Consider the following 56063-nt stretch of genomic DNA (forward strand, 5'->3'; position numbering starts at 1 on the left):
CCGATCTGCTCCCGCTCCAGCGGACTCAACCTCGACGCCATAACCACCCCAACGACGATCACGAAAGGGTGTTGCAACCATCGGTTGAGCCCGCCGACGTAACGGAAACTGTCCAAGATCTGCGGCTAGGGCTTCATCTCAGTCGTCCTCGACGCGCCCGGTCGTAGGATCGACCATGGCCAGGTAGTCACGGATGTTTTTCCGGTGCTCGTCGAGCGACAGGCCGCGAGTCGGACCGACACCGAATCCGTAGCCGGGCCTCGGCCCGCTGAGCCACGTGTAGTCGGTGCCGTCGCACTCGTTCGGGCGGAGAACGAACGTCTCCCCGTCGACGTCAACCGTGACCGACGTCGCGTCGTCCGTAGGTACCGGCCGCAGGCCGGGTACGGCGTTCCGATCGACATCGCCGTCATCGGGGTAGCTGGGCTTCACATGGCCATCATCGCGCGGCAAAGACCACCTGCCGGCGAAACGGCGAGGACCCCCTCCCGACGACGCTGTCGGAAGGGGGCCCTGCCTGCCTGCGAGATGCCTACGGCTTGACGTACGCGTTGACGAACGACGGGTAGCCGAAGACGCTGGAGATGAAGACCCCGCCGGTTTTGGACCCGTGCACGTTGTAGGCCACGTCGACGAAGAGCGGCACCACCGGCGCGTGCTCCTTCATGATCCGCTCGTCCAGCTTGGCCCACTCCGGGCCCTGCTCGGCGGCCGGCATGGCCGAGATGCGGTCCATCTCGGCGTTGACCGCCGGGTCGTTGAAGTAGGACTGGTTGCTGTTGCCCTCGGCCTTGATGGTGCGGCCGTCGTAGAGCACCGGCAGGATCGACGCCCCGCTGGGCCAGTCCGCCGCCCAGTTACCGATGTACAGGTCCCAGGGGTTGTCCTTCTTCTTGATCTCGTCGAGCTTGGCGTCGTCCGAGATGTTCCGCAGCGTGATCTTGAAGCCGGCGCGCTCCAGGTTGGCCTTGAGCTGCGCGCCCTGCTGCTGCTCGGTCGAGTTGTCGGCGACACCGAGGACCAGCTCGGGCGTCTTGCCGCCGAGCAGTTCCTTGGCCTTGTCGACGTTGCCGTTGGCGCCCGCCGGGTACGCGTCGTACGCCTTGTAGCCGATGGTGGCCGACGGCATCAGCGTGGTCATCGGCGCGGCGACGGTCTGCCCGCCCATGGCCTTGATGAGGCCCTCGCGGTCGATGGCGTAGTTGAGCGCCTGACGCACCGTCAGGTCGGTGACCCGCTGGTTGTTGATGACGAGCTGGTTGGCGCTCGGCGTCGGGGAGAGGATGGTGCGCGACTTGAGCGCGGCGTCCCCGGCCACCTTGGCGACCAGCGAGGCGGGCACGGTGTTGAAGGCGAGCGCGCTCTGGTCGGCGCCGTTGTCGGCGATCACCCGGTTGTTGGCGGCGTCCGCGGTCGGGCCGAAGGTCCACACGAACTGGTCCGGGTACTGGTGCCGGACCGGGTCGGTCTTCGGGTCCCAGTTGGGGTTGCGGTCGAGGGTGATCTGCACGCCGACCTGGTTCTTGGCGACCTTGTACGGGCCGGACGAGAACGGCTGCTTGTCCAGGTCGACGCCGGTGTCCTTGTCCGCCGGCAGCGGCGCGGTGGTCGGCAGCGAGACCGCGAACGGCAGGTCACAGCGGGGCTTGGAGAACTCGAAGCGCAGAGTCTTGGCGTCCGGCGTGCTCAGGCCCGGCGGCAGCGACGTCTTGTTCTTCTTGAAGTCCCACTTGGTGTCGAACTGCGGGGTGTCGGCCAGCCACTCCTGGATGTAGGTGGGGCCGCCGGACAGGTCCGGGTCGAAGGAGCGGGCGATGCCGTACGCGATCTCCTTGGCGGTGATCGGCCGGCCGTCCTCGAACTTCACCCCGTCCTTGACGGTGAATTCCCAGACCTTGCAGTCGTTGTTGACGTTCTTGCCCGGCGTCTCGGCCAGGTCACCGACGAGGACGAGGCCGCCCTTGCCGTCGTCCTTCCAGGTGGTCAGGTAGCGGGCGAAGAGCGGGTTGGTCATCAGACCGGCGAACGAGTACGTCCGCTGCGGGTCCAGGTGGGAGATCGGCGACTCCCGGATGATGGTGAAGGTGCCGCCCTTCGCGGCGCCGCTCACCTCCGCAGCCGGGCCCTGCGAGTCCTTCGGGTCGGTCGCGATGACCCCGGTCTGCTGCCGTTCGGTGTCCACGGTGGTGCCCTCGCCCGTGTTCTTCGAGCACGCACCCAATGCCACCACCAGAGCGATCGCGCCGCCTGCGGCAGCCACCACGCGTGGTCTCATGAAGTACCCCCTTCACCCATGTGCCGTGCGGTTTCGCCGGGGCGAGAACCGCCGACGTCCCGAGGATCGTAAGGAAGAAAACCTACGAGTTGTGTAACAGTTGTCGATAAATTTCGCCACCAGCCGTGCGGTGACCGTCCAACACGTCAGCGCAGCCGGACCCGGGGGTCGATGGCCGCGTAGAGCAGGTCCACCAGGACGTTCGCCAGCACCACGAAGACGGCCGCGATCAGCACGGTGGCCATGATGGTGGGCAGGTCGCCGGAGCGCACCGCGTCCACTGCCGTACGCCCCAGCCCCTGGATGCCGAACGTCGTCTCGGTGATCACCGTGCCGCCCAGCGCCCCGCCCACGTCCAGGCCGGCGATGGTCACCACCGGGGTGATCGCCGCGCGCAGCGCGTGCCGCCCGTACACGGTGGGTTTGGCCAGGCCCTTGGCCCGTGCGGTCCGGACGAAGTCCTCCGACAGCGTCTCCAGCATCTGCGCCCGCGACAACCGGGCGTAGATGGCCGAGAAGAGGAAGGCCAGCGCCACCCAGGCGAGCACCAGCCCACTGGCCCACTTCGCCGGATTGTCGAACAGGGAGGTGTAGCTGGGCACCGGCAGCAGCCGCAGGTTGTAGACGAACACCAGCAGCAGCACCGCGCCCACGAAGTAGAGCTGCAACGACGCGCCGGTCAGTGAGAAGCCGATGGCCAGGCGGTCCAGCCAGGTGCCCCGGCGCAGCGCCGAGATCATGCCCAGCCCCACCCCGAGCAGCAGCCAGAGGATCGCCGCGGGGATCACGATGCTCAGCGTCACCGGCAGCACCCGGGCGATGGTGTCCGAGACCGCCTCGTTGGAGACGTACGACCAGCCCAGGCAGGGGGCGTCGCACCGGCCGCCCTGGGCGCTGCCCAGGTCACGACCGGTGACGATGCCCTTCATGTAACCGGCGTACTGGCTGATCAGCGGGTCGTTGAGGCCCAGGTCGTCGCGGACGCGCTCGAGCCGCTCCGGGTTGCAGTTCTTCGGGCACATGCCGGTCACGGGGTCACGCGGCAGGGCGAAGAACATCAGGAAGGTCAGCACGCTCACCGCGAACAGAGTCAGCGTCGCGGAGAGCAGCCGCTTGATCAGAAACCGTGACATGAGTCCACCCCTACCGGGACGACTTCGGGTCGAGCGCGTCCCTCAACGCGTCGCCGAAGAGGTTGAAGGCGAACACCAGCGCGAAGATCGTGATGCCCGGGAAGAACACGTACGCCGGGTCGGTCTGGAGGAAGTCCAGACTGTCGTAGATCATCCGGCCGAAGCTCGGCGTCTCGTCGCTGAGCCCGACGCCGATGAACGACAGCGCGGCCTCACTGGTGATGAACTGCGGCACCGCGAGGGAGAACGAGACCAGGATCGGCGCCCAGATGTTCGGCAGGAGCTGCCGGAAGATGATGTGCCCCAACCCGGCGCCGCTGGCCTTGGCCGCCTCCACGAACTCCCGCTCGCGCAGCGCGATCACCTGCCCGCGTACCAGCCGGGCCGTGCTGGTCCAGCCGAAGATGGCGAACACGGCGATCAGCACACCCACCCCGAAGGCGGACGACACCTGCCCCCGCTCGCCGTAGAAGCGCAGCGTGATGGTGGGGGTGAGCGCCAGCGCGATGATCAGGAACGGCATGGCGAGGGTCAGGTCGGTGATCCAGTTGATCACCGCGTCGAGCCAGCCGCCCAGGTAACCCGCGAGCGCACCGAGCACGATGCCGATCGTGGCGGTGATCAGCGCCGCGGCGAACGCGATGAACAGCGACGTCCGCAGCCCGTAGATCAACCGGATGAAGATGTCCCGGCCCAACCCGGGCTCCAGCCCGAACCAGTGGTCCCCGGTGACACCGCCGACGTAACCCAGCGGCATGCCGAAGCCGTCCAGCAGGTTCTGGAACTGCTCGCGCGGCCCGATCCCGTACACCATCTCGACCAGCGGGGCAGCCAACCCCAACACCATGAAGAACACCAGGAGTACGCCGCTGACCACCGCCGTCCGGTCGCGGCGTAGCCGCAGCCAGGCGAGCTGACCGGGTGAACGCCCGACAACACCCTTGATCCCGGGCCCGCCCGCGTCCGCGCTGGACTCGATCTCGGCCAGCGCCACACCCTCCACCGGGGAAAGGCTCACGACGACACCTCCTCGATGATCGCGTCAGTCGCCCCTCCGGCCGCCGCACCCTCCGGGCTCGGGCTGGCCACGTCCCCTTCCGGGCTCGGGCTGGCCGCTTCCCCTTCGGGGCTCGGGCTGGCCACGTCCCCTTCGGGGAAGTGACACGCGGTGGCCTGCCGGCCGCCGTCGCGCGGCACCAGCGCCGGCGCCTCGGTGGCGCAGATGTCCTGCGCCTTCCAGCACCGGGTGCGGAACCGGCAGCCCGACGGCGGGTCCAGCGGGGTGGGCACGTCGCCGCTCAGCCGGATCCGGCCCGCCGGCCCGAGCTGCGTGACGTCCGGGATGGCCGAGAGCAGAGCCCGGGTGTACGGATGCTGCGGGCGCTCGTAGATGTCCGCCCGGTCGCCGAGCTCGACGATCCGCCCCAGGTACATGACCGCCACCCGCTGGCAGAAGTGCCGGACCACGGCGAGGTCGTGCGCGATGAACACGAACGCCAGGCCCAGCTCCCGTTGCAGGTCGCGCAGCAGGTTGACGACCTGCGCCTGGATCGAGACGTCCAGGGCGGACACCGGCTCGTCGGCGACGATCAGCTTGGGCCGCAGGGCCAGCGCGCGGGCGATGCCGATGCGCTGGCGCTGGCCGCCGGAGAACTCGTGCGGATACCTGTTGTAGTGCTCCGGGTTCAGCCCGACCAGATCCAGCAGCTCCTGCACCCGCGCCTTGATCCCGCCCGGCGGCTTGATCCCGTTGACCTGCAACGGCATCGCCACGATCCGGCCCACGGTGTGGCGGGGGTTCAGCGACGCGTACGGGTCCTGGAAGATGATCTGGAGTTCCTGGCGCAGCGGGCGCAGCTCCCGTCGCCCGGCGTGGGTGATGTCCCGCCCCTCGAACTCGATGCTGCCGGCGGTCGGCTCCAGCAGCCGCACCAGCATCCGGCCGGTGGTCGTCTTGCCGCAGCCGGACTCCCCCACCAGGCCGAGCGTCTCGCCGGGGCGCACGTCGAAGTCGAGACCGTCGACCGCACGCACCAGGCCGGTGCCGCGCAGCCCCTGACGGACCGGGAAGTGCTTGGTCAGCCCGCGCACGCGCAGCAGTGGTTCGTCGGTCATCGGGCCACCCCCACTGATGCCACGTTCTCGGCGTAGATCGCGGCCCGTTCCTCGGCGCTCAGGTGGCAGGCCACCAGGTGGCCGTCCGCCCCGGCCGCGCGCAGCTCGGGCACCTGGGTGCGGGACCGGTCGCCGGCGCGGTCGTCGTAGCGGCAGCGCGGGTGGAAGGCGCAGCCGGTCGGCAGGTTGATCAGGCTGGGCGGGTTGCCGGGAATGGGCACCAGGTCCGCGTCCGCGTCGCCGTGCAGCGACGGCACGCTGGAGAGCAACCCCCAGGTGTACGGATGCTGCGGCGAGCGGAGCACCTGCTCGACGCTGCCGTGCTCGACGGCGCGTCCGCCGTACATAACCAGCACCTCGTCGGCGACCTGGCCGACGACGCCGAGGTCGTGGGTGATCAGGATGATCGCGGAGTGGAACTCGGCCTGGAGGTCGGCGAGCAGGTCCAGGATCTGCGCCTGCACGGTGACGTCCAGCGCGGTGGTCGGCTCGTCGGCGATCAGCAGCGCGGGGTCGTTGACCAGGGACATCGCGATCATCGCCCGTTGGCGCATCCCGCCGGAGAACTCGTGCGGGTACGCCTCGAAGCGGCGGGCCGCCTGCGGGATGCCGACCCGGTCCAGCATGTCCACCGCGCGCTGGCGGGCCTCGCGGCGGTTGGCCTTCGGGTGGTGCACCCGGTACGCCTCGGCGATCTGCCGGCCGACGCTGTAGTACGGGTGCAGCGCGGACAGCGGATCCTGGAAGATCATCGCCATGTCCCGGCCGCGCAGCCGGCGTACCTCCTCGTCGGACAGGCCGACCAGCTGCCGGCCACCGACGGAGATCTCGCCGGTGATCGTGGCCCGCTTGGGGTCGTGCAGGCCGAGGATGGCCAGCGACGTGACGCTCTTGCCGGAGCCGGACTCGCCGACGATGCCGAGAGTGCGGCCCCGCTCGACGGCGAACGACACCCCGTCGACCGCGCGCACCACGCCGTCGGAGGTGTCGAACCGGACCCGCAGGTCACTCACCCGCAGGTAGGCGTCCTGGTCGGAGCGCTGCGCCGGCACGGCGGGACGGTCGTCCGGGTCCCCGGACGGCGACGGTTCCGAGCTGTCCACGGCCACCTCCCTCAGTGACGAAGAGAACTTACAACAAAGTCCCGAGGGTGAAAATAAGCTACAAAGTCGGCACGTGTCAGCGGGCCCGAGCGTAACGAGTCCGCATCGGCCCTGAACAGCCCTCACCTCGGGCATTCATGGTTTTCAGCGCACGTCAGGTGCGATCATTGGCCGAGCTTTCGGTAGAGGATGCCCGTGACACGAGGTGGAGGTGACGATGACCGCGGCGGTGTTCAACCACGAAGGCCCGTGGAGCGAAGAGGAATACCTCGCCCTCGGCGAGACGCAGCAACGCGTCGAACTCTTCGACGGGAGCCTCCACGTGACCCCAGCCCCCACCCCCCGACACCAGAACATCTCCGGCGAGCTACGCGCGGTGCTACGAGTCCCGGTTCGCGAAGCCGGCCTGCACGTCCTGGAAGCTGTGAACGTCCGCCTCCGGCCCGGCCGGATTCCGATCCCCGATCTTGTCATCACCGGCCCGATCGACTTCGACGAACTCAATGTCGAGGCGGGGGACGTGCGGCTGGTCTGCGAGATCATCTCGCCGAGCAACGCGTCGACTGACAAGGTGCTCAAGATGCACTACTACGCAGCCGCCGGCATCGAGTGGTATCTGCTGGTCGAGCAGGACAGCGGCACCATGCACCTGTACCGGCGGCGGGGCGGTCACTACACCGAGCAGTCCGTAACCCGACCGGGCGACCTGTTGATGCTCACCGAGCCGGTGAAGGCCACCATCCGGCCGGAGGATCTGCTCCCCTGACGGGTGTCGGTCGACTGGCCTAGGGTCGGTCCATGACCGAGTTCGACGCGGCCACCGCCGCCGTCCAGGCCGCCCTCGACGCGGGAGCGCGGTACGCCGACGCGCGGGTGATGCACCGCCGCTACGAGTCGATGACCGCGCGCAACGGCGACGTGGAGGAACTGACCCAGGACGAGAGCATCGGGCTGGGCGTCCGGGCGTTGGTCGGCGCGAGCTGGGGCTTTCACGCCGTACCCGATCTGTCGGACGCCGCCGCCCGCGACGCCGGCCGGCGCGCGGCCCGGACCGCGATGGCGAGCGCGCGGGTGCCGGGCCCGCCGGTCGACCTGGTCGCGGTCGAGGCGGTCGCGGCGAGCTGGGCCTCGGACTGCCGGATCGACCCGCTCGGGGTGCCCCTGTCGGACAAGGGCGACCTGCTGGTCGCCGCGACCCGCACGATGGCCGAGCACGGAGCCGACCTGGCCGAGGGGCTCTACCAGATCTGGGACACCGCGAAGTGGTTCGTCTCCAGCGAGGGCCACCGGATCGACCAACGGATCCGTGAGTGCGGCGGCGGCATCTCGGCCACCTCGATCGGTGACGGCGAGACGCAGCGGCGCTCCTGGCCCAGCTACCGGGGGCAGTACGGCACCACAGGCTGGGAGCTGGTCGAGTCGCTCGACCTGGCCGCGCACGCCGCGCAGATCGCCGAGGAGTCCCGGGCGCTGCTCACCGCGCCGCAGTGCCCGGCCGGCGAGACGGATCTGATCCTCGGCGGCGAGCAGTTGGCCCTGCAGATCCACGAGTCGGTCGGGCACGCCATCGAACTGGACCGGATCCTCGGCTGGGAGGCCGCGTTCGCCGGCACGTCCTGGCTGGACCTGGCCCAGCTCGGCTCGCTGCGCTACGGCTCCGAGCTGATGAACATCACCATCGACCCGACGATCCCCGGCGCGCTGGGCAGTTTCGGCTTCGACGACGAGGGTTCCCCCGCGGTCAAGCGGGACGCGGTGCGCGACGGTCGCTGGGTGGGAGTGCTCGCCGGCCGGGACTCGGCCGCAGTGGCCGGCCTCGACTACGGCGGCAGCGTCCGCGCCGACGGGTGGGCCCGACTGCCGATGGTGCGGATGACCAACGTCGGCCTGGAACCGGGCCCGCACACCCTGGAGGAGATCATCGCGGCGACCGACGACGGCGTGCTGATGGACCTCAACCGGTCCTGGTCGATCGACGACAAGCGACTCAACTTCCAGTTCGGCTGCGAGGTCGGCTGGGAGATCAAGAAGGGTCGCCGAGGGCGGATGCTGCGCAATCCCACGTACACCGGGATCGGCCCGCTGTTCTGGCGCTCGATGGACATGCTCTCCGGCGAGACGGTGCCGTGGGGGACGCCCAACTGCGGCAAGGGCCAACCGGGCCAGATCGGCCACACCGGCCATCCGGCCGCGCCGGCCCGCTTCCGCAACGTCCGCGTGGGGGTGTCAGCGTGAGCGCGAGGAGTGAGCCGGTTTTGCGAGCCCCGCAGTCGCGAACAGAAGGCGGTTCAGCGTGAGCGCGAGGAGTGAGCCGGTTTTGCGAGCCCCGCAGTCGCGAACAGAAGGCGGTTCAGCGTGAGCGCGAGGAGTGAGCTGGAGCTGGCCGGGCAGGTCATCGAGCTGGTTCGGCGCCTCGGCGGGCCGGCCGCACAGGCCGAGGCCGTGGTGACCCGGGCGGATCTGGCGCTGACCCGGTTCGCCAACTCGGCCATCCATCAGAACGTCGCCGAGTCCACCGTCGGGGTCCGGCTGCGGGTGCACGTCGACGGGCGCACCGCCGCCGGCAGCGGCAGCGTGGTCACCACCGACGGGTTGGGTGCGCTGGTGGAGCGCACCCTGGCGGCGGCGCGGCTCTGCCCGCCCGACCCGGGCTGGCCGGGGCTGACCCCGCCGACGCCCGCGCCGGACGCCCCGCCCGTCGACGAGGCCACCGCCCACGCCGAGCCGGACCAGCGGGCCGACCGGGTCGGCGCGTTCGTGGCCGCCGCCGGTGGCCTCACCACGGCGGGCTACTGCCGCACCGCGCACCGCTCGTCGGCGTACGCCAACTCGGAAGGGCACACCGCGTACGGTCGCTCGGCGGAGGCGGCGATGGACGGCATCGCCCGGCGCGACGGCGCGGACGGGGTGGCCCGACGCTGCGTCGACCGGCTGTCCGACCTCGACGGTGCGGAGCTGGGCGCGCACGCCGCCGCGAAGGCGCAGGCGGCGGCCGATCCGGTCGAGCTGCCGCCGGGGCGCTACGAGGTGGTGTTCGAGCCGGCCGCCGTGGCGGACCTGCTGCAGAACCTCTCCTGGTTCGGCTTCAATGGCAAGCGGTACGCGGAACGGCAGTCCTTCGCCGAGCCGGGCGCGGCCCAGTTCGACCGGCAGGTGACCCTGGTGGACGACCCGCTCGGCGCGTCGGGTCTGCCGTTCGACGCCGAGGGCACCGGCCGGCGGGCGGTGACCCTGGTCGAGGCGGGCACCACGCTGGCGGTCGCGCACGACCGCAGGACCGCCGCCGAGGCGGGCGCGCAGTCCACCGGGCACGCGATCGCGGGCGGCGCCACCTGGGGTCCGATGGCTCGCAACCTGCGGCTCTCTCCCGCGGCGGCGGGCCCGGCCAGCGCGGTGGGCCGGAGCACCACTGGCGCGGCCGCCGGCGCGGTGGTGGACACGGACACCGCGGCCCTGGTCGCCGGGGTGCGACGCGGGCTGCTGGTCACCGACCTGTGGTACACGCGGGTGCTCGACCCGAAGAGCCTCGTCGTCACCGGGTTGACCCGCAACGGGGTCTGGCTGATCGAGGACGGCACTGTCGTCCGGGCGGTCCGCGACCTGCGGTTCACCGAGTCGTACCCCCGGGCGCTGGGGCCGGGCGCGGTGCTCGGGCTGGGCTCGCGGGCGGTGCGTCAACCGGACCGGGTGGACGGCGCGTGGTGGGCGGCGCCGTCGGTGCGGCTCGCGTCCTGGCACTTTACCGGCGGCGCCTCCGGCTGACGTTCCCGACGACGCGCCGCACAGCCCGCGCGCTGGGGGCTTTTCCGCAGGCCAGACACACGGGACACTCCCTTGCGCGGACGGCCCGCAGAGATCGGCGTAACGTGTGTCACTTAGCTGCGTCGGTCGATCCGGCGTGGTCGTTGGTGTGCGCATGACGTGGCAGCGGGTGCGGGTTCGCCGGTCCGCGTGCCGACCGGAGAGAGACCAGCCCGCCCGTACGGGCCCGTCGAGGAGACGACTCGAATGACTTCAACGGCAACGAGGCCGCGGGGAGCGCGGGCGCGCGCCGCCATCGCGGCGAAGACGTTGCGTACCGACCGCTGGTGGTTCGCCCCGCTGATCACCGTGATCGGTCTCAGCGCCTGGGTGGCGTACGCGACGGTCCGGGTCTTCATGCACAAGTGGTACTGGGTGGACCAGTTCCACTACCTGACCCCGTTCTACTCCCCGTGCGTGACGGACCGGTGCGTCGAGCAAGCCTCGCACTTCGGCCGGTTCCTGCCCGGCTGGTGGATCATCCCGGACGCGGCGCTGACCCTGCCGTTCCTGCTGCTGTTCCGGCTCACCTGCTACTACTATCGCAAGGCGTACTACCGGTCGTTCTGGCTGTCGCCGCCGGCCTGCGCCGTCCCGGACGGGCACAAGGAGTACGGCGGTGAGACCCGCTTCCCGCTGCTCGGCCAGAACCTGCACCGCTACTTCTTCTACGCCGCCGCGATCATCTCGCTGATCAACACGTGGGACGCGATCCTGGCCTTCCATTCGCCGAAGGGTTTCGGCTTCGGCCTGGGCAACCTCGTCCTGCTGCTCAACGTGGTGATGCTCTGGGCGTACACCATCTCCTGCCACTCCTGCCGGCACATCATCGGCGGGCGGCTCAAGCACTTCTCCAAGCACCCGGTGCGCTACCGGGCCTGGACCTTCGTCTCGGCGTTGAACGTCCGGCACATGCAGCTCGCCTGGATCACCCTCGGCACCCTCGCGCTTACCGACTTCTACGTGATGGCGCTCGCGGCCGGCTGGTTCAACGACCTGCGGTTCATCAACTAAAGGGCCCCTGACATGACCACTACCACTCGCATCGAACGACACCACTACGACGTCGTCGTCATCGGGGCCGGCGGCGCCGGTCTGCGCGCGGCCATCGAGGCCCGGCTCGCCGGCAAGAAGACAGCGATCATCTCGAAGTCGCTGTTCGGCAAGGCGCACACGGTGATGGCCGAGGGCGGCGCCGCCGCCGCGATGGGCAACGTGAACAGCCGGGACAGCTGGCAGGTGCACTTCCGCGACACCATGCGCGGCGGCAAGTTCCTCAACAACTTCCGGATGGCCGAGCTGCACGCGAAGGAGTCGCCGCAGCGGATCTGGGAGCTGGAGACGTACGGCGCGCTCTTCGACCGCACCAAGGACGGCAAGATCTCCCAGCGCAACTTCGGCGGGCACGAGTACCCCCGACTGGCGCACGTGGGCGACCGGACCGGCCTGGAGCTGATCCGCACCCTCCAGCAGAAGATCGTCTCGCTCCAGCAGGAGGACAAGCGCGAGTTCGGCTCGTACGACGCCCGGATCCGGGTGTTCTCCGAGACGACAATCACCGAGCTGCTGCTCGACGGCGACCGGGTCGCGGGCGCCTTCGGCTACTACCGCGAGTCCGGCGAGTTCATCCTCTTCGAGGCGCCGGCCGTGGTGCTGGCCACCGGCGGCGTCGGACGCTCCTACAAGGTCACCTCGAACTCGTGGGAGTACACCGGGGACGGGCACGCGTTGGCGCTGCGCGCCGGGGCGACTCTGATCAACATGGAGTTCCTCCAGTTCCACCCGACCGGCATGGTCTGGCCGCCCTCGGTGAAGGGCATCCTGGTCACCGAGTCGGTGCGTGGTGACGGTGGCGTCCTGAAGAACTCCGAGGGCAAGCGGTTCATGTTCGACTACGTCCCCGACGTCTTCCGCAAGCAGTACGCGGAGACCGAGGAGGAGGCGGACCGCTGGTACACCGACCCGGACAACAACCGGCGTCCACCGGAGCTGCTGCCCCGCGACGAGGTGGCCCGCGCGATCAACAGCGAGGTCAAGGCCGGCCGGGGCTCCCCCGCGGGCGGTGTCTTCCTGGACATCGCGAGCCGGCGCTCGGCCGACGAGATCCGCCGCCGGCTGCCCTCGATGTACCACCAGTTCAAGGAGCTGGCCGACGTCGACATCACGGCCGAGCCGATGGAGGTCGGGCCGACCTGCCACTACGTGATGGGTGGCGTGGAGGTCGACCCGGACTCGGGTGCCGCCTTCGGCCACGTACGCGGTCTGTTCGCCGCCGGTGAGGTCTCCGGCGGCATGCACGGCTCCAACCGCCTCGGCGGCAACTCCCTGTCCGACCTGCTGGTGTTCGGCAAGCGGGCGGGCGGGCACGCGGCCAGCTACGCCGACGGGCTGTCCGCCCGGCCGAAGGTGGCCGTGGACGCGGTCGAGGCGGCCGTGGAGACCGCCCTGGCGCCGCTGCAACGGGACACCGGCGAGAGCCCGTACACCCTCCAGCAGGACCTCCAGGCGGTCATGGGAGATCTGGTCGGCATCATCCGGCGCGAGGGCGAGCTGGCCGACGCGCTGGTGCGACTGGCCGAGCTGCGCGAGCGGGTCGCCAAGGTGAGCGCCGCCGGCGGCCGGCGCTACAACCCGGGGTGGCACCTGGCCCTGGACCTGCGCAACATGCTGGTGGTCTCGGAGTGCACCGCGAAGGCGGCGCTGGAGCGGCAGGAGTCGCGCGGCGGGCATACCCGGGAGGACTATCCGGCGATGGAGCCGAAGTGGCGGCAGGTCAACCTGGTCTGCTCGCTGGACGGCGACAGCGTACGGCTGACCCGCAAGCCGCTGCCGAAGATGCGGGCGGAGCTGATCGGCCTCTTCGACCGGGCCGAGCTGGCCAAGTACCTCACCGACGAGGAGCTCGCCGACTTCGACGCTTCCGTCGCCGACGCTGGAGAGGCGGACAACCGATGAGCGCGAAGCGTCAGTTCCGGATCTGGCGGGGCGACGAGACCGGCGGCGACCTGCAGGATTACATGGTCGAGGTGAACGAGGGCGAGGTCGTCCTCGACGTCATCCACCGCCTGCAGGCCACCGACGCGCCCGATCTGGCCTGCCGGTGGAACTGCAAGGCCGGCAAGTGCGGCTCCTGCTCGATGGAGATCAACGGCAAGCCGCGACTGGGCTGCATGACCCGGATGTCGACCTTCGGCGACGACGAGACCGTCACGGTCACGCCGCTGCGGACCTTCCCCGTCATCCGGGACCTGGTCACCGACGTCTCGTTCAACTACGAGAAGGCGCGGGAGACCCCGGCGTTCGCCCCTCCGGCGGACGTCGCCCCGGGCGACTACCGGATGCAGCAGGTCGACGTCGAGCGCTCGCAGGAGTTCCGCAAGTGCATCGAGTGCTTCCTGTGCCAGAACGTCTGCCACGTGATCCGCGACCACGAGGAGAACAAGCAGGCGTTCTCCGGCCCGCGGTACTTCATCCGGGCGGCCGAGCTGGACATGCACCCGCTGGACGCCCGGACCGACCGCAAGGAGTACGCGCAGGCCGAACAGGGCCTCGGTTTCTGCAACATCACCAAGTGCTGCACCGAGGTCTGCCCCGAGCACATCAAGATCACCGACAACGGGATCATCCCCATGAAGGAACGCGTCGTCGACCGCAGGTACGATCCCCTTGTGTGGCTTGGTAGCAAGATCTTCCGTCGGGGCGAGACGCCCCAGACCAGCGTGACCACCGCCCGTCAGGGCTCGGCGACGTCGTCGGGTGCGACCCGGGGCGGGTTGCACTCGCACGCGGGTGGCTCGCACGACCAGCGGGCCGAGGCGCAGGCGCAGGCCGGCGTCAACTGGGACCGGGAGGTGCCCCACCCGACCGCGCCGGCGGTCGACGACCGGGGCCGGCTGCCGCTGACCGAGCTCACCTTCGACCGGGCCGCCGCGCCGTCGCCGTTCGGCGACGACGTGAGCTTCCCGCTGCCTCCGGAGCACCTCAACTTCGCGCACCCGGATCAGGACGACAAGCACTGAGCAAGACCACCCGAACGGGGGCCCCGGCAATAGCCGGGGCCCCCGTCCCATTCCCACCCCCACCCCGGCCGACCCCGTTGATCATGAAGTTATTGCCCTGGGCGACCGGCGTGTCGCCGCAATAACTTCATGATCAACGAGTGCGGAGGCGGGGGCGCAGGGCGGCGACTATCGGTGCGTCGGCGGGGAGCCAGGTGACCTCGTCCAGCTCGTCGGCCGCCAGCCAGCGCAGCGCCTGGTGCTCCAGCGCCTGCGGCTCGTCGTCGTGCAGGAGGCTGGCCGCGTACACCTTGAGCACCGAGCGGCCGTGCGCCATCCGGACGTCGCGGCCGACCCGGTCGCCGATCTCCACGCGTACGGCCAGCTCCTCGGCGCACTCCCGGATCAACGCGTCGGTCTCGGCCTCGCCCGGCTCGACCTTCCCGCCGGGGAACTCCCACATTCCGGCCACCTCTGGTGGGGCGGAACGCGCACAGGCGAGCACCCGTCCGTCCCGGATGATCGCCGCTCCCACGATCACCTTCGGGTCCCGTCGTTCGGCCTGCCCGCCGCCATTAGCCCGTTCGGTCTGCACGGGCGTCCAGGGTGCCAGATCAATCGGCGGTTTGGGTACCGACGCCGTCCGCTAGGCCAATAGAACACGGAAGTGTGGGCGTGGACACCTTTACCGAGCGACGACAGACTAGAAGGCACCGACAAGACACGGGATGGCGACGATTTGGCCACAAGCCGGCAACGGCGCTTGGGGGGTGCGGTGATGCGCGTGCTGTTCAACAGCCGAGCCAAGCACGACTACCTGTCCGACGCGTTGACCTTGCTAACCGGTTGGACGCGGGAGGGTGAACAGATCCGGCGGACGCTCGTGATCGACGATACCCAACACGCGGCGCTGACTGAACGGGTCAAGGTCGTCGCCGACGCTCTGCACCTGCGTCCCGAGATCAGCCGCCGGTCCGACAGCACCCAGATCCGGGTCGGGCACGGCAACGACGAGCCGCTGACCGAGGGCGAGGTCCTGCTCGCCGCCCGCATCGAGGACGCCTACCGGGCGGTCACCGAGTCCTGACGCCCGACTCGGCGGCCACCTCCACGTCCTGCGGATACCAGCGCAACTCCACCACGTTGCCGTCCGGGTCGCTGACGTAGATCGAGGTCGCCGAGCCGCGTGCACCGAACCGGTCGACCGGCCCGGTCAGCACCGTGAAGGCACCCGATTCGACCACCCGCGCCCAGTCCAGCGGTGCCACCACCAGGCAGAAGTGGTCGACGTTGGTGCCGTGCCGGCCGCCCTGGACGAGGTCGATGATGCTGTCGCGGCTGACCCGCACGGACGGGAACGGCGCGGTGGCCGCGCGCCACTCGTCGACCCGTACCGGCGCCAGGCCGAGTTGACCGCAGTAGAAGCCCAGTGCCCGTTCCACGTCGGCGACGGTCAGCACCAGGTGGTCGAAGCCGGTCACCCGCACCGCGCTCACCTCTTTTCCAGCTCGGCTGCCGCGCGCAGCCAGTCGGTGAACAGGGCCGGGTCGATGTCGGCCACAGTGCGCAGTTTCACCGCCGCCATCGTCCCCGCACCGGGAACCAGCCGCCCAGCCGGGTCGGCGATCTCCTGCCCGCGCCACAGCCCGAACGCGACGTACGACCCGTACGCCTTGAGCAGGCAGACCGGCCGCTGGCCGACCCGGGCGCCCAACCCCCAGACCGGGTGGCCGTGCCAGATCCCGCCTGTCGCACCGGGCAGGGCCGCCGTGATGATCGGCGTCAGTTTCTCCCCTGTCTCGCGCAGTGGGTCGGCCAGGCCGGCCAGGTAGTCCTCGATGCTCATGTCGCAGCCCTTCTGTCAGGTGTTCCCTGCCGCGTTCACGATCCCCGCACGGCGGACGCCGACCAAGACCCGATGCCGCTACGATCGTTGCCCACAGGTCAACGGTGGGAGCGACGTGCTGGAGCGGTACGAGGTCGAAACGTTCCTGACGCTCGCCGAGGAACTGCACTTCGGCCGGACCGCCGAGCGGCTGACGGTCAGCACCGGGCGGGTGAGCCACGTGATCAAGAAGCTGGAGCGTCGGATCGGTGCGCCGCTGTTCGCCCGCACCAGTCGGGTCGTCCGACTCACTCCGATCGGCCGGCAACTCGCCGACGAACTGGCCCCCCTGGTCGCCGGCATGGACGAGGCCGTCCGGCGGGCTGTCGACGCCGGCCGGGGCGTCACCGGGACACTCCGGGTGGCGTTCCTCGGCGAGTGGACCGCTCCCGTGCTGCTACGGGCCGTGGCCCTGTTCGGCGAACGGCATCCCGACTGCCGGGTGGAGATGCACGAGGCGCAGCTGTCCAACACCCGGTCCGGGCTGCTCGACGGCTCGACCGACGTGTTGATCGCCTCGTTCCCGTTCGACGGGATGGCCACCGGCCCGGCGCTGCTCTCCGAGGGCCGGGCGCTGGCGGTGGCGGCGGGTCACCCGCTCAGCCGGGAGGGCTCGGTGTCGCTGGAGGTGCTCGCCGATCACCCGGTGGTGCAGTACCCGGCGGTGACCTCGGCGGAGTTCAAGCGGGACCGCACCCCGGAGCGCACCCCGACCGGCCGCCCGGTTCCGAAGGGCCCGATCGGGAACACTTTCTCGGAGATGCTGTCGTTGGTAGCGCTGGGCCGGGGCGTACTGCCGGTGGGTGAGCACACGCTGCGCTACTACCCACGCCCCGACGTGGCGTACGTGCCCATCCACGACGCGCCACCGATCGAACGCGGGCCGGTCTGGCTGCCCAGCAACACCACCACCCGGGTACGCGAGTTCGTGCGCGCCGCTACCGACGCGAACGCGTCGTGAGGCACGGCGAGTTCCAACATCCCGCCTGGTCGCTGTCTACGAGCCCGTCGGCCACGGCGACGGTGAGTTCGTGGTCATCGCCCGGGCCGGCGGGTTGGCACCGGTTTTCTAGCCTGGAACGCATGGCGAACATCGCGTACGACCGCAAAGAGCAGGTCCAGCAGATCGAGAGCGGCCTCCTCGACGGCGAGCAGATCATCGCCGTCTACGACGCCGTCGGCACCGGCACCGGGTTCATCGGGCTGACCGACCGCCGGGTGATCATCCAGGACCGTTCCTTCGTCGGGAAGCGGTTCGCGATCACCAGCATCCCGTACTCGAAGATCACCAGCGTGAGTGTGGTCAGCAACAAGTCCTGGGGCGGCTCGTTCTTCTCCACCGGAGCGATCGCCATCCACGTCGGCACGCACACCTACGAGGTCGAGTTCCGTGGTGCGCAGAAGAGCCACCACGTACACAACGTGATCCTGCACCACATCTCCTGACCCGAAGTCCCGCCACGGGCCCGGCCGGCGTAATTGCCTTGCCGGGCCCGTGGCGTCTCTGGTGTCCTCGGTCCACCGCCGCGCGAAAGGAGCAGCCGACATGCCCCACTCGACGAAGTCCCTCCGACCCGACCTCATCCGATCCGAGGAATCGAGACTTCGTGAGCAGAACTGCTCCCCTGACCTCGGCGCCGTCGCGCGCCATTGACACCGACCCCGGAGGCCGCTGATGTCGGTCTTCGACGATCCCGGCCTCTTCGGCCGGCTGTGGGCCGCCGACTACGACGGCCCCGGTAACCCTGACCCGCTGCCGGCTGTGGACTTCCTGGCCGAGCTGGCCGATGGCGGACCGGTCCTCGAACTGGCGATCGGCACCGGCCGCGTCGCGCTGCCACTGGCCGAGCGTGGCCTCACCGTGCACGGCATCGAGGGGTCCGCGGAGATGCTGGCGCAGATGCGGGCCAAGCCCGGCGGCGACCAGATCCCCGCGGTCGTCGGCGACATGGCCGACGTGGCAGTGCAGGGCCCGTTCCGCTTGGCGTACCTGGTCTTCAACACCCTGTTCAACCTGGTGGACGCCGAGCGGCAGGCGGACTGTTTCCGCAACGTCGCCCGGGTGCTGTCGCCGGGCGGCGCGTTCGTCATCGAGACGTTCGTACCCGACCCGCGCAGCTTCGACGCCGACGAGCAGGTGCAGGTCCGCGAGGTGACCGAGGACTCCGCGACGATCCGACTGCACCGGTACGACCGGCCGGCGCAGCGGTTCATCCGGCAGACGATCACCTTCGACGGTGACGGTGTGCACCTGAAGCCGTTCGCCATGCGCTACGCCTGGCCGCACCAGATCGACGAGATGGCGCGGCAGGCCGGGCTCCGGCTCACCGAGCGGTACGCCGACTGGCACCGGCGGCCGTTCCAGGCCGACAGCCCGTCACACATCTCCGTCTACCGGACGGAGTAACGGCGGTTGGTCGACTCCGGTTCCGGGAATCCAGGGTATCGAGGCCCTTGATCCCCCGACGTCAAGGAGCCGGAGTCGATCTCCGCCCGCGGAAAGGGAGACGCCGCCATGAGCAGACGGGCCATCCAGGCAGTCCTGGCCCTGTCGGTCGTCCTGATGGCCACCGGCATCATCCTCAAGGTGGCCGGGGACGGCGGCGCCGACACCGCCGGCGCCTGGGCGGTGTCGCTCGCCTCGGTGGGTTCGATCGTGGCGGCCGTCGGCTCGTCCTTCCGGGCCTCCCGCGACGGCGACAGCCCAGACCGGAAGTCTGGCTGAGATCCGGCCACGTTCCGCTTCAAGCGGATTCTGCTGGCAGCAGTCCCCGCTGGTCTGCGCGGCCACCACAGGGTCAGCTGGCACCATGCCACTACAGCCCGCCCGCCTCCTGCGCGCCTCGCCCTACCGGCCGGTGGTGAGTCACCCACTGCTCAGACGGATCCTGCCCGGTCTGGCCGTGTCCGCTCTCGGCGACGGCATGGCGCTGGTCGCGGTGACCTGGCTTGCCATCCAGCTCGCGCCGCAGGGCCAGCACGGCCCGTGGATCGCGGTCGCGGTGGCCGCGTACACCCTGCCCAGCGCGGCCGGGACGGTCATCTTCGGTCGGTTGCTGCGCGGGCGCAGCGGCGCTCAGCTCGCCGGTTGGGACGCGATCCTGCGGGCCGCCGCGCTCGCGGCGATCCCGATCGCCCACCTCGCCGGCATGCTCACCATCGGGCTGTACGTCGTCCTGCTCGCCGCGTCCGCGCTACTGCACTCGTGGGGCTCCGCCGGACGGTTCACGCTGATCGCCGAGCTGCTGCCCCAGCGCCACCACCTGCCCGCCAACGCGGTGCTCACCACCATTTCCGGGTTCGCCACCATCGTCGGTCCTCCGCTGGCGGGCATCCTGATCGGCTGGGCGGGCCCGGTGTGGGTCATCGCCGTCGACGCCGCGACGTTCGCCGTGCTGGCGCTCACCTATCGCCTCGCCCTTCCCGCCACCGGGACGATCCATTCGTACGAGCGCGGCGCCTCACGTACCGCCGGCCTCGCGGTCATCCGCCGTCAGCCGGCGCTGCTGGGCCTGCTGGTGCTGAGCGTCGCGTTCTTCTTCCTCTTCGGCCCGGTGTACGTCGCCATGCCGCTGCACGTCACCGACGACCTGCACGCGTCCGCGACGCTGCTCGGTGCGTACTACACCGCCTTCGGCGCCGGTGGCCTCGTCGGCGGTGTGGTGGCCGGGCACCTTCGCCACTGGCCGCTACGGGCCACCACCATCGGCATCGTCATCGGGTTCGGCGTCGCCATGCTGCCCCTCGGCCTGGGCATGCCCATCGGCCTGTCCCTGCCGGCGTTCGCCCTGGCGGGCCTGATCTGGGCGCCGTACATGTCCACGTCGATGGCGTTGTTCCAGCGCAGCGCGTCCACCGAGCAGTTGCCCGCGGTGCTCGCCGCGAACGGCGCCGTCCTCGTGCTCGCGGTGCCGCTCGGCACGATGCTCGGCGGCCCGCTGGTCGGCGCCGTCGGCGCACGTCCGACGCTGCTGCTCTGCGCCGTGGCGATCGTCGTCCTCGGCCTGGTGGCCGCCGGGTTCAGCATGACGCGGCGGGACGGGGGCTGATCACCGGTCGTGCAACCTTTTGTTGCGCCTCACGATCCCGTCGTACCCGAGGCACACAATGCGGTGCATGTCTGAGTCAGCGCCGCAGCGGCACCACACCATCGACTACATCGAGTTCACCGTGACCGACCTCGCCGAGGCCAAGCGGTTCTACGCCGACGCGTTCGGCTGGCAGTTCACCGACTACGGGCCGGGGTACGCGGGCATCCGCAGCCCGCACGGTGACTCCGCACCGGAGGTAGGTGGCCTCCGCCTGGACGAGGAGGTGCGGGCGGGCGGCCCGCTGGTGCTGCTCTACTCAGGTGACCTGGACCGGTCCGTGCAGGCGGTGAAGGAGGCCGGGGGTCAGGTGGTCAACGGACCGTACGAATTCCCTGGAGGCCGCCGGTTCCACTTCACCGACCCCAGCGGCAACGAGTTGGGCGTCTGGGCCGAGCGGTAGCGCAACGGGCGGCTCGGGGCCGGCGACGGCGGAGTCTCGGTGGCCGACTGAGCCCGTCAGCGCCGGCGGGCGCGCAGCACGCCGGTCAGCATCGGCAGGTCGAACTCGCCCTCGGCGGTCTCCGGCCTGCTCCCGAGGAAGTCGCGGATCCGGCCGAGCGTGGCCTCCCGGTCCGGTTCCGGCATGACCAGCATTCCGGCCCGGGTCCCGAGTGTCGCGACGAGGGAATCGGCGGTACGGCGCTGCCCGTGCGGAAACTCGGCCTGCTCCGACGAATCGAACCGGGAGGCCAGGCCGGTGCTCGGAACGAGCATGGCAGCGGTCGCCGCGCGCCAACTGGTGAGCGTGTCGCGCGGGCCGATCGCCGCACTCCCGCTGACCCCTTCGAGCTCGGCGACCCAGTCGATCCGGTCGTCCATGATGTTCCACAGGCCCGCCAGCACGCCTCCGGGTGCGAGGACCCGGGCGATCTCCGGCCCCGCGACGGCCATGTCGAACCAGTGCAGGGCGTTGCCGGCCAGCACGGCGTCGACCGACGCGTCCGGCAACGGGATCGCCTCGGCGCTACCCGGCAGGGCACGAACGGCAGGCATCACACGGCGCAGCTCGGCGAGCATCGCCGGGTCGGGTTCGACAGCGACGACGTCCGCGCCAACGGCCACCAGCGTGTGGGCCAGCTTGCCGGTGCCGGCGCCGAGGTCGAGCACTCGCGGGCCGGGCGCGAACTCAAGCGCCCACCGCACCGCGGCCTGCGCGTAATCCGGGCGGTGCTCGGCGTACGCGGACGCCGCCGACCCGAACGACGAACTGAGCAACGTCCGTTCTCCCACCGGGCACCGTCCTTCTACCTGTCCACGCCGGACCCACATCCTCCCCCAACTTCTGGATGTCGGGGTGTCCGAGCCGTCCGGATACCCCGGCTTCCAGGAATCCGAGTCGATCAGGCCCGCTGTGGACAACGGCCGCGGAAGGGACGGCCGGGTTCAGACGTTGAAGCGGAACTCCACCACGTCGCCGTCCTGCATGACGTACTCCTTGCCCTCGATGCGGACCTTGCCCGCCGCCTTGGCCGCCGCCATCGATCCGTGCTCGACCAGGTCGTTGTAGGAGACCACCTCGGCCTTGATGAAGCCGCGCTGGAAGTCCGAGTGGATGACACCCGCGGCCTCCGGCGCGGTGGCGCCGACCGGGACGGTCCAGGCGCGCGCTTCCTTGGGGCCGGCCGTGAGGTACGTCTGGAGCCCGAGCGTGCGGAAGCCGACGCGGACGAGCTGGTTGAGGCCGGGCTCGTTCTGCCCGATCGACTCCAGCAGCTCGCGGGCCTCCTCCTCGGGCAGGTCCACCAGCTCAGATTCGATCTTGGCGTCCATGAAGACGGCCTCGGCGGGCGCGACCAGGGCGCGCAGTTCGTCGAGGAACGTCTCGTTGGCCAGCTCGGCCTCGTCGACGTTGAAGACGTACAGGAAGGGCTTGGTGGTGAGCAGGTGCAGCTCGCGCAGGTGCTCCAGCTCGATCTTGGCCGCGGCGGCCCCGGAGTAGAGCGTGGTGCCGCCGTCGAGCACCTCGATCGCGGCCTTCGCGGCGGCGACCGCGGCGAGGCGGTCCTTGCGGAGCTTGGCCTCCTTCTCCAACCGGGGCAGCGCCTTGTCCAGGGTCTGCAGGTCGGCGAGGATCAGCTCGGTGTTGATCGTCTCGATGTCGTCGGCCGGGGAGACCTTGCCGTCGACGTGCACCACGTTCGGGTCGGAGAAGGCCCGGACGACCTGGCAGATCGCCGAGGCGTCCCGGATGTTGGCCAGGAAGGCGTTGCCCCGGCCCTGCCCCTTCGACGCCCCACGGACCAGCCCGGCGATGTCGACGAACGACACCGGGGCGGGGAGCACCTTCTGCGAGGAGAAGATCTCGGCCAGCTTGCCCAGCCGCTCGTCGGGCAACCCGACCACGCCGACGTTGGGCTCGATGGTGGCGAACGGGTAGTTCGCCGCCAGCACGTCGTTCTTGGTCAACGCGTTGAAAAGCGTGCTCTTGCCGACGTTGGGCAGGCCGACGATGCCGATGGTGAGACTCACGACGGGCCAGCTTACGCCGGTGCCGGACGCGCCGGTCCAGGCGGCTCCGATTCCACCGGGTCGGACGCTGCGTCCCCTCGCGCATCGGCGGGTCCGGGCGCTGGTGTCCCGTTGCTACCCTCTCGATGTCGGGTGCGGCGTGAGGGGGCGTTGTGGACCAGGTGACCGAATTCGACAGGCTGTTCCAGCAGACCCGACAGGCGCTGGCGTCGATGCGTTCGACCGGGCAGGCGCCCGATGACCTGGAGGTCGAGCCGGCACGGGGCACCGGCTCCGCGGCGGGCGGTCAGGTCGAGGTGGTGGCGGTCGGCCAGCACGTCGAGTCGGTGACGGTGGACCCGCGCGCCCTTCGGATGGGCGCCGAGATGCTGGGCGAGCAGATCACCATGGCGGTCAACGCCGCGCTGGATGACCTGCGCCTCGCGGCCGGCGAGGCCGCGGACGCGCCAGCGGTCGACCCGGTGGCGCTGGGCCAGCAGCTCGACGAGTTGCAGAACGAATCGGTGCGCAGCATGGCGGCGATGACCAATGCGCTCACCGACGCGGTGCGGCGCATCCAGCAGGCAGCGAGGTGATGTCATGCGCGAGGACCTTCAGGTGCACCCGCCCGCGCTGCGACAGGGCGGCGGCCACCTGACGACTGTGGCCGAGCAACTGGCCGCGCAGTGGGAGGCGCTGCGCGCGCGGACGGCCTCGATGGGCGACATCTTCGGGGACGACGACGTGGGCGGCCTGATTGGCATGTCGTACCAGGTGGCCGAGGAGATCGCGGCGGAGTGCCTCGGGTCGGTCGTGGACGGGCTGCGCGGCTTCGGTGCCGGGTTGGGCCTGATGGCCGACCAGTACGACTCGGTCGAGCAGGACAACGACGCCCAGTTCACGACGATGAGCTGGTAGGCGGGTCGATGGGGATCATGCTGCCCGGTGAGCTCGCCGGCCTGTTGAACGAGCTGGGTTACACCTGGCCCAAGTCGGACGAGACAAAGATGTTCGAGCTGGGTCAGATGTGGATGGAGATGGCCGACTCGCTGCACAACGCGGCGGCGGAGGGTACGGCGGCCGCGCAGCGGGTGCTGACCGGCAACCAGGGCGATGCGTTGACCGCGTTCCAGGAGCGCTGGGAGTCCGACGGTTCGGCGATGTCGGTGCTGCGGGACGGCGGCACCGGCGCACAGATGGTGGCGGCGACGCTCTTCGTGTGCGCGCTGATCGTCCTCGCCCTGAAGATCAACGTGATCGTCCAGCTGGTCATCCTGCTGGTGCAGATCATCCAGGCGATCGCGACTGCCGCTCCGACGTTCGGGGCCTCGCTGCTGGAGATCCCCGTCTTCAAGAAGCTCACCGACATCGTCCTGAACATGCTGATCGACCAGGCCATCGGGGTGGTGCTCGGATGACCTCTCCCCTGCCCGAGCTGTATATCGGCGTCGACGTGGAGGCGGACGGCCCGATCCCCGGGCCGTACAGCATGATCTCGCTGGGCATGGCCGTGGCCGGTCGCCCGGATCTGACCTTCTACACCGAGCTGCGGCCCATCTCCGACGAGTTCGTGCCGGCCGCGCTGGCCGTGTCGGGTCTGGACCGGGACCGTCTGCTCCGCGAGGCGCCCACCGCGTCGGAGGCGATGGCAGCGGCGGCGGCATGGGTCAACGGGCTGCGCCGGATCGGCCGCCCGGTCTTCCTCGCCGCTCCCGCTGTCTGGGACGGCATGTTCGTGCACTGGTACTTCGTACGCTTCGTCGGTCACAGCCCGTTCGGCGCCACCGGTTCCGGCGTCGACCTCCGCAGCTACTGGATGGGGCTGACCGGCAGCGAGTGGGTCCAGACCCGCAAGGGCAAGATCAAGCACGAGCTGGGTCTGCACGACGTACCGCACACCCACCACGCCGGCGAGGACGCCGCCGAACTGGCGCAGGTCTTCGACGCCGTGCTGCGCCGCCGCCAGTCCGGCGGGCTGGAATGACCGGCCGTCGACGGGACCTGCCGGACGGCGCCACGACGGCCGCCCGGGGCATCGTGGCGCAGGCCGCCCGGAGCATGATGCGACGGGCCGACGACGTGGCGGGCGAGACGGCCCAGGCGGCGACCACCCGGGCCGCCCGCCAGATCCCGCAGGGCTTCAGCGAACGGCAGTGGACCCGGTTCGCCCGGGGCGCCCGGCAGACCCAACGGCAGGCCGGGCTGCCCGACGGGGACCTGGTGGCTCACGGCAGCCGGGTGAAGGGCACCGCCCGCCCGGACTCCGACATCGACGTGGCGCTCATCGTCGACGACAAGACCTTCTTCGACCTGGCCGAACGCTCCCTGTCCCGGGCGCCGGACGGCACCCGGCTGCGCAAGACGATGCTGCGCCGGATCAACGAGAACGGTCAGCTCGCCAGTTTCGACCTGGGCACCGATTTCACCCATTTGCGCCGTGAACTCATGGACACGCACGTGCCGCACAAGGTGCAGTTCTCCGTGCTACGCCGGGGCGGCAAGTTCGACAACGGCCCGTTCCTCCCGCTCGATTGAGCGGCTCCGCATCTGGCAAGGTGGCAGACGTGCAGACGACGTTGCAGTTCCTCATCATGGTCGACGGCCCGCTGACGGCGGCGGAGCTGCTCGACCTGATCCGCACCCGGCTGCCCGACGCGGTGCCCTACCGCCGGGACTCGGTGGACGTCCGGGGCAACCTGCTGGAGATCAACCCCAACGAGGACGCCGACCCGCGGCTCGCCGCCACCGACGAGGACGACTACCTCTACTTCCGGTGGCGGGTGGAGCTGACCCCGATGGACCGGTCAGTCGACGAGTCGCACCAGATCGCCCTCGCCCGGGAGCTGCTGCGATCGATCGAAGGGCCGCAGGTGCGGGCGACCGTGTGCGCCGCGTTCGAGGATCGGGTCTGACCGGCGCTCAACCGAGCAGGCGGGGCGCGATGACCGTCTCCCGCACAGTGCCGTCCGCGCCGCGGCTCACCTCGTACGCCGAGACGCCCTCGCGGTCGGCTACCGCCTCGACCAGCCGGGTCCCCCGGTAGACCAGGCCGACGCCGTCGTCGGTGCAGTGGCTGGTCGGCAACGTGCCGTCGCCGACCAGCTGGTGCATCAGCGGTCGACGCTGGCCCTCGCTGTCGTAGTGCACGCCGTTGCCGTACGGCAGCCAGCCCAACGCCTCGGTGAACCCGCGCAGGCGGGGTCCGAAGCTGTCGGTGGCGCCGCCCACGTGCCAGCAGATCGAGCCGGCCGAGACGCCGGCCAGCACCACGCCGGCCTGCCAGCACTCGTGCAGGATCTCGTCGAGCCCGTGCACCCGCCAGACCGCGACGAGGTTGGCCACGCTGCCGCCGTCGACCCAGATCACGTCCTGGGCGAGCAGGTGAGCGCGGACGTCGTCGACGTTGGGCATCGGAAAGAGGGCAAGGTGCGACAGTCGGAACCGGGTGGCTGCAAACGCGCCGTAGACGGCGGCCAGCGTGGTGGGCTGGTCGCCGACGGCCTGCCCGAGGTAGCAGATGCGCGGCTGCGGACCGGCCTCGGCCAGCTCCGCCGCCAGCTCGAAGACAGGGCTGGGACGCATGTCGTACGGCCCGCGGCCGCCCCGGAAGAAGCCCATGCTGGTGGCGATGATGGTCGGCTCGCTGGCGGGCATCGGACATCCTTCCGTCGGGGCGGTACCGCCTCATCCTGCCGCAGCCACGGGGCGGCCGGTCACGCCCCCAGGTGTCGGCCGCTGCGCTGGCGGGGCACCTCGACCTCGGGCCAGTCGTCCGCGGGCGGCCGGTCGGCCGGGGGCAGTTGCGCCGCGGCGGCCCGGGGCAGGGTGAACCGGTCGGCGGCGGCCGGGCCGGCCGAGAACGACTCGCGCAGCATCCAACGCACCTCGTCGGCAGTCCAGCCCAACCCGGCCCGCGCGGCGATCTCGCGCACCAACCGCCGACCGACGCGGGTGTCGTCGTCGTAGAAGCGCATGCACCAGTGGTGGGTCCACATCCCGAGTGCGCGCACGCCCGCGTCGTCGAGCGAGCCGACCAACCGGCCGCAGGCGGTGTCGGCGAAGGCCTGCTCGGGGTCGGCCGCCCGGTCCCGTTCGATGGCGCCGACGGCGGCCGGCGCGACGGCCCGCATCCGGCGGTAGAAGGACTGCGCCACCGCGCGGGGCAGCGGCGGGAACGCGCCCGGTGTCGACGCCGCCGCCCAACCCGCCACGCTCGTCATGTCCCCCATCCCCTTCTTCAGTTGGTGGCCGGACGGTACACGTCGCGACCGACACTTCCGGTCGGAAAACACCCAGGATCGTGGATAGCGACGATGGCCCGGGGCGTCTGTATCTGTGACAACGAAACGGGGGTGGTGGGTGGACGAGGACGAACGCGCTCGGCTGGCCGAGTTCGTCGGCAGCCGGACACCGGCGCTGATGCGGGTCGCATACCTGCTGACAGGGGACCGCAACGCCGCCGAGGACCTGTTCCAGTCGGCGTTGGCGCGAACCATCCCGAAGTGGGAAACCATCCGGCACGCCGATCCCGAGGGATATCTCCGCGTGGTGATGTACCGCGAGCAGATCAGCTGGTGGAGGCGACTCCGCCGACGGCGGGAGACACCGCTCCACCCGGCCGACGAGCCGGTCGGCGCCGATCCGAGCGGTGGCTCCGACGTACGGCTGGCGATGCGCGCCGCGCTGCGCCAGCTGCCACCGGCACAGCGGACGGTGGTGGTCCTGCGCTACTACGAGGACCTGCCCGAAGCCCGGGTCGCCGAGCTGCTCGGCTGTTCGGTGGGCACCGTCCGCAGTCGTACGCACCGGGCGGTCCAGCGGCTGCGCGAGCTGCTGCCGGAGGTCGAGTTGCTGGAGGTACGGCGATGACCGATCCCCTCGAGAGCCTCATCCGATCCACCCTCACCGACCTGGCCGAGGAGGCACCGATCGTGCATGACCAGTTGAACCGAGCGGAACGGCGGGTGCGCAACAGACGCCGCGCCACGGTGACGATGGGGGCGGTGGGCACGCTCGCGGCGATCCTGATCGCGGCTCCGATCGCCCTGGCGGCCAGCGGCTCGGACGGGCCTCCGCCGGCCGTGCCGAGCCCAGCGGGCCCGGCAGCCGTACCCGACCCGTCCGGGGCGCCACCCGGCGTGCCGAGCCGGCCCAACCCACCGGCTACGGGACCGTTGCCGGCGACCTCGAACGAGCCGGGACCACCCGGCGTGCCGGGCAGGCCGGACCAGCCCGCCCCACCGGGTGTCCCGGGCCAGCCGGGCCAGCCGGGCCAGCCGGGCCAGCCGGGCCAGCCGGGCCAGCCGGGCCAGCCGGGGCCGAACACGGGTGGCGCTCCGGGGGTTCCGGCTCCGCCGACCTCCCCGACGATCAAGCCGTCCCCGTCCGGGCCGATCGCGGTGCCCAGCCCCGCGAGGTGATCGGGTCCGGTCCGACCGAGCTGATCTCCACACCTCGGTCGGACCGGCCCGAACGCCCCCGCCGGCGGAGATTCCGGTCACTACGACCGGACACTTGTCACCGCCGGGCGCTGATTGCCCACTTACCAATGGTTGGTGGCCGACCCGAGGTTTGCCAACGCCGACGCCACCGCCCCACTCTTGGGCCATGACCGACCACGACTGCCGCGCGGTCCAGGGCCAGCGATGACCACCGCCATGGCTCGGGTGCCCGACTCCCTGCGGGGGCAGATCGTCACGCCGGGTGACCGCCGGTACGCGCAGCTGCGCTCGACGTACACGACGACAGCCTCGCCGGCCGCCGTCCTGCTGCCCAAGACCACCGCGCAGGTGATCGACGCGATCCGGTACGCGCGGGAGCAGCGACTGCCGATCGCGGTGCGCAGCGGCGGGCACGGCCTGTCCGGAGCCTCCTCCAACAGCGGCGGCGTGGTGATCGACCTGTCCATGCTCAACCGGGTGCGCGTGCTCGACGAACGGGCCGGGCTGGTCCGGGTGGAGGCCGGTGCCCCCTGGGCGAACGTCGCGAAGGCGCTCGCCCCGTACGGCCTGGTGGTCAGCTCGGGCGACTACGGCGGTGTCGGCGTCGGCGGGTTGGCCACCGGCGGCGGTGTCGGCTGGCTGGTACGCGCCCACGGCCTCACCATCGACCGCGTCCGCGCGGTGGAGGTCGTGCTCGCGGACGGAACGCTGGTACGCGCCGACGCCGAGCACGAACCGGAGCTGTTCTGGCTGGTCCGGGGTGCCGGCGCGGGGGCCGGTGTCGTGGTGGCGTTCGAGATCGAGGCCGCCGAGCAGCGCAACGTCGGCGTGGCGCAGCTGGTCGTCGAGGCGCACCCGGACGGCCGTACCGTGCGCGAGTGGGCGAGCTGTCTGGCGCAGGCCCCTCGGGAGTTGTCCGCCGCCGCCGTGCTGTTCGCCGACGGCCGCTCGACGCTCATGTCCGTCACCGCGGTGGTGGCCGCGGAGAGCCTGCGCCGGGTCCGGCCCGTCGTGGAGCCGCTGCTGGCCATCGGGAAGGTGCTCGAACACCGCAGCGACCTGCTGCCCTACCCGACGCTGGTGCCGACCGCGCACCTGCACCCGAACGTCGGGCAGCAACGGGGTACGACCACCAACGGCCTGTTCACCGAGCTGGACGCGGGCGTGGCGCGAGCGGTCACGCGGGCGACCACCGGTCCGGGCCGGGCGGTCATCCAGCTGCGCTCGGTCGGCGGGGCGGTCAACGACGTCGCCGCCGACGCGACGGCCTACCCGCACCGGCACCAGAACACCCTGGTCATCGCCTCGACGTTCCCACCGCAGGGCGGCGCGGCGTTGGACGCCGCCTGGCGGCCCGTCGGCGCGCGGGCCGACGGCGAGTACGTCAACTTCGAGAGCCGACCGAACCCGGCCGCGTTCGCCCGGACCTACCCGGGCGAGACCGGCGCCCGGGTGCGCCGGCTGTGGAAGCGGTACGACCCGGACGGCGTGTTCCGCTCACCCCTGCTCACCGGCCAGGCCACCCGGTCGGGGCAGTCGAACCGGTCCGGCCAACCCACCCGCTCCGGGCAGCGGTCCGGGCAGCCGCACCGCCGCCGCCGCTGAGGGTCCCCGGCCAGCCGCGCACACCCAGGTCCGATTCCCGCCAGCCGAGGGCCCGACCAGCGGGGCACCATGGGTGACGTGGAGATGGACTTCGAGCGGTGCTACCGGGCGGTGGACAGCCGTGACCAGCGATTCGACGGCTGGTTCTACACCGGCGTGACGTCGACCGGGATCTACTGCCGGCCGTCCTGCCCGGCGACCACCCCCAAGCGGCAGAACGTCCGGTTCTTTCCGTCGGCAGCCGCCGCGCAGGGCGCCGGGTTGCGCGCCTGCCGCCGCTGCCGGCCGGACGCCGCACCCGGCTCGCCCCAGTGGGACGTCCGCGCCGACGTGGTCGGTCGGGCGATGCGTCTGATCGCCGACGGGGTGGTCGACCGGGACGGTGTGCCGGGGCTGGCCGCCCGTCTGGGCTACACCGAACGGCACCTGCACCGGATGTTGCGCGCCGAGATGGGTGCCGGGCCGCTCGCGCTGGCCCGGGCCCAGCGGGCGCAGACCGCCCGGATCCTGATCGAGACGACCGGCCTCGGCATGGCCGAGATCGCGTTCGCCGCCGGGTTCGGCAGCGTGCGGCAGTTCAACGACACGGTCCGCGAGGTGTACGCGAGCGCGCCGTCCGAGCTGCGGACGGCCCGTGGTCGGCACCTGGCGGCGGTCGGGGCGGGAACCATCACGCTCCGGCTGGCGTACCGTCCGCCGCTGCACGCCCGGGCGCTGCTGGACTTCCTCGCGGTGCGCGCGCTGCCCGGGGTGGAGGAGGTTCGCGACGGGACGTACCACCGGGGGTTGCGGTTGCCGCACGGCCCCGGCCAGGTGGCGCTGACCCCGGCGGACGGGCACGTGGCGGCGACGCTGCGCCTGGCCGACCTGCGCGACCTCGCGCCGGCGGTGGCCCGCTGCCGACGCCTGCTCGATCTGGACGCGGACCCGGTCGCGGTCGACGCCACGCTCGCGGCGGACCCGGCGCTGGCCCCGGTGGTGGCCGCCGAGCCCGGCATCCGCGTCCCGCGCGCGGTCGACGGTTTCGAGATGGCCGTCCGCGCGATCATCGGCCAGCAGGTCTCGGTCACCTCGGCGAGAACGACCCTCACCCGCCTCCTGGCCGCCCGTGTTGATCATGAAGCTCCCGACGACGCCGTGTCGCGGCAACAACTTCATGATCAACGGACCGACCTGCGGGGTTTCCTCAGCCCTGAGGAGGTTCTGGCACTGCCGGACGGCGCGTTCGGGATGCCTCTTCGGCGGCGGGAGACCATTCGGGGGCTCGCCCTCGCCGTGGCGGACGGGACGGTGGACCTGGCGCCGGGTGGTGACCGGGAGGAGACCGTACGGCGGCTGCTCGCGCTGCCCGGCATCGGCCCGTGGACCGCCAGGTACCTCGCCATGCGCGCCCTCGGCGACCCGGACGTCCTCCTCGACACCGACCTCGCGATCCGCCGCGGCGCAGCAGCGCTCGGCCTGCCCGACACGACCCTCACGGCGCACGCCGAACGGTGGCGCCCCTGGCGTTCCTACGCCACGATCAGACTCTGGAGAGCGGCATGAGCATCGACAGCACCGTGCTGACCACCCCGACCGGCCCGCTGAGCATCCTCGCCGGCGCCGACGGCGAGGTCCTGGCGGCCGGTTTCACCCCGGACCCGGCGGCGCTGCTGCCCCTGATCCACCCGACCCTGCGGGCGCCGCTGCGGCAACGCGCCGACCTCGGGCCGGCGACCGTGGCCGTCCGGTCCTACCTGGACGGCGACCTCACCGCCATCGACTCGGTGCCGGTACGGCAGCACACCGGCGGCGAGTTCATGGCGCACGCCTGGCAGGTGCTGCGGGAGGTTCCGCCGGGGACCCCGGTGACCTACACCGGGTACGCGGCGCTGGCCGGCCGGCCACCGGCGGTGCGCGCCGCTGCGGCGGCCTGCGCCCGCAACGCGGCGGCGCTCTTCGTACCCTGCCACCGGGTGCTGCGCACCGACGGCACGCTCGGCGGCTACCGCTGGGGGCTCGACGTGAAGAAGTGGCTTCTCGGTCACGAGCGGCGGGTGACGGCAAGCTGACAGGAGCATCGACACCTATTGACGCTACCGTCGGGTAGTGCCTGTGGAGAGCGACGGCGACCGGGCCGCCCCGGTCGCCGCGGGCCGCCACCCCGTGCACAACCTCTGGCGGCTGCGCCGCTACCTGCGCCCGTACGCCGCCGAGTTCGCCTGGCTGCTGGTCGCGGGCCTCGCCGGCACGGCCGCCGGGATCGCCGTACCGCTCGTGGTGCAGCGGGTGGTGGACGGGCCGGTGGCCCGGCACGAGCCCGCCGGTCTGCTCCAGCTCGGTGGCCTGGCGTTGCTGCTCGGCGTGGTCGAGGCGGTGCTCATCTTCATCAGGCGGTGGGTGCAGTCCTCCTCGGCGGTGGGCATGGAGGCGGCGCTGCGCGCCGATGTCTACGCGCACCTGCAACGGCTCCCGGCCAGCTTCCACGACCGCTGGCAGTCCGGCCAACTGCTCTCCCGGATCACCAGCGACCTGTCGGTGATCCGCCGGTTCCTCTCGTTCGGTGTCTTCTTCCTGGTGCTCAACCTGACCACCTATGTGGTGGTGGTGCTGCTGCTGATCCACCTGCACGCGGCGCTCGGGCTGCTGGTCGCCGCCAGCGCGGTGCCACTGCTGCTGATCACCCGCCGCTTCGGCAGGCACTACCACACCGCGTCCCGCCGGATGCAGGACCAGCAGGGCGACGTGGCGACCCTGGTCGAGGAGACCGCGCAGGGTCTGCGCACCATGAAGGCGTACGGCCGGGGGCCCGAACTGGCGGCCCGCTTCGCCGCCGGGACCCGGACGCTGCACGACACCGGCGTGGGCAAGGGCCGGCTGCTGGCGAACACCGCGGCGCTGCTCGACCTGGTGCCCAACGTGACCCTGGGCGTGGTGCTGGTGGCCGGGGCCGCCGCCGCCGCGCGGGGCGTGCTCACCATCGGCGAACTGGTGGCGTTCGCCAGCCTCCAACTGATGCTCATCTGGCCGGTGCAGTCGCTGGGCTGGATCATCGCCAACGGTCAGGAGGCGGCGACCGCCGCGGACCGCATCCAGGAGGTGCTGGACACTCCGCCGCAGATCGTGGACGCTCCGGACGCGCGCACGCTGGCCCGCGACGCCGTCCACGGCCGACTCCGCTTCGAACGGGTCGACTTCCGCTACCCGGGCGCCACCACAGCCGTACTGCACGGGATCGACCTGACCATCGAGCCGGGCGAGACGGTGGCCCTGGTCGGGGCCACCGGTTGCGGCAAGAGCACGCTGCTGTCCCTGGTGCCCCGGCTGCACGAGGTGACCGGCGGCCGGATCACCCTGGACGGGCACGACCTGCGCGAGCTGCGGCTCGCCTCGCTGCGCCGACTGGTCGGGGTGGCGTTCGAGGAGCCCACGCTCTTTTCCATGTCGGTGTGGGAGAACCTCACCCTGGGTCGTCCGGACGCCGACGCCGACGAGGTCCGGGCGGCCCTCGCGCTGGCCCAGGCCGATTTCGCGTACGACCTGCCGTGGGGTCTGGCCACCCGGGTGGGTGAGCAGGGGCTGTCCCTCTCCGGCGGCCAGCGGCAGCGGTTGGCGTTGGCGCGGGCGGTCCTCGGCCGACCGGCGCTGCTGGTGCTCGACGACCCCCTGTCCGCCCTCGACGTGCACACCGAGGCGCTGGTGGAGGCGGCGCTACGGCAGGTCCTGCGGGCCAGCACCGCGCTCCTGGTGGTGCACCGGCCGTCGACCATCGCGCTGGCCGACCGCGTCGCCCTGCTCGACGGTGGACGGATAACCGCGATCGGTCGGCACTCGGAACTGCTGGCCGGCGTGCCCGCCTACCGGGCGTTGCTCGCCGCCGAGCCGCCGCCCACGCAGACGGCCACCGGCCCGGAACCGGGGCGTACCGGGCCGGGCGGGCCGGGCGCGTCCACCCCGGACGGTTGGGGGCTGGTGCGCTCGTGAACTCCCCCCAGCAGGTCGACCCGCCTCCCGCCGAGGAGCCGGAGCTGACCCGCTGGCGGGGAACGGCCACCGACCCGGAGGCCGACCGGAGCCGGGCCGAGGAGACCACACCGGAGGCGGTGGCCCGGCTGCGCCGGCACAGCCGGGCCCTGCTGGCCGACCTGCTCCGCCCGCACCGGGGGCGGCTCACCGCGGCGGTCGGCCTGCTGCTGGCGCAGAACGCGGCCGCGATGGCCGGTCCCTACCTGGTCATGGTCGGTATCGACCGGGCCATCGCGCCGCTGCGCGCCGGGAACGCGGCCCCGCTGGCCGCCGTCGCCGGCGCGTTCGCCGCCGCCGCCGTGACCGAGTACGCGGCCCGCCGCGGTTTCCTCACCCTCTCCGCCCGGATCGGCCAGGCGGTCCTTTTCGACCTGCGACAGCGGGTGTTCGGGCACTTCCTGCGACTGTCGGTGGGCTTTCACGAGCGGTACACGTCGGGCCGGATGGTGTCCCGACTCACCAGCGACCTGGACTCGATCGCCGAACTGGTCGACGGCGGGATCGACAGCCTGGTGCTGGCCGCGCTGTCGATCCTGTCGGTGGCCGCCATCCTGCTCTGGCTGGACCTGCCACTGGCGGCGGTGACGCTGTTCGCGTTCCCGTTCCTCTTCTACCTCTCCCGCTGGTTCGCGCGGGCCTCGGCCGGCGCGTACCGGCGGACCCGGGAGGCCGTGGCCCTGGTCATCGTGCACTTCGTCGAGTCGATGCGGGGCATCCGCGCGGTGCAGACGTTCCGCCGGGAGCCCCGCAACCAGCGGATCTTCGTGGCGCTCGGGGACGACTACCGGCGCACCAGCCTGCACGCGTTCCGGCTGATCGCCACGTACTCGCCGGCGATCAAGCTGATCGGCAACGTCACGGTCGCGGTCGTGCTCTGCTACGGCGGATGGCGGGTGCTCGGCGGTCGGACCGAGGTCGGAGTGCTCGCCGCGTTCCTGCTCTACCTGCGCCGCTTCTTCGAGCCGATGCAGGAGCTGAGCCAGTTCTACAACTCGTTGCAGTCGGCGACGGCGGCGCTGGAGAAGCTGGCCGGGGTGCTCGACGAGCGGCCGGCCGTGGCCGAACCCGCCCGGCCGGTGCCGCTGCCGACCGGCCCCGGTCACGGCGCGCTGACCTTCCGGGGCGTCTCCTTCGGCTACCGCGCCGGCACGCCCATCCTCGCCGGGCTGGACCTGACCGTGCCGGCCGGGCAGACGGTGGCGCTGATCGGGCCGACCGGCGCGGGCAAGTCGACGATCGCCAAGCTGGTCGCCCGGTTCCACGACCCGGACGCCGGCGCGGTACTGCTGGACGGGATCGACCTGCGCGACGCGGCCGACGCCGACCTGCGCCGCGCGGTCGTGCTGGTGACCCAGGAGAACCACCTCTTCAGCGGCACGGTGGCGGAGAACATCCGGTTCGGCCGGCCGGACGCCGACGACGCCGCCGTGCGGGCCGCCGCCGAGGCGATCGGCGCGCACGACTTCATCGCCGCGCTCCCCGACGGGTACGCCACGCAGGTGCACCGGCGCGGCGGCCGGCTCTCCGCCGGGCAGCGGCAACTTGTCGCGTTCGCCCGGGCGTTCCTGGCCGACCCGACAGTGCTGATCCTCGACGAGGCGACGTCGTCACTTGACGTGCCGACCGAACGGCTCGTGCAGCGGGCGCTCGGCACCATCCTGCGGGACCGGACCGCGCTGGTGATCGCACACCGACTCTCCACTGTGGAGACGGCCGATCGGGTGCTCGTCATCGACGGCGGGCAGGTCGTCGAGGACGGCCCACCCGCGGTGCTGGTCGCCACCGACGGCCGCTACGCGGCCCTGCACCGGCAGTGGCGCGACTCGCTCGTGTAGAACCGGCGATGCGCAAGTCCGTGGCTCGACACCCTGCTGATGCCTACGATCGGCAGATGACCGATACGGCGAGGACCGCCCGCGCCGGCGTCCCCGAGCGTCCGACCCTGGACGGGCTCGAGGAGAGCTGGGCGCGTCGCTGGCAGGAGGAGGGCACGTACGCGTTCGACAGCTCCCGGGAGCGGAAGGACGTGTACTCCATCGACACCCCGCCGCCGACCGTATCGGGCGAGCTGCACATGGGGCACGTCTTCTCGTACACGCACACCGACACCGTCGCCCGCTACCAGCGGATGCGCGGCAAGGCCGTGTTCTACCCGATGGGCTGGGACGACAACGGCCTGCCCACCGAGCGTCGGGTGCAGAACGTGTACGGGGTGCGCTGCGACCCGGCCCTGGCGTACGACCCGGTGTGGCGTCCCCCGGCCACCCCTGTCGACGAAGCCGCGCGCCGCAACCCCACCCCGATCTCGCGGCGCAACTTCATCGAGCTGTGCGAGCGGCTGACGGTCGCCGACGAGCAGGTCTTCGAGGCGCTCTGGCGGCGGCTCGGGCTCTCGGTGGACTGGTCCCTGACGTACACGACCATCGGTCGGGTGGCCCGCGCCACCAGCCAGCGGGCGTTCGTGCGCAACCTGCGCCGGGGTGAGGCGTACCAGGCGGAGGCGCCGACGCTGTGGGATGTCGGCTACGCCACAGCTGTCGCCCAGGCCGAGTTGGAGGACCGGGAGCGCCCCGGCGCCTACCACCGGCTGCGGTTCACCGGGCCGGGCGGACGCGAGGTGCTCATCGACACCACCCGGCCGGAGCTGTTGCCGGCCTGCGTCGCGCTGGTCTGCCACCCCGACGACGAGCGGTACGCCGACCTGGTGGACGCGACCGTGCGCAGCCCGCTGTTCGGCGTCGAGGTGCCGGTGCGCGCCCACCCGCTCGCCGACCCCGCGAAGGGCACCGGCATCGCCATGGTCTGCACGTTCGGCGACCTCGCCGACGTGACCTGGTGGCGGGATCTCGACCTCGACACGCGGGTGGTCATCGGCCGCGACGGCCGGCTGGTGCCGGAGCCGCCGACCGGGGTGCCCGCGGCGCCGTACGCGGCGCTGGCCGGGCAGAGCGTCAACGGCGCCCGCCGGGAGATCGTCGCGATGCTCGCCGACGCCGGTGACCTGATCGGCGAGCCGCGCCCGATCACCCACCCGGTGAAGTTCTACGAACGCGGCGACCGGCCACTGGAGATCGTCTCGACCCGCCAGTGGTATCTGCGCAACGGCGGGCGGGACGCCGACCTGCGGGCGACGCTGCTGGCCCGGGGCGCGGAGCTGCACTGGGTGCCGGCGCACATGAAGCACCGCTACGACAACTGGGTGGGCGGCCTGACCGGGGACTGGCTGGTCAGCCGGCAGCGCTTCTTCGGGGTGCCGGTGCCGGTGTGGTACCGGCTCGACGACGCTGGCGAGCCGGACTGGTCCCACCCTCTCACGCCCGACGAGTCCGCGCTGCCAGTCGACCCGTCCAGCGATCCGGCGCCCGGCTACGAGGAGTCGCAGCGCGGCCAGCCGGGCGGTTTCCTCGGTGACCCGGACGTGCTGGACACCTGGGCCACCTCGTCGCTGACCCCGCAGATCGTCGGTGGCTGGGAGACCGACCCGGCCCTGTTCGCGCAGGTCTTTCCGATGGACCTGCGCCCGCAGGGTCAGGAGATCATCCGGACCTGGCTGTTCGACAGCGTGGTCCGATCGCACTTCGAGCACGGGGTGCTGCCCTGGCGGGACACCGTGCTGTCGGGCTGGATCCTCGACCCGGACCACAAGAAGATGGCCAAGTCCAAGGGCAACGTGGTCACCCCGTTGGCGCTGCTGGAACAGCACGGCTCGGACGCGGTGCGCTACTGGGCGGCAAGCGGCAAGCCCGGCATGGACCTGGCCTTCGACCCGGCGCAGATCAAGGTCGGCCGGCGGCTGGCCACCAAGCTGCTCAACGCGTCGAAGTTCGCGCTCGGCCTGGGCGCGGGGGACGCGTTGCGGGCAGTGGCGACCGCCCCGCTGGACCGGGCCATGCTCGCCGAACTGGGCACCGTGGTCAGCGCCGCGAGCACCGCCTTCGACTCGTACGACCACACGGCCGCGTTGCAGGCCACCGAGGCGTTCTTCTGGCGCTTCTGCGACGACTACATCGAGTTGGTCAAGGAGCGGGCGTACGGCACGGGGGCGGCGGCCGACTCGGCGCGGGCCGCGCTGGCCTGCGCGCTCTCGGTGCAGCTCCGGCTGTTCGCGCCGGTGCTGCCGTACGTCACCGACGAGGTCTGGTCGTGGTGGCGGTACGGGTCGGTGCATCGGGCGCCCTGGCCCACCACTTACGAGGTGGCCCGGACGATCGAGGGGACGGGAGATCAGGCGCTGCTGCGGCTCGCCGGTGACGCGCTGGGCCAGGTGCGGCGGGCCAAGTCGGAGCGGAAGCTGTCCATGAAGGCGGAGGTGCCGCTGGCCGAGGCGCTGGGCCCGGCGGCGCTGCTGGAGCAGCTCACCCTGGTCGCCGACGACCTACGGGCGGCGGGCCGGATCGGCAAACTCGACCTGCTGCCCGACCGTACCCCGGAACTCGTCATCGCCTGCGCGTTCTGACCGGCGTCCGCCGCCGCCCGCACACACGGGCGGCGGCGGACTGTCGTTCACCAGCCGCGCAGGAAGCGCAGGCCGAGCAGGATGGCCGCCACGGCAGGGCCGACCAGCAGGGTGATCGCCTGGAGCCGGTACGGCATCCGATGCCGGGTCAGCTCGCCCGCGTTACCCAGCACGATCGCCCCGGCCAGCATCAGGAACACGCCCCACCAGCCCGTCTCCAGGTGGACGAGACGGATGTGGATCAGTTGCAGGGTCACACCGAGCAGCGCGCCGGTGAGCGCGAGCAGCCCCACCGCGCGGTGCAGGCCACGGGCCAGCGGGTGGGCGGCCCGCCAGCCGTACGTGCCGGCGACCGCCAGGCAGGGCAGCACCACCAGCAGCGGCCAGCCCTTCCCCATCGCCCCGAACATCAGCAACGCGCCCACCACGAACACCAGCGTGCCGACGCAGGCGATGACGTACCCGGCGAAGGCCCGGCCGCCACCCCGGGCCAGCAACGGCCCGCCGCTGGCCGCGATCAGCGCGGCCGGGATCAGGATGAAGACGGCCCACCAGTGGAACCGGCCGCTGCCCTGGGCGGCCGTCGCGACAGTCGCGCACGCCAGGCCGGCGACCGCCAGGCTGGTGAGCCACGGCCGGCTGCTCCGGGAGTACGGCTCAGCCAACGATGTCCACTCCGCTTCGACGCTCACACCAATTAGCCTGGGCTTCGGCACCCCGTCGGGTCCATCCGGCCAGCCCTACCCGTCGTGGGGGGCTGGCCGGAACCGTACCCCGCACCTACCTCAGCTCGTCTCGCCGGCCACGCTGAACGAGCGCAGGCGGTCGATCGCCAGCACGGTGAAGCCGACACTGACCAGAGCGGTCATCACGGAGGCGACCGGCACCGACACGCTGGTCTCCAGCAGCCCGCTGGGGGCGAGCCGGTCGGCGAGGGCGATCACGTACTGCTGGATGGAGAGCACCTTCGTGCCGCTGACGAAGTTGCCCAGCAGCCCCTCCCAGATGAGCACGTAGACGAGGCCGAGCAGCACCGGACGCCGGGTGACGAGGCTGAGCGCGAGGAACAGCGCCGAGTACGCCAGCGCCCCGAGCGCCGCCGCGAACGCCAGGGCCAGTCCGAGGCGTACCGAATCGGCGAGCACGCCCGCGACGTAGAGCGGCACCGCGACGGTGACCGCGGTGACCCCGGCGGCCACCGCGAGCTTCGGCAGCACGATCTGCCAGCGCGGCAGCGGCTTGGTCAGGATGTGCACGACGGTGCCGTCGTCGATCTCGGCGCCCAGCACGCCCGTGCCGATGATCAGCGCCACCACCGGCAGCACCACTGCCAGCCCGAGACCGACAAGCACCGGCGGCCCCCACTCGCCCGGGTCCACGCCCAGCGACCGGCAGAGGATGGCCAGCCCGAGCAGCACCAACGGCAGCGGGAGCAGCAGCAGGAACCGACGCCGGCCGAACAGCCCGCGCGCGGTGATCCAGGTAACTGTCGACATGTCAGGCCTCCACCAGGTAGGAGAAGACGCTCTCCAGGGACTCGTCGGACGGCACCAGCTGGCGCACCCGGATGCCTTGCTTGAGCGCGATCCGGGGCAGCGCCCGGGTGAAGGCGCCGTAGTCACCGGCCCGCACGGTCAGGCCGGTGGGGTCCAACTCGACCCCACTTACCGACGGCTCGGCGATCAGCGCGACGGCCAGCGCCCTGTCGTTGGTCGACCGCACCGCGAAGACGTGCGGGCGGTTGGTCATCAACCGACGGATGGTCCGGAAGTCGCCGGAGGCCGCCAACCGCCCGGCCACCATCACCTGCACCGTTCCGGAGACCTGCTCGACCTCCTCCAGGATGTGCGAGCTGAACAGGATCGTCCGGCCGGCGTCACCCAGGGTGTGCAGCAGCTGCATCATGTGCAGCCGCTGGCGCGGGTCCATGCCGTTGAACGGCTCGTCGAGCAGCAGCACCTGCGGGTCGTGCACCAGCGCCGCGGCCACCCGGGCCCGCTGGCGCATGCCCTTGGAGTACGTGCCGATCCGGCGGTCCTGCGCCGACTCCAGCTCCACCAGGTCGATCGCCCGTCGTGCCGCCGCCGCCGGATCGGGCAGCCGGTGCAGCTTCGCGCTGGCGAGCACGAACTCGTACGCGGTGAGGAAGCCCTGCACCGCCTCCCGCTCGCTGACCAGCCCCAGCCGCCGGTAGACGTCGGGGTTGCGCCACGTCGGCTCGTCGTCGAGGGTCACCGTGCCGCGCGACGGGGCGAGGAACCCGGCCATCATGTGCAGCAGCGTGGTCTTGCCGGCGCCGTTCGGGCCGAGCAGGCCGGTCACGCCCGGCCCCAGGGCCATGCTGATGTCGTTGACGGCCACCACGTTGCCGTACCACCGGGACACCCCGGTCAGGCTCAGCGTGCTCATCAGGAGGCGACCTTCCGGTAGCGGGCGAGCAGGAGGGCTGTCGCGCCGGCGACCAACAGCACCGCGGCCAGCGCGTAGACCGGGCCGAACCCGCCGATCATCATCTCGCCCGGATCGCCCTCGACCAGCAGGTCACCCAGCGACCAGATGCCCACCCCCTGCACCAGCGTGGAGGGCGAGGCGAGCCCGGCCAGCTCGTTGGCGGCGCGCGACGGCAGGATGCTCAGCACCCCGACGATCGGGGTGGTCATCAGGAAGACCGCCACCACCCCACCGGCGGCGAAGGCGCGCTTACCGGTCAGCGAGGCGACCAGCAGACCGACCGAGGCGAAGACCAGCGCCCACAGCCCGGCGTAGAGCAGCCCGGGCAGCAGGTCGAGCAGCTCGTTCCACACCCCGCGCATGCCCTGCTTGGTGGTGAACGCGGCACCCAGGAACATCAGCAGCTGCGGCCCGCCGAGCAGCAGCCAGAGGGCGGTGACCAGCGCCAGCAGCTTGGCCAGCGCGTAGTCGGAGCGCGGCAGCGGCCGGGAGAAGTACAGCGGCAGCACACCGCTGCGCAGGTCGCGGGAGACCAGCTCCGGAGCGACCACCGCGACGAAGAAGATGACCAGCCAGCTCATCGCGTCGGCGAACTGGGCGTACGTGGCGACCGGCTCGCCGATCTGGCTGCGTACCGCGGCCAGGGCCACCGCGACCAGGGAGACGATGCCGACCACCAGCCACGGGAAGATCTTGGCCTTGGCGCTGCGCCCGAACCCGAACGCGGTGCGCAGCCCGTGCAGGTAGAGGGCGCCGAAGACCTGGCGGCGGCCCAGCCTCGGGCCCTGGTAGCGCTGGTAGCCGATGTCGTGGATGACGCCTGTCGGCGCTTGGCGCACGGCGGCTGCGGTCGGCTCAGGCATGGGAGAGCTCCCTCGTCGCGAAGAGTTCGGCCACCCGGTGCCGGCGCTGGTCCAGTCGGTGCAGTGGCAGGTCCAGTTCGGCGACCGCGCCGAGGATCAGGTCGTAGGTGCCGTCGTCGGCGAGCGGCACGAGGAGCAGTCGCCCGTCCCGCGCGACAGGCAGTTTCAGCTCGGCGAGTCGGGCGGCGAGCTCCTCGGTGCCCTCGCTGACCTCGACGGCGAGCACGTCGGTGGCGGAGGTCATCGCGGAGATGTTGTCGGCGCGCAGCAGCCGGCCGCCGTCGATGGCGATCAGCGTGTCGCAGATCCGCTCCACCTCGCCGAGCAGGTGCGAACAGACCAGCACGGAGATGCCGAACTCGGTGCCGATCCGGTGCACCAGGGCCAGCATGGCGTCGCGGCCGGCCGGGTCCAGCCCGTTGGTCGGCTCGTCGAGCAGCAGCAGGTCCGGGTCGTGCACCAGCGCCTGGGCCAGCTTGACCCGCTGCTTCATGCCGGTGGAGTAGCCGCCGACCGGGCGGTAGCGCTCCTCGTAGAGCCCGACGTGGCGCAGCGCCTCCGAGGCGCGCTCGCGGGCCGCGGTACGCGGCAGGCCACTCATCCGGCCGAGGTGGGTCACCAGCTCGGCGGCGGACAGGTCCGGTGGGAGGCAGTCGTGCTCGGGCATGTAGCCGACGCGGGCACGGACCGCCGCCGGTTCGGTGGTCGGGTCGATGTCGAGCACCGAGACCTGACCGCTGGTCGGGGCGATCAGGCCGAGCAGAATCTTGATCAAGGTGGATTTGCCGGCGCCGTTCGCGCCCACCAGGCCGATGATCCCGGGCTCGACGGCGACGGTGAGGTCGGTGAGCGCGGTGACCCGACCTCCGTACGTCTTGGTGAGCGACTGGGTCGCGATCAGTGTCACGACGCCAGCGTAGGGAGTCGATGCCCCCCAACGACACCGGCACGCCCCCGGCCCTCCCCTGATCCTCGCGGCGGCCCACCCCTAAGGTCCGCCGACGGCAACGACGAACCTCCGCGGATCCGCGACGAGCGCAAACTCCGGAACTGGCTGCGGTCGGCGGTGGGTCGCCGGGGTCCGCCGCTGACCCGACCGTCCGGATCGTGGAGTGGCGGCCTCGACCGATCGGCGGTCGGCTGCGAAACTGTGTGCCGGTCAGCGAGTGGGGGGTGTGGATGAGCAACGGCTGGGTGCTGCCCGACGAGGTGCTCCGGGACGCGCCGGCGTACACGCCGCGTCCCGGTGAGCTCGCGGATCTGGAGCTGCTGCTGACCGGCGCGTACGCCCCCCTGACCGGCTTCATGACCCGTGCCGACCTGGTGTCGGTGAGCCGACGCGGCCGGCTGGCCGACGGCACGCCGTGGCAGGTTCCGGTGACCCTGCAGGTGCCGGCCGCGCTGGCGCAGGGCTTCGACCCGCGCGATCCGGCCCGCCGGGCCCTGGTCCTGACCGACGGCGAGGGGGCCCCGGTCGCCGCTCTGGACGTCGCGGACGTCTGGCCGGTACGCGAGGGCGTGGCGGGACTGGGTGGCCAGCTCCGCCGGCTCGGCGAGGCCGGTCACGGCCCGTTCCAGCGGTTGCGGCGCAGCCCCGAGGAGGTCCGCGCGCTGCTGCCCCCGGGCCGGGTGCTCGGGGTCATCGCCGACCGTCCGCTGCACCGACCGCAGCTCGCCCAGATCGCGCACGCCGCCCGCACCCTGGCCGCGCACCTGCTGGTGATGATCCCGGTCGGTGAGGGTGGTGTCGGCGGGCTCGCGCCGGAGGCGCTGGTGCGTACGATCTTCGCCGCCCGGGACCGGATGCCCCCGGCCACCCTGGTGGCCGTGCCGCTGTCGCACCGCCGGGAGGAGATCAGCGACGCTCTGCTGCGTGCGCGCGTCTCCGCCGCGTACGGGGTCACCCACCTGCTCTCGACCGGGGACATGCTCTCCGGCTCGGGGCTGCGGGTGCTGGTGCCGCGCGAGCTGGCGTACGACAACCGGGACGGGCAGTGGCGCTGGCGGGAGGACATCCCGCCGCGTAACCGGCGCCTCGCGCTCACCCAGGACGAGATCGACGACCTGCTCGACCGGGGTTTCCCGCTGCCCGAGTGGCACACGCCTCCGGCGGTGGCGAAGGAGTTGGCCCGCTCCCGGCCACCGCGCCGGCACCGAGGGCTGGTGGTCTTCCTGACCGGCCTCTCCGGCTCCGGCAAGTCCACAATCGCCCGAGGGCTGGCCGACGCGCTGCGCGAGAGCGGTGACCGGACGGTGACCCTGCTCGACGGTGACGTGGTACGCCGGGAGCTCTCCGCCGGGCTGGGCTTCAGCAAGGCCGACCGGGATCTCAACGTCCGCCGCATCGGCTGGGTGGCGGCCGAGATAGCCCGGCACCACGGTGTGGGCATCTGTTGCCCGATCGCCCCGTACGCGGCGGCCCGGGCGACGGCACGGGAGATGGCCCTGTCCGCCGGGGCGGGCTTCGTGCTGGTGCACGTGGCGACGCCGCTGGAGGTGTGCGAGCAGCGGGACCGCAAGGGCCTGTACGCCCGCGCCCGCGCCGGTCTGCTCACCGGCATGACAGGCATCGACGACCCGTACGAGGAGCCGACGGACGCGGACCTGGTGCTCGACACCACCCACCTGAGCGTCGCGGACGCGGTGCAGGCCGTGCTGCACCACCTGACCGAGAGCGGCTGGGTGGAGTTGAAGATCCAGTCGGCCTGACGCGTCGGTCCACCCCTTTCCTTCCGCCGGTTCCAGGCACGCGCTAGTGTTCATCTTTGTTGGAACACGTTCGACCGCGTGAGAGTACGTGGACCCCTGGGAGGCACGGCGGATGCTCGCTCAGCAGCGGCAGTCGGCGATCCTGGATCGGGTACGGTCCTCCGGTGGCGTCCGGGTGACCGACCTGGCTACCGAGTTCGGCGTCTCCGACATGACCATCCGCCGCGACCTGGAGGCCCTGCACGAGCGCGGCCTGCTGGCCAAGGTGCACGGCGGCGCCACCGCGGCCGGCCCCAGCTCGACCGACGAGCCGGGCTTCCACGCCAAGTCGGTTCGTCAACTGCCGGAGAAGGCCGCGATCGCGGACCGGGCGGCGCAACTCGTCCGGCCCGGCGCGGCGGTCGCCCTCTCCGCCGGCACCACCACCGCCGAACTGGCCCGCCGTCTGGTGGACGTTCCCGGCCTGACCGTGGTGACCAACTCGCTGCCGGTGGCCGAGATCCTGCACGGCGGAGGCCGGCCCGACCAGACGGTGGTGCTCACCGGCGGCGTACGGACACCGTCGGACGCGCTGGTCGGCCCGCTCGCGGTCGGCGCCGTCCGGCGGCTGCACCTGGACCTGCTCTTCCTCGGCGTCCACGGGATCACCGAGCGGGCCGGCTTCACCACCCCGAACCTCATGGAGGCGGAGATCGACCGGGCGCTGGTGGCCGCGGCGGACCGGCTGGTGGTGCTCGCCGACCACACGAAGTGGGGCACCGTGGGCATCTCCTCGATCGTCGAGCTGGCAGCAGCCCACGTGCTGGTCAGCGACGAGGCGTTGCCTCCGCCCGCACGACGGGTACTCGGCGAACAGGTGGGCGAACTGATCATGGTGAAGGCAACAAGGGCGGGCCGCGCGACGCGCACGCCGACGAGTGAGGAGACGGCGACGTGAAGCGCACCGCGATCGACCTGGCCGACGGCCGGGAGCTGATCTACTTCGACGAGAACGACGACGCCGTCCGCGACCAGCCGGACCGCCGGGACCTGCCGCCACCGCCACCCGCGTCGCAACTGCGCTACGACCCGCTGACCGACGAGTGGGTGGCCGTGGCCGTGCACCGGCAGACCCGCATCTTCCTCCCGCCGGCGAACGAGTGCCCCCTCGACCCGTCGGTGGGCGACCGGCTGACCGAGATCCCCGCGCCGGACTACGACGTGGTGGTCTTCGAGAACCGGTTCCCCTCGCTGAGCGGCCGGGTCGCCGACGAGCCCGGGGAGATCACCCCCTTCACGCCGGTCCGGCCGGGCTTGGGCCGGTGCGAGGTGGTCTGCTTCACCTCCGACCACAACGCCTCCTTCGCCAGCCTCCCGCCGCGTCGCGTCCGCACCGTTCTGGACGCGCTCGCCGACCGGACGGCGGTGCTCGGCGAGCTGCCCGGGGTGGAGCAGGTGTTCTGCTTCGAGAACCGGGGCGTCGAGATCGGCGTCACCCTGCACCACCCGCACGGGCAGATCTACGCGTACCCCTTCGTGACGCCGCGCACCCGGGCGCTGCTGGCCGCGGCCCGCCGGCACGCCGAGCGGACCGGCGGAGGCAACCTGTACGCGGACGTGCTGGCCGCCGAACGCAAGACCGGTGAGCGGGTGGTCACCGAGAACGACCACTGGACGGCGTTCGTTCCGGCGGCGGCCCGCTGGCCGTTCGAGGTGCATGTCGCGCCGCGGCGCGTGGTGCCGGACATCCCGGCGCTCGACGACAGCGAGCGGGACGCCTTCGGGCCGCTCTACCTGGATCTGCTGCGCCGCTTCGACGGCCTGTTCGACATGCCGATGCCCTACATCGCGGCGTGGCACCAGGCGCCGGTACGGATCGACCGCGAGCTGGGCCACCTGCACCTTCAGCTGTTCAGCATCCGGCGGGCGAAGGACAAGTTGAAGTACCTGGCCGGTTCCGAGTCGGGGATGGGCGTCTTCATCAACGACATCTCCCCCGAGCGCGCCGCCGAGCTGCTCCGCGCCGCCTGAGCCCGGCGGACGGGCAGGACCAGCGACGGGCCTGACGGGAAACAGGGCGCGGGGGGCCCGGGACAGGGCCCCCCGCAGGGAAGGGACGGCTGGCTGTGCACGTCACAGCCGGGAAGGCTGGCTGATCGGCACGCATCCGCGGTCGACCGCGGTCAACCTTCCTTGGACGCGACTGGCATCTCGTCCACCCTGGTCAACGAGGCGTGCCAGGCCGGGGTGACGCCGCGGGCGTGTCAGCCGGCAGACACGCCGGAGCCCGCCGGCGGGTGCCGACGGGCTCCGGTGCGGTGCGGTCGAATCAGGCGGCGAGCCTGCGGGCCAGGTTCTCGTCGAGCGCGTTCATGAACTCGTCGGTGGTCAGCCACGGGGCGTCGCGCGAGATGAGCAGCGCGAGGTCCTTGGTCATCTGGCCACCCTCGACGGTGTCGATGATGACCTGCTCCAGGGTGTTGGCGAACTCGGTCACCGCCGGCGTGCCGTCCAGCTTGCCCCGGTGGGCCAGGCCCCGGGTCCAGGCGTAGATCGACGCGATCGGGTTGGTCGAGGTCTTCTCGCCCTTCTGGTACTGCCGGTAGTGCCGGGTGACAGTGCCGTGCGCGGCCTCGGCCTCGACGGTACGGCCGTCCGGGGAGAGCAGGACCGAGGTCATCAGACCCAGCGAGCCGAAGCCCTGCGCCACGGTGTCGGACTGCACGTCACCGTCGTAGTTCTTGCAGGCCCAGACGTACCCGCCCTCCCACTTGAGCGCGGCGGCGACCATGTCGTCGATGAGCCGGTGCTCGTAGGTGAGGCCGGCGGCGTCGAACTCCGCCTTGAACTCGGTCTCGAACACCTCGGCGAAGATGTCCTTGAACCGGCCGTCGTACGCCTTGAGGATGGTGTTCTTGGTCGACATGTAGACCGGGTAGTTGCGGTCCAGGCCGTACCGGAACGAGGCCCGGGCGAAGTCCCGGATCGACTCGTCGTAGTTGTACATGCCCATGGCGATGCCGCCGCCGGTGAAGTTGGCGACCTCCATCTCCATCGGCGTGCCGCCGTCGGCCGGGGTGTAGGTGATGGTCACCGTGCCCGGGCCGGGGACGACGAAGTCGGTGGCCTTGTACTGGTCACCGTGGGCGTGCCGGCCGATGATGATCGGCTTGGTCCAGCCGGGGACCAGCCGCGGCACGTTGGACATGATGATCGGCTCGCGGAAGACGACGCCGCCGAGGATGTTGCGGATGGTGCCGTTGGGCGACCGCCACATCTTCTTCAGGCCGAACTCCTCGACCCGGGCCTCGTCCGGGGTGATGGTCGCGCACTTGACGCCGACGCCGTGCTCCTTGATGGCGTTGGCGGCGTCAATGGTGACCTGGTCGTCGGTCTCGTCGCGGTACTGGATCGACAGGTCGTAGTAGTGCAGGTCGACGTCGAGGTAGGGCAGGATCAGCTGCTCCCGGATCTGCTTCCAGATGATCCGGGTCATCTCGTCGCCGTCGAGCTCCACGACCGGGTTGTTTACCTTGATCTTCGCCATCGGCCGGCGCTCCTCTCGGGGGACACGTGCTCAAGCAGTACGAGCGTACTGCAATTGGGCCGGCAGCCCTCAGCCGGCCTCGCCGGCAGGTGAAAACCGGGCTGCATGGCACAGCAGTTCCCTGACACCATCGCTCGATGCCACTGAGCCGCACCCTCGGGTCTATCACGGTTACCGCGATCACCGACGGCGAGGGCGCCTTCTTCCAGCCCCGCGAAGAGGCGTTTCCGCACGCCACGGCGGCCCAGTGGGAGGAGGCCGACCGCCGCGACCCCGCCTCGGTCACCGCCGACGGGCGGTGGTGGCTACCGTTTCGCAGCTTCGCGATCCGCTCCGGCGACGGGCCGGTCACCCTCGTCGACGCCGGGATCGGCCCGACCGACGCGCCCGCCGCGAGCTGGGCGCCGGTGCCCGGCCGGCTGCCCGCCGAACTGGCCGCCGCCGGCATCGACCCGGCCGACGTCGACACGGTCGTCCTGACCCACCTGCACAGCGACCACATCGGCTGGGCGGTCACCGGCACACCTGGCCGCCCGTACTTCCCGAACGCCAGCTACCTGCTCCAGCGCACCGAACTGGAGGCGGCGGAGACGATCAACCCGGGGCTGCCGGCCGGGCTGCTCGCGCCGTTGCGCGCCGCCGGCCAGCTCCGGGTGGTCGACGGCGAGACAACCCTGACCCCTGCGGTACGACTGCTGCCCACTCCCGGGCACACCCCCGGCCACCAGTCGGTGCTCCTGACGGTCGCCGACGAACGGATGCTGCTCACCGGCGACCTCCTGGTGCACCTGGTGCAGCTGATCGACCCCACCCTGGCGTACGCCCACGAGGTGGACCCCGACGAGGCGCGCGCCTCCCGCCTGGCGGTCCTGCACACCCACTCCCCCACCGTCCTGGCCACCCCCCACCTCTCGACCCCGTTCACCCCCACCCCCACCCCGCCCTCGCCCCCGCCCCGCCGGGCCGGTGAGCCGTGTTGATCAAGAGGTTTGGGTCGGGGATCGCGGTCGTGGTGACGCAAAGCTCTTGATCACCGGGGATGGGGGGTGGGGATAGGCGAGGGGGCGCGTTGGCGAAGCCGACGCGCCCCCTCGGGTTGCTCTGGTGTTTCACATGCTGGAGATGTCGCCCTGCTTGGCGCGGACGGCCTCGGCGGCGGCCAGGAGGCTGGCCCGCTCGTCGGCGTCCAGGTCGGTCTCGACGACCCGACGGACACCCTCGGCCCCGATCTCGGCCTCGACACCCAGGTAGACGCCGGAGATGCCGTACTCGCCGTCGACCCAGGCGCAGACCGGCATGACGTCGCCGGAGTCCTCGGCCACGGCCTTCGCCATCCGAGCCGCCGCGGCGGACGGGGCGTAGTACGCCGAACCGGTCTTGAGCAGCGCGACCACCTCGGCGCCACCGTTGCGGGTCTTGACGACCAGCTCCTCGATCTGCTCGGCCGGCATCGCCTCACGCAGCGGCTTGCCGTTGACGGTGCTCTTGGACGGCACCGGGACCATGGTGTCGCCGTGCGAGCCCAGGGTCAGCGTCTTCACCGACGCCACCGGCACGTTGAGCGCCTCGGCGACGAAGTTGCTGAACCGGGCGGTGTCGAGCATGCCGGCCTGGCCGAGCACCCGGTTCTTGGGGAACTGGGTGGCGATCTGCGCCAGGGCGGTCATCTCGTCAAGCGGGTTGGAGACGACGATGACGACGGCGCTGGGGGCGTACTTGGCCACGTTCTCGGCGACCTGCCGCACGATCTTGGCGTTGGTCTCCAGCAGGTCCATCCGGCTCATGCCCGGCTTGCGGGGCAGGCCAGCGGTGATGACGACGACGTCGGAGCCCTCGATGGCCTCGTAGCCCTCGCCGTTCGGGCCGGTGGTCACGCCGACGACCTTGGTCTCGAAGCCCTCGATGGCCCGCGACTGGTTGAGGTCGAGCGCGAGGCCCGCGGGCTTGCCCTCCACGATGTCGGTGATCACAACGGTGTCGAAGACGTCGTACTCGGCCAGGCGCTGTGCGGTGGTGGAGCCGTAGAAGCCAGCCCCGACGACAGTGACCTTCTTACCCATGGTCGTCCCACTCCCTGATACCAGTCGGTTTTCCGGACCGTATCAGCCATCCTGGCACCGATCCGGCCAGGGGCGGACAGTTATGACCGGACAGACGCGAACGGCACTCGTGGGACACCGTCGACGCGTCAGCCGCGCTCGGCGCGCTCCACGACGTTGGTCAGCAGCATGGCGCGGGTCATCGGACCGACGCCGCCGGGCATCGGAACGAGCGCGCCGGCCGTCTCGGCCACCTCCGGGTCGACGTCGCCGGTGTAGCGGCCCTTGCCGTCCGGGCCGATCACCCGGGTGATGCCGACGTCCACGACCACCGCGCCCGGGTTGATCATGTCGGCGGTCAGCAGCCCCGGTACGCCGGCCGCGACGATGACGATGTCGGCGGCCCGGGTGTGCGAGGCGAGGTCGAGGGTGCCGGTGTGGCACAGGGTGACCGTGGCGTTCTCGCTGCGACGGGTGAGCAGCAGCCCGAGCGGACGGCCGACGGTGTTGCCCCGGCCGACGACCGCCACGGTGGCGCCGCGCAGCGCGACGTCGTGGCGGCGGAGCAGCTCGACGATGCCGCGCGGGGTGCAGGGCAGCGGGCCGTCGTAGCCGAGGACGAGACGACCCAGGTTGACCGGGTGCAGGCCGTCGGCGTCCTTGTCCGGGTCGATCAGCTCCAGCACGCGCTGGGTGTCCAGGTGGGCGGGCAGCGGCAGCTGGACGATGTAGCCGTGGCACGCCGGGTCGGCGTTCAGCTCGGCCAGGACGTCGTCGACCTGCTGCTGGGTGGCGTCGGCCGGCAGCTCCCGGCGGATCGAGGCGATACCCACCTCGGCGCAGTCACGGTGCTTGCCGTTGACGTACGCCTGGCTGCCCGGGTCGGCCCCGACCAGGACCGTGCCGAGCCCGGGGGTGATGCCGCGCTCCGCGAGAGCCTTCACCCGGATCCGCAGCTCGTCCTTGATCTCCGCTGCGGTCGCCTTGCCGTCCAGAAGCATCGCCGTCACCACCAGATCGTCTCATGTCCGGCACCTGCCGTTCCGGAGACCTCACCGTGGCCGGCCACCGAGGCCCCCGCCACTCCGCCAACGGTAACGATGAGTTACGTGTCGCTCATCACTGTGAGTGACGCTTTGTGCAACCCGTCACCGCGAAATGGCCGGAACCCGGGACGCGGGCCGGGACCGGACAAGCCGCCGAAGGCGGTCGAGTCCGTTGCAGGAGGCGACAGAACCCTCCGTCCTCATGGACGAATGCTCAGCTCAGCAACGTGCGTCCGGTTTGGGGTAGCACGCATGGCCGCACCCCGCAAGGAATGCGTCCTCGGACCGTTACGCGCCCGCAACCTTGCCGTTGTCGACGGCCGGTACGCGACCTACCGTTACCGCTTGTTGCGCAGCGTAAACCCAGCGTCGGGCCTGACTGCGCAGCGTGAGGAGATGAGGAGGCTCTATGCGAGTTCGTAGACTCGCCGCCTGGACCGCCCTCCCGCTCGCGGTGACGCTGGGCCTCGCGGCCTGCGGCAGCGGCGGAGACGGTGGATCCGGTGGCAGCAGCACCTCGGCCGTCAGCATCCAGATCGGCGAGCCGAAGCACCTGGTTCCCACCAACACCACCGAGACGTCCGGCGCGCAGGTCCTCACCGGCCTGTTCAGCCCGCTCGTCGACTACGACGCCCAGAACAAGCCGTACGAGGTCGCCGCGCAGTCGGTGACTTCGTCCGACAACAAGGTCTGGACGATCAAGCTCAAGGACGGCTACACCTTCCACAACGGTGAGAAGGTCACGTCCGAGGACTACATCAACGCGTGGAACTACGGCGCGTACGCCCCCAACGGTCAGGACAGCAACTTCTTCTTCGAGAAGATCGCTGGTTACGCGGACCTGCAGGGCAAGGAGCCGAAGGCCAAGGAGATGTCCGGGCTGAAGAAGGTCGACGACCTGACCTTCACCGTGACGCTCTCCGAGCCGTACATCGACTTCCGCACGATGCTCGGTTACACCGCGTTCTACCCGATGCCGGACGCCGCGTTCTCGGCGCCGGGCGTGGTCAAGGACTCCTACGAGCAGGCTCCGATCGGGCAGGGCCCCTTCAAGATGAAGGGCACCTGGCAGCACGACAGTAAGATCGACGTCGAGCGCTACGACGCGTACCCGGGCGAGAAGCCCAAGGTGCAGAACATCGAGTTCCGGATCTACCAGCAGCTCACCGCGGCCTACGCGGACGTCCAGGCGGACAACCTGGACGTGCTGCCGACGATCCCGACCGAGAGCCTGAGCACCGCGCCGTCCGACCTGGGCGACCGGTACCAGACCAGCCCGATGTCCTCGTTCCAGTTCCTGGCGTTCCCGACGTTCGACAAGGACTACAGCAAGCCGGACGTGCGTAAGGCCATCTCGATGGCGATCGACCGTGACGAGATCACCAAGTCGGTCTTCAAGGGCTCGCAGCAGTCGGCACGCTCCTTCGTCTCGCCGGTCCTGCCGGGCTACCGGGAGAACACCGCGGGCGCGGCGGGCGAGTTCAACCCGACCGAGGCCAAGAAGCTCTACCAGGCCGCCGGCGGCCCGTCGAAGATCGTCATCTCCTACAACGGCGACGGCGGTCACAAGGACTGGGTCGACGCCACGGTCAACCAGCTCAAGGCCAACCTGGGTGTCGACGCCGTCGGCGTGGCCGAGCCGAAGTTCGCCGACCTGCTGACCAAGGTCGAGAAGAAGGAGCCGGTGGGCGCCTTCCGGATGGGTTGGGTCATGGACTACCCGACCATGGAGGACTACCTCGGCCCGCTGTACAGCACGAACGGCTCGTCGAACTACTACGGCTACAGCAACCCGGAGTTCGACAAGCTCGTCAAGGAGGGCTCCGCCGCCAAGACGCAGGACGAGGCGATCGCCAAGTACCAGCAGGCGGAGGACATCCTGGCCAAGGACATGCCGGTGATCCCGCTCCGCTTCGGCGAGAACGTGTTCGGCCACTCGTCCAAGGTCAAGAACGTCGAGATGGACCTGTTCCAGCGGGTCAACCTCGTCAAGATCGAAGCGGCCAGCTGAGCTGACCAACGGTTGCGGGCCATCCGGGCGGCGACGCCCGGGTGGCCCGGACCGCGCTATCCGGCGCGGGCCGCACGCGGGCCCGGAGTCGGTGGCGCCGGCCTCCCCCGGGCCGGACGGCACGTCTGGAGATATTTCGGGTACGACCAGAGATGCCGTCCTGCGACCCTTTCGCACATTTCCGGAGAGACTGCTAAGCATGTTCCGCTACATCTTGCGGCGCCTACTGCAGATGGTCCTGGCGTTCTTCGGGACCACCCTGATCGTCTACGCGCTGATGTTCGCCGGCCAGGGCGACCCCATCCAGGCCCTCGCGGGCGAACGCCCGGTGACGCCGGCCCAACGGGCCTACCTGACGGAGAAGTACCACCTCGACGCGACAGGCGTCGGCGGTTTCTTCTACCGCTACTTCGACTACGTCAAGAGCCTGCTCCAGGGCGACCTCGGCCAGTCCCTGACCGGCCGCCAGATCGGTGACATCCTGCAGGCGGCCTGGCCGGTCACCCTCAAGCTCGCGCTCATCGCGCTCGCCGTGGCGATCATCTTCGGAGTCAGCGCCGGCGTGGTCGCCGGCATCCGCCGGGCCAGCATCTTCGACAACTCGACGCTGGTGCTGACCCTGCTCGTGCTCGGCATCCCGACCATCGTGCTGGCGCCGATCGCCCAGTACTTCCTGGGCGTCAAGTGGCAGCTCTTCCCGCCCACCGCCGGCTCCCAGCCGACGTTCTACGCGCTGCTGCTGCCGGGCATCGTGCTCGGCTCACTGTCGCTGGCAACCGCGCTGCGGCTGACCCGCACCTCGGTGGCCGAGAACCTGCGCGCCGACTACGTCCGGACCGCCCGGTCCAAGGGCCTGGTCAAGCGCCGCATCGTCACCGTCCACGTGCTGCGCAACTCGCTCATCCCGGTGGTCACCTTCCTCGGTGTGGAACTGGGCAACCTGATGAGCGGCGCGATCATCACCGAGGGCGTCTTCAACATCCCCGGCGTGGGCTTCAACCTCTTCCGCGGCATCCGCACCGAGGACGGCCCCCTGGTGGTGGGCATCGTCAGCGTGCTCGTCGTGGTCTACCTGGTCTCGAACCTGGTGGTGGACGTCCTGTACGCCGTACTCGACCCGAGGATCCGCTATGAGTGAGCGCAGCGAACGAATCATCAGCGCAGCGTGCTTGGCCTCTCGTGCCGGCGCCGAGCGCAGCGAGGCGGCGGCACGAGTGAGCGCAGCGAGGTGCCGGCATGAGTGACTTCGAGACTGTGGCGGCCACCGAGAACCAGGCCGCACGACGTGGCCCCTCGGGCGAGCCGGGCACGCCCAACCAGGTCGGGGCCCCGAACAAGCCCCGCAGCCTGGCCGGAGACGCGTGGCGCGACCTGCGCCGCAACCCGATCTTCTGGATCTCGCTGGCGCTTGTCGTCATCTTCACCCTGATGGCGCTGGCCCCCGGCGTGTTCACCGCCAACAGCCCGAACGACTGCCTGCTGTCCCGACAGCACGCCGGGCCGTCCGGCGGGGCCATCTTCGGGTACGACTTCCAGGGCTGCGACACGTACTCCCGGGCGGTCTACGGCACGCGGGCCTCGCTGCTGGTCGGCGCGCTCGCCGCGCTCGGCACCGGCATCATCGCGCTGGTCATCGGCATGCTGGCCGGGTACTTCGGCCGCTGGGTCGACGCCGTGCTCTCCCGGGTGATCGACGTGGTGCTCGGCATCCCGCTGCTGCTGGCCGCGATCGTGCTGCTCAAGCGGGTGTCCAGCGAGAGCGACAACGCGCGTATCGCCGCGGTGATCTTCGTGCTGGCCATCCTGGGCTGGACCACCGCCGCCCGGGTGGTGCGCTCCTCGGTGATCACCGCCAAGGAGCAGGACTACGTGGCGGCGGCCCGGATGCTCGGTGCCGGCAACGGCCGCATCATGTGGCGGCACATCCTGCCGAACTCGCTGGCCCCGGCCATCGTCGTGCTGACCATCGCGCTCGGCTCGTTCATCGCCGCCGAGGCGACGCTCTCCTTCCTGGGCATCGGCCTCAAGGCGCCGACCATCTCGTGGGGCCAGGACATCGACACCGGCCGCATCCACATGCGGGAGGCGGCGACGCCGCTGATCGTCCCGTCGGCCTTCCTCGCGCTGACCGTGCTGGCGTTCATCATGCTCGGCGACGCGATCCGTGACGCCTTCGACCCGAAGCTGCGGTGACACCCTCATGACCCACGCAACAGTCGAACCCACGCCCGCCTCCGCCACCCCTGACGGCGGCCACCTGCTGGAACTGAAGGACCTGCACGTCGAGTTCCGGACCAACGAGGGCGTGGCCCAGGTCATCAACGGCGTGTCGTACCACCTGGACGCCGGGGAGACCCTCGCGGTGCTCGGCGAATCCGGCTCGGGCAAGTCGGTCACCGCGCAGGCGATCATGGGCATCCTGGACACCCCGCCCGCGTTCGTCCGCTCCGGCCAGATCCTCTACCGGGGTCAGGACCTGCTCACGGCATCCGAGGAGCAGCGCCGGCAGGTCCGCGGCAAGGAGATCGCGATGATCTTCCAGGACGCGCTCTCCGCGCTGAACCCGGTCTTCCCGGTCGGCTGGCAGATCGGCGAGACGCTGCGCCAGCGCTCCGGCATGTCCCGGGGCGACGCCCGCCGCCGGGCCGTCGAGCTGATGGACCTGGTCAAGATCCCGGGTGCCGCCAAGCGGATCGGCGACTACCCGCACCAGTTCTCCGGCGGCATGCGGCAACGCGTCATGATCGCGATGGCGCTGGCGCTGGACCCGAAGGTGCTGATCGCCGACGAGCCCACCACCGCGCTCGACGTCACCGTGCAGGCCCAGATCATGGACCTGCTGGCCGACCTGCGCCGCGACCTCAACATGGCGATGATCCTGATCACCCACGACCTGGGTGTGGTCGCCGGCGTCGCGGACCGGATCGCGGTCATGTACGCGGGTCGGATCGTCGAACACGCCGACGTCCGCGCCCTCTACAAGGCGCCGGCACACCCGTACACCAAGGGTTTGTTGGAGTCGATTCCGCGGATGGACGTCCGCGGCCAGGAACTGTCGACGA

At 71.1% G+C, this 56063-nt stretch carries 56 protein-coding genes (1 of these 56 running past the window's edge); 35 read left to right on the forward strand and 21 right to left on the reverse strand.

Annotated features, from left to right (window positions below):
* Window positions 1-138: 138 nt before the first annotated feature.
* The 6 genes from AB0B97_RS16175 to AB0B97_RS16200 form a co-directional block, all read right to left on the reverse strand.
* Entirely contained in the window at window positions 139-453 is a 315-nt protein-coding gene (locus tag AB0B97_RS16175; protein WP_357494294.1) for a hypothetical protein, read from the reverse strand.
* 79 nt (window positions 454-532) lie between these two features.
* Complete coding sequence (locus AB0B97_RS16180; protein ID WP_357494295.1) at window positions 533-2275, reverse strand: ABC transporter substrate-binding protein; 1743 nt, start codon at window positions 2273-2275, stop codon at window positions 533-535.
* A gap of 146 nt (window positions 2276-2421) precedes the next feature.
* A complete protein-coding gene (locus tag AB0B97_RS16185; protein ID WP_234583837.1) occupies window positions 2422-3408 on the reverse strand; it encodes an ABC transporter permease in 987 nt (328 codons plus the stop codon).
* A gap of 10 nt (window positions 3409-3418) precedes the next feature.
* On the reverse strand, window positions 3419-4426 hold the full coding sequence (locus AB0B97_RS16190; protein ID WP_357494296.1) for an ABC transporter permease: 1008 nt from the start codon (window positions 4424-4426) through the stop codon (window positions 3419-3421).
* The gene (locus AB0B97_RS16195) at window positions 4423-5523 is read right to left on the reverse strand and encodes a dipeptide ABC transporter ATP-binding protein (protein ID WP_357494298.1); all 1101 of its coding nucleotides are present in this window, start codon (window positions 5521-5523) and stop codon (window positions 4423-4425) included. The genes AB0B97_RS16190 and AB0B97_RS16195 overlap by 4 nt, the downstream gene beginning before the upstream one ends.
* Complete coding sequence (locus AB0B97_RS16200) at window positions 5520-6575, reverse strand: ABC transporter ATP-binding protein (RefSeq protein ID WP_234583907.1); 1056 nt, start codon at window positions 6573-6575, stop codon at window positions 5520-5522. The genes AB0B97_RS16195 and AB0B97_RS16200 overlap by 4 nt, the downstream gene beginning before the upstream one ends.
* A 268-nt stretch (window positions 6576-6843) precedes the next feature.
* On the opposite strand from AB0B97_RS16200, the gene AB0B97_RS16205 reads away from it, so the two are divergent.
* The 6 genes from AB0B97_RS16205 (at window position 6844) to AB0B97_RS16230 (ending at window position 14446) form a co-directional block, all read left to right on the forward strand.
* On the forward strand, window positions 6844-7392 hold the full coding sequence (locus AB0B97_RS16205) for a Uma2 family endonuclease (protein ID WP_357494300.1): 549 nt from the start codon (window positions 6844-6846) through the stop codon (window positions 7390-7392).
* Between the two features lie 32 nt (window positions 7393-7424).
* A complete protein-coding gene (locus AB0B97_RS16210) occupies window positions 7425-8861 on the forward strand; it encodes a TldD/PmbA family protein (RefSeq protein ID WP_357494302.1) in 1437 nt (478 codons plus the stop codon).
* Window positions 8862-9005: 144 nt separating this feature from the next.
* Window positions 9006-10388: a metallopeptidase TldD-related protein gene (locus tag AB0B97_RS16215; RefSeq protein WP_357494947.1), complete on the forward strand. Its 1383-nt coding sequence runs from the start codon at window positions 9006-9008 to the stop codon at window positions 10386-10388.
* Between the two features lie 246 nt (window positions 10389-10634).
* Window positions 10635-11441 carry a hypothetical protein gene (locus AB0B97_RS16220; RefSeq protein WP_234583842.1) on the forward strand — a complete coding sequence of 269 codons (807 nt, stop codon included), beginning with the start codon at window positions 10635-10637 and terminating at the stop codon, window positions 11439-11441.
* A 12-nt stretch (window positions 11442-11453) separates the two neighbouring features.
* On the forward strand, window positions 11454-13382 hold the full coding sequence (locus tag AB0B97_RS16225) for a fumarate reductase/succinate dehydrogenase flavoprotein subunit (protein WP_234583843.1): 1929 nt from the start codon (window positions 11454-11456) through the stop codon (window positions 13380-13382).
* The gene (locus tag AB0B97_RS16230) at window positions 13379-14446 is read left to right on the forward strand and encodes a succinate dehydrogenase/fumarate reductase iron-sulfur subunit (RefSeq protein ID WP_357494305.1); all 1068 of its coding nucleotides are present in this window, start codon (window positions 13379-13381) and stop codon (window positions 14444-14446) included. The genes AB0B97_RS16225 and AB0B97_RS16230 overlap by 4 nt, the downstream gene beginning before the upstream one ends.
* 133 nt (window positions 14447-14579) lie before the next feature.
* Here the strand turns inward: AB0B97_RS16230 and AB0B97_RS16235 are convergent, their stop codons facing one another.
* Window positions 14580-15020, reverse strand: coding sequence for a (deoxy)nucleoside triphosphate pyrophosphohydrolase (locus AB0B97_RS16235; protein ID WP_357494307.1), 441 nt, complete (start codon window positions 15018-15020; stop codon window positions 14580-14582).
* A 183-nt stretch (window positions 15021-15203) separates the two neighbouring features.
* On the opposite strand from AB0B97_RS16235, the gene AB0B97_RS16240 reads away from it, so the two are divergent.
* Window positions 15204-15512, forward strand: a complete 309-nt coding sequence (locus tag AB0B97_RS16240; RefSeq protein WP_007464924.1) for a 4a-hydroxytetrahydrobiopterin dehydratase — start codon at window positions 15204-15206, stop codon at window positions 15510-15512.
* Here the strand turns inward: AB0B97_RS16240 and AB0B97_RS16245 are convergent.
* Together AB0B97_RS16245 and AB0B97_RS16250 are read right to left on the reverse strand one after the other, a co-directional pair.
* A complete protein-coding gene (locus AB0B97_RS16245; RefSeq protein ID WP_357494309.1) occupies window positions 15499-15921 on the reverse strand; it encodes a VOC family protein in 423 nt (140 codons plus the stop codon). The two genes, AB0B97_RS16240 and AB0B97_RS16245, sit on opposite strands and share 14 nt — an antisense overlap.
* Window positions 15918-16271: a DUF1801 domain-containing protein gene (locus AB0B97_RS16250; protein WP_357494311.1), complete on the reverse strand. Its 354-nt coding sequence runs from the start codon at window positions 16269-16271 to the stop codon at window positions 15918-15920. The genes AB0B97_RS16245 and AB0B97_RS16250 overlap by 4 nt, the downstream gene beginning before the upstream one ends.
* A gap of 115 nt (window positions 16272-16386) precedes the next feature.
* Here AB0B97_RS16250 and AB0B97_RS16255 point away from each other — a divergent pair, with 115 nt between their 5' ends.
* From AB0B97_RS16255 to AB0B97_RS16280, 6 genes are all read left to right on the forward strand, one after another.
* Window positions 16387-17271, forward strand: coding sequence for a LysR family transcriptional regulator (locus tag AB0B97_RS16255; RefSeq protein WP_357494313.1), 885 nt, complete (start codon window positions 16387-16389; stop codon window positions 17269-17271).
* Window positions 17272-17393: 122 nt separating this feature from the next.
* Complete coding sequence (locus AB0B97_RS16260; RefSeq protein WP_203147864.1) at window positions 17394-17756, forward strand: PH domain-containing protein; 363 nt, start codon at window positions 17394-17396, stop codon at window positions 17754-17756.
* A 229-nt stretch (window positions 17757-17985) separates the two neighbouring features.
* Window positions 17986-18717, forward strand: coding sequence for a class I SAM-dependent methyltransferase (locus tag AB0B97_RS16265; protein WP_357494315.1), 732 nt, complete (start codon window positions 17986-17988; stop codon window positions 18715-18717).
* A 108-nt stretch (window positions 18718-18825) separates the two neighbouring features.
* Window positions 18826-19035, forward strand: a complete 210-nt coding sequence (locus AB0B97_RS16270; RefSeq protein ID WP_234583850.1) for a hypothetical protein — start codon at window positions 18826-18828, stop codon at window positions 19033-19035.
* Between the two features lie 85 nt (window positions 19036-19120).
* Complete coding sequence (locus tag AB0B97_RS16275; protein WP_357494317.1) at window positions 19121-20359, forward strand: MFS transporter; 1239 nt, start codon at window positions 19121-19123, stop codon at window positions 20357-20359.
* Between the two features lie 67 nt (window positions 20360-20426).
* The gene (locus tag AB0B97_RS16280) at window positions 20427-20801 is read left to right on the forward strand and encodes a VOC family protein (RefSeq protein ID WP_357494319.1); all 375 of its coding nucleotides are present in this window, start codon (window positions 20427-20429) and stop codon (window positions 20799-20801) included.
* A 56-nt stretch (window positions 20802-20857) separates the two neighbouring features.
* Here the strand turns inward: AB0B97_RS16280 and AB0B97_RS16285 are convergent, their stop codons facing one another.
* Window positions 20858-21631 carry a class I SAM-dependent methyltransferase gene (locus AB0B97_RS16285; protein ID WP_357494321.1) on the reverse strand — a complete coding sequence of 258 codons (774 nt, stop codon included), beginning with the start codon at window positions 21629-21631 and terminating at the stop codon, window positions 20858-20860.
* A gap of 153 nt (window positions 21632-21784) precedes the next feature.
* Window positions 21785-22870, reverse strand: coding sequence for a redox-regulated ATPase YchF (ychF, locus tag AB0B97_RS16290; RefSeq protein ID WP_234583858.1), 1086 nt, complete (start codon window positions 22868-22870; stop codon window positions 21785-21787).
* 152 nt (window positions 22871-23022) lie between these two features.
* Here ychF and AB0B97_RS16295 point away from each other — a divergent pair, with 152 nt between their 5' ends.
* From AB0B97_RS16295 to AB0B97_RS16320, 6 genes are read left to right on the forward strand one after another with little or no spacing between them, the layout of a single operon-like run.
* A complete protein-coding gene (locus AB0B97_RS16295; protein ID WP_357494324.1) occupies window positions 23023-23445 on the forward strand; it encodes a YbaB/EbfC family nucleoid-associated protein in 423 nt (140 codons plus the stop codon).
* 4 nt (window positions 23446-23449) lie between these two features.
* Window positions 23450-23767: a hypothetical protein gene (locus AB0B97_RS16300; protein ID WP_234583862.1), complete on the forward strand. Its 318-nt coding sequence runs from the start codon at window positions 23450-23452 to the stop codon at window positions 23765-23767.
* A gap of 8 nt (window positions 23768-23775) precedes the next feature.
* Window positions 23776-24267: a hypothetical protein gene (locus AB0B97_RS16305; RefSeq protein ID WP_357494326.1), complete on the forward strand. Its 492-nt coding sequence runs from the start codon at window positions 23776-23778 to the stop codon at window positions 24265-24267.
* Window positions 24264-24833 (forward strand): exonuclease, encoded by a 570-nt coding sequence (locus AB0B97_RS16310; protein WP_357494328.1) that lies wholly within the window; start codon window positions 24264-24266, stop codon window positions 24831-24833. Before AB0B97_RS16305 ends, AB0B97_RS16310 begins: the two co-directional genes overlap by 4 nt.
* Entirely contained in the window at window positions 24830-25384 is a 555-nt protein-coding gene (locus AB0B97_RS16315; RefSeq protein WP_357494330.1) for a nucleotidyltransferase domain-containing protein, read from the forward strand. The genes AB0B97_RS16310 and AB0B97_RS16315 overlap by 4 nt, the downstream gene beginning before the upstream one ends.
* A gap of 29 nt (window positions 25385-25413) precedes the next feature.
* The gene (locus tag AB0B97_RS16320) at window positions 25414-25761 is read left to right on the forward strand and encodes a hypothetical protein (RefSeq protein WP_234583867.1); all 348 of its coding nucleotides are present in this window, start codon (window positions 25414-25416) and stop codon (window positions 25759-25761) included.
* Between the two features lie 7 nt (window positions 25762-25768).
* Here the strand turns inward: AB0B97_RS16320 and AB0B97_RS16325 are convergent, their stop codons facing one another.
* Window positions 25769-26503 carry a peptidase E gene (locus AB0B97_RS16325; RefSeq protein ID WP_357494332.1) on the reverse strand — a complete coding sequence of 245 codons (735 nt, stop codon included), beginning with the start codon at window positions 26501-26503 and terminating at the stop codon, window positions 25769-25771.
* Between the two features lie 59 nt (window positions 26504-26562).
* Window positions 26563-27069: a hypothetical protein gene (locus tag AB0B97_RS16330; protein WP_234583869.1), complete on the reverse strand. Its 507-nt coding sequence runs from the start codon at window positions 27067-27069 to the stop codon at window positions 26563-26565.
* A gap of 139 nt (window positions 27070-27208) precedes the next feature.
* On the opposite strand from AB0B97_RS16330, the gene AB0B97_RS16335 reads away from it, so the two are divergent.
* The 8 genes from AB0B97_RS16335 to valS all read left to right on the forward strand — a co-directional run bounded on the left by AB0B97_RS16335 (window position 27209) and on the right by valS (window position 38356).
* On the forward strand, window positions 27209-27718 hold the full coding sequence (locus AB0B97_RS16335) for a SigE family RNA polymerase sigma factor (protein WP_357494334.1): 510 nt from the start codon (window positions 27209-27211) through the stop codon (window positions 27716-27718).
* Entirely contained in the window at window positions 27715-28269 is a 555-nt protein-coding gene (locus AB0B97_RS16340; RefSeq protein WP_357494336.1) for a hypothetical protein, read from the forward strand. The genes AB0B97_RS16335 and AB0B97_RS16340 overlap by 4 nt, the downstream gene beginning before the upstream one ends.
* A 225-nt stretch (window positions 28270-28494) precedes the next feature.
* Window positions 28495-29895, forward strand: a complete 1401-nt coding sequence (locus tag AB0B97_RS16345) for an FAD-dependent oxidoreductase (RefSeq protein ID WP_357494338.1) — start codon at window positions 28495-28497, stop codon at window positions 29893-29895.
* 78 nt (window positions 29896-29973) lie between these two features.
* Complete coding sequence (locus tag AB0B97_RS16350) at window positions 29974-31440, forward strand: AlkA N-terminal domain-containing protein (RefSeq protein WP_357494340.1); 1467 nt, start codon at window positions 29974-29976, stop codon at window positions 31438-31440.
* Window positions 31437-31946: a methylated-DNA--[protein]-cysteine S-methyltransferase gene (locus AB0B97_RS16355; protein WP_357494342.1), complete on the forward strand. Its 510-nt coding sequence runs from the start codon at window positions 31437-31439 to the stop codon at window positions 31944-31946. The genes AB0B97_RS16350 and AB0B97_RS16355 overlap by 4 nt, the downstream gene beginning before the upstream one ends.
* Window positions 31947-31983: 37 nt before the next feature.
* The gene (locus AB0B97_RS16360) at window positions 31984-33858 is read left to right on the forward strand and encodes an ABC transporter ATP-binding protein (RefSeq protein WP_357494344.1); all 1875 of its coding nucleotides are present in this window, start codon (window positions 31984-31986) and stop codon (window positions 33856-33858) included.
* On the forward strand, window positions 33855-35735 hold the full coding sequence (locus tag AB0B97_RS16365; RefSeq protein ID WP_357494346.1) for an ABC transporter ATP-binding protein: 1881 nt from the start codon (window positions 33855-33857) through the stop codon (window positions 35733-35735). Before AB0B97_RS16360 ends, AB0B97_RS16365 begins: the two co-directional genes overlap by 4 nt.
* 56 nt (window positions 35736-35791) lie before the next feature.
* The gene (gene valS, locus AB0B97_RS16370) at window positions 35792-38356 is read left to right on the forward strand and encodes a valine--tRNA ligase (RefSeq protein WP_357494348.1); all 2565 of its coding nucleotides are present in this window, start codon (window positions 35792-35794) and stop codon (window positions 38354-38356) included.
* A gap of 47 nt (window positions 38357-38403) precedes the next feature.
* Here valS and AB0B97_RS16375 read toward each other — a convergent pair whose 3' ends face one another.
* From AB0B97_RS16375 to AB0B97_RS16395, 5 genes are all read right to left on the reverse strand, one after another.
* Window positions 38404-39048, reverse strand: a complete 645-nt coding sequence (locus AB0B97_RS16375; protein WP_234583879.1) for a hypothetical protein — start codon at window positions 39046-39048, stop codon at window positions 38404-38406.
* A 93-nt stretch (window positions 39049-39141) separates the two neighbouring features.
* Window positions 39142-39852, reverse strand: a complete 711-nt coding sequence (locus AB0B97_RS16380) for an ABC transporter permease subunit (protein WP_234583880.1) — start codon at window positions 39850-39852, stop codon at window positions 39142-39144.
* A gap of 1 nt (window position 39853) precedes the next feature.
* A complete protein-coding gene (locus AB0B97_RS16385) occupies window positions 39854-40765 on the reverse strand; it encodes an ABC transporter ATP-binding protein (protein WP_234583881.1) in 912 nt (303 codons plus the stop codon).
* The gene (locus AB0B97_RS16390) at window positions 40765-41670 is read right to left on the reverse strand and encodes an ABC transporter permease (RefSeq protein WP_234583883.1); all 906 of its coding nucleotides are present in this window, start codon (window positions 41668-41670) and stop codon (window positions 40765-40767) included. Before AB0B97_RS16390 ends, AB0B97_RS16385 begins: the two co-directional genes overlap by 1 nt.
* A complete protein-coding gene (locus AB0B97_RS16395) occupies window positions 41663-42577 on the reverse strand; it encodes an ABC transporter ATP-binding protein (RefSeq protein ID WP_234583884.1) in 915 nt (304 codons plus the stop codon). The genes AB0B97_RS16390 and AB0B97_RS16395 overlap by 8 nt, the downstream gene beginning before the upstream one ends.
* Window positions 42578-42849: 272 nt before the next feature.
* Here AB0B97_RS16395 and cysC point away from each other — a divergent pair, with 272 nt between their 5' ends.
* From cysC to galT, 3 genes are all read left to right on the forward strand, one after another.
* Window positions 42850-44379, forward strand: a complete 1530-nt coding sequence (cysC, locus tag AB0B97_RS16400; RefSeq protein WP_357494351.1) for an adenylyl-sulfate kinase — start codon at window positions 42850-42852, stop codon at window positions 44377-44379.
* A 112-nt stretch (window positions 44380-44491) separates the two neighbouring features.
* A complete protein-coding gene (locus AB0B97_RS16405; protein WP_234583887.1) occupies window positions 44492-45316 on the forward strand; it encodes a DeoR/GlpR family DNA-binding transcription regulator in 825 nt (274 codons plus the stop codon).
* On the forward strand, window positions 45313-46389 hold the full coding sequence (galT, locus tag AB0B97_RS16410; protein ID WP_357494354.1) for a galactose-1-phosphate uridylyltransferase: 1077 nt from the start codon (window positions 45313-45315) through the stop codon (window positions 46387-46389). The genes AB0B97_RS16405 and galT overlap by 4 nt, the downstream gene beginning before the upstream one ends.
* Before the next feature lie 298 nt (window positions 46390-46687).
* On the opposite strand, the gene AB0B97_RS16415 is transcribed toward galT, so the two are convergent.
* Complete coding sequence (locus AB0B97_RS16415; protein WP_234583889.1) at window positions 46688-47905, reverse strand: NADP-dependent isocitrate dehydrogenase; 1218 nt, start codon at window positions 47903-47905, stop codon at window positions 46688-46690.
* A 137-nt stretch (window positions 47906-48042) separates the two neighbouring features.
* On the opposite strand from AB0B97_RS16415, the gene AB0B97_RS16420 reads away from it, so the two are divergent.
* A complete protein-coding gene (locus AB0B97_RS16420; protein WP_357494356.1) occupies window positions 48043-48885 on the forward strand; it encodes an MBL fold metallo-hydrolase in 843 nt (280 codons plus the stop codon).
* Between the two features lie 129 nt (window positions 48886-49014).
* On the opposite strand, the gene AB0B97_RS16425 is transcribed toward AB0B97_RS16420, so the two are convergent.
* Window positions 49015-49965 carry a malate dehydrogenase gene (locus AB0B97_RS16425; RefSeq protein ID WP_234583893.1) on the reverse strand — a complete coding sequence of 317 codons (951 nt, stop codon included), beginning with the start codon at window positions 49963-49965 and terminating at the stop codon, window positions 49015-49017.
* 128 nt (window positions 49966-50093) lie between these two features.
* Window positions 50094-50954 (reverse strand): bifunctional methylenetetrahydrofolate dehydrogenase/methenyltetrahydrofolate cyclohydrolase, encoded by an 861-nt coding sequence (locus tag AB0B97_RS16430; RefSeq protein ID WP_357494358.1) that lies wholly within the window; start codon window positions 50952-50954, stop codon window positions 50094-50096.
* A gap of 445 nt (window positions 50955-51399) precedes the next feature.
* Here AB0B97_RS16430 and AB0B97_RS16435 point away from each other — a divergent pair, with 445 nt between their 5' ends.
* The 4 genes from AB0B97_RS16435 to AB0B97_RS16450 all read left to right on the forward strand — a co-directional run.
* On the forward strand, window positions 51400-53001 hold the full coding sequence (locus tag AB0B97_RS16435; protein WP_234583895.1) for an ABC transporter substrate-binding protein: 1602 nt from the start codon (window positions 51400-51402) through the stop codon (window positions 52999-53001).
* Window positions 53002-53200: 199 nt separating this feature from the next.
* The gene (locus AB0B97_RS16440; protein ID WP_234583897.1) at window positions 53201-54139 is read left to right on the forward strand and encodes an ABC transporter permease; all 939 of its coding nucleotides are present in this window, start codon (window positions 53201-53203) and stop codon (window positions 54137-54139) included.
* A 98-nt stretch (window positions 54140-54237) separates the two neighbouring features.
* Window positions 54238-55194: an ABC transporter permease gene (locus tag AB0B97_RS16445; protein ID WP_234583898.1), complete on the forward strand. Its 957-nt coding sequence runs from the start codon at window positions 54238-54240 to the stop codon at window positions 55192-55194.
* Between the two features lie 7 nt (window positions 55195-55201).
* Window positions 55202-56063: the 5' portion of an ABC transporter ATP-binding protein gene (locus AB0B97_RS16450; RefSeq protein WP_234583899.1), read on the forward strand. 176 nt of this gene lie beyond the right edge of the window; the window shows 862 of its 1038 coding nt (coding positions 1-862); its start codon is at window positions 55202-55204; its stop codon lies beyond the right edge, outside the window.

Source organism: Micromonospora sp. NPDC049004 (assembly GCF_040649315.1).
In the GTDB taxonomy this organism is placed as follows: Bacteria; Actinomycetota; Actinomycetes; order Mycobacteriales; family Micromonosporaceae; genus Micromonospora.

Coding starts and splice junctions, on each gene's coding strand:
- AB0B97_RS16180 (WP_357494295.1), bottom strand. CDS start 2,275: ATGAGACCACGCGTGGTGGCTGCCGCAGGCGGCGCGATCGCTCTGGTG.
- AB0B97_RS16185 (WP_234583837.1), bottom strand. CDS start 3,408: ATGTCACGGTTTCTGATCAAGCGGCTGCTCTCCGCGACGCTGACTCTG.
- AB0B97_RS16195 (WP_357494298.1), bottom strand. CDS start 5,523: ATGACCGACGAACCACTGCTGCGCGTGCGCGGGCTGACCAAGCACTTC.
- AB0B97_RS16205 (WP_357494300.1), top strand. CDS start 6,844: ATGACCGCGGCGGTGTTCAACCACGAAGGCCCGTGGAGCGAAGAGGAA.
- AB0B97_RS16210 (WP_357494302.1), top strand. CDS start 7,425: ATGACCGAGTTCGACGCGGCCACCGCCGCCGTCCAGGCCGCCCTCGAC.
- AB0B97_RS16220 (WP_234583842.1), top strand. CDS start 10,635: ATGACTTCAACGGCAACGAGGCCGCGGGGAGCGCGGGCGCGCGCCGCC.
- AB0B97_RS16225 (WP_234583843.1), top strand. CDS start 11,454: ATGACCACTACCACTCGCATCGAACGACACCACTACGACGTCGTCGTC.
- AB0B97_RS16230 (WP_357494305.1), top strand. CDS start 13,379: ATGAGCGCGAAGCGTCAGTTCCGGATCTGGCGGGGCGACGAGACCGGC.
- AB0B97_RS16240 (WP_007464924.1), top strand. CDS start 15,204: ATGCGCGTGCTGTTCAACAGCCGAGCCAAGCACGACTACCTGTCCGAC.
- AB0B97_RS16250 (WP_357494311.1), bottom strand. CDS start 16,271: ATGAGCATCGAGGACTACCTGGCCGGCCTGGCCGACCCACTGCGCGAG.
- AB0B97_RS16260 (WP_203147864.1), top strand. CDS start 17,394: ATGGCGAACATCGCGTACGACCGCAAAGAGCAGGTCCAGCAGATCGAG.
- AB0B97_RS16265 (WP_357494315.1), top strand. CDS start 17,986: ATGTCGGTCTTCGACGATCCCGGCCTCTTCGGCCGGCTGTGGGCCGCC.
- AB0B97_RS16270 (WP_234583850.1), top strand. CDS start 18,826: ATGAGCAGACGGGCCATCCAGGCAGTCCTGGCCCTGTCGGTCGTCCTG.
- AB0B97_RS16275 (WP_357494317.1), top strand. CDS start 19,121: ATGCCACTACAGCCCGCCCGCCTCCTGCGCGCCTCGCCCTACCGGCCG.
- AB0B97_RS16280 (WP_357494319.1), top strand. CDS start 20,427: ATGTCTGAGTCAGCGCCGCAGCGGCACCACACCATCGACTACATCGAG.
- AB0B97_RS16300 (WP_234583862.1), top strand. CDS start 23,450: ATGCGCGAGGACCTTCAGGTGCACCCGCCCGCGCTGCGACAGGGCGGC.
- AB0B97_RS16305 (WP_357494326.1), top strand. CDS start 23,776: ATGGGGATCATGCTGCCCGGTGAGCTCGCCGGCCTGTTGAACGAGCTG.
- AB0B97_RS16310 (WP_357494328.1), top strand. CDS start 24,264: ATGACCTCTCCCCTGCCCGAGCTGTATATCGGCGTCGACGTGGAGGCG.
- AB0B97_RS16315 (WP_357494330.1), top strand. CDS start 24,830: ATGACCGGCCGTCGACGGGACCTGCCGGACGGCGCCACGACGGCCGCC.
- AB0B97_RS16325 (WP_357494332.1), bottom strand. CDS start 26,503: ATGCCCGCCAGCGAGCCGACCATCATCGCCACCAGCATGGGCTTCTTC.
- AB0B97_RS16330 (WP_234583869.1), bottom strand. CDS start 27,069: ATGACGAGCGTGGCGGGTTGGGCGGCGGCGTCGACACCGGGCGCGTTC.
- AB0B97_RS16340 (WP_357494336.1), top strand. CDS start 27,715: ATGACCGATCCCCTCGAGAGCCTCATCCGATCCACCCTCACCGACCTG.
- AB0B97_RS16345 (WP_357494338.1), top strand. CDS start 28,495: ATGACCACCGCCATGGCTCGGGTGCCCGACTCCCTGCGGGGGCAGATC.
- AB0B97_RS16355 (WP_357494342.1), top strand. CDS start 31,437: ATGAGCATCGACAGCACCGTGCTGACCACCCCGACCGGCCCGCTGAGC.
- valS (WP_357494348.1), top strand. CDS start 35,792: ATGACCGATACGGCGAGGACCGCCCGCGCCGGCGTCCCCGAGCGTCCG.
- AB0B97_RS16380 (WP_234583880.1), bottom strand. CDS start 39,852: ATGTCGACAGTTACCTGGATCACCGCGCGCGGGCTGTTCGGCCGGCGT.
- AB0B97_RS16385 (WP_234583881.1), bottom strand. CDS start 40,765: ATGAGCACGCTGAGCCTGACCGGGGTGTCCCGGTGGTACGGCAACGTG.
- AB0B97_RS16390 (WP_234583883.1), bottom strand. CDS start 41,670: ATGCCTGAGCCGACCGCAGCCGCCGTGCGCCAAGCGCCGACAGGCGTC.
- cysC (WP_357494351.1), top strand. CDS start 42,850: ATGAGCAACGGCTGGGTGCTGCCCGACGAGGTGCTCCGGGACGCGCCG.
- AB0B97_RS16405 (WP_234583887.1), top strand. CDS start 44,492: ATGCTCGCTCAGCAGCGGCAGTCGGCGATCCTGGATCGGGTACGGTCC.
- AB0B97_RS16415 (WP_234583889.1), bottom strand. CDS start 47,905: ATGGCGAAGATCAAGGTAAACAACCCGGTCGTGGAGCTCGACGGCGAC.
- AB0B97_RS16420 (WP_357494356.1), top strand. CDS start 48,043: ATGCCACTGAGCCGCACCCTCGGGTCTATCACGGTTACCGCGATCACC.
- AB0B97_RS16425 (WP_234583893.1), bottom strand. CDS start 49,965: ATGGGTAAGAAGGTCACTGTCGTCGGGGCTGGCTTCTACGGCTCCACC.
- AB0B97_RS16435 (WP_234583895.1), top strand. CDS start 51,400: ATGCGAGTTCGTAGACTCGCCGCCTGGACCGCCCTCCCGCTCGCGGTG.
- AB0B97_RS16440 (WP_234583897.1), top strand. CDS start 53,201: ATGTTCCGCTACATCTTGCGGCGCCTACTGCAGATGGTCCTGGCGTTC.
- AB0B97_RS16445 (WP_234583898.1), top strand. CDS start 54,238: ATGAGTGACTTCGAGACTGTGGCGGCCACCGAGAACCAGGCCGCACGA.